The organism is Streptomyces phaeochromogenes, assembly GCF_001418655.1.
GTDB lineage: Bacteria > Actinomycetota > Actinomycetes > Streptomycetales > Streptomycetaceae > Streptomyces > Streptomyces phaeochromogenes.
The window spans coordinates 1-54556 of record NZ_LIQZ01000055.1 but is presented as its reverse complement, the minus strand read 5'-3'; the positions used below and the strand labels follow the sequence as shown (position 1 = coordinate 54556).

59 protein-coding genes, 3 pseudogenes and 1 riboswitch (1 of these 63 cut by a window edge) are annotated in these 54556 nt (G+C 69.8%); of the genes and pseudogenes, 26 read left to right on the top strand and 36 right to left on the bottom strand.

Features of this window, described 5'->3' with window-relative positions:
• The 3 genes from AOK17_RS07985 to AOK17_RS07975 all read right to left on the bottom strand — a co-directional run.
• Positions 1–101 carry the 5' end (the start) of an acyl-CoA dehydrogenase family protein gene (locus AOK17_RS07985; protein ID WP_055611631.1) on the bottom strand. Its footprint begins 1090 nt before the window's first position, so 101 of the gene's 1191 nt are visible here — the first part of the coding sequence; its start codon is at positions 99–101; the stop codon falls past the left edge of the window.
• Positions 102–262: 161 nt separating this feature from the next.
• Positions 263–1033, bottom strand: coding sequence for a CbtA family protein (locus AOK17_RS07980; RefSeq protein WP_055611617.1), 771 nt, complete (start codon positions 1031–1033; stop codon positions 263–265).
• A 32-nt stretch (positions 1034–1065) separates the two neighbouring features.
• Positions 1066–1290 carry a CbtB domain-containing protein gene (locus tag AOK17_RS07975; RefSeq protein ID WP_055611616.1) on the bottom strand — a complete coding sequence of 75 codons (225 nt, stop codon included), beginning with the start codon at positions 1288–1290 and terminating at the stop codon, positions 1066–1068.
• A gap of 36 nt (positions 1291–1326) precedes the next feature.
• Positions 1327–1469: riboswitch (cobalamin riboswitch) on the bottom strand.
• A 130-nt stretch (positions 1470–1599) separates the two neighbouring features.
• Here AOK17_RS07975 and AOK17_RS07970 point away from each other — a divergent pair.
• A complete protein-coding gene (locus tag AOK17_RS07970) occupies positions 1600–2232 on the top strand; it encodes a histidine phosphatase family protein (RefSeq protein WP_055611630.1) in 633 nt (210 codons plus the stop codon).
• Positions 2233–2308: 76 nt separating this feature from the next.
• Here the strand turns inward: AOK17_RS07970 and AOK17_RS07965 are convergent, their stop codons facing one another.
• Positions 2309–2707, bottom strand: coding sequence for a four-helix bundle copper-binding protein (locus AOK17_RS07965; protein ID WP_055611615.1), 399 nt, complete (start codon positions 2705–2707; stop codon positions 2309–2311).
• Between the two features lie 295 nt (positions 2708–3002).
• Between AOK17_RS07965 and AOK17_RS07960 the strand changes: the two genes are divergently transcribed.
• The 3 genes from AOK17_RS07960 (at position 3003) to AOK17_RS07950 (ending at position 7449) form a co-directional block, all read left to right on the top strand.
• Positions 3003–4148 carry a right-handed parallel beta-helix repeat-containing protein gene (locus AOK17_RS07960; protein WP_245697052.1) on the top strand — a complete coding sequence of 382 codons (1146 nt, stop codon included), beginning with the start codon at positions 3003–3005 and terminating at the stop codon, positions 4146–4148.
• Between the two features lie 96 nt (positions 4149–4244).
• Entirely contained in the window at positions 4245–5672 is a 1428-nt protein-coding gene (locus tag AOK17_RS07955) for a glycoside hydrolase family 43 protein (RefSeq protein WP_055611614.1), read from the top strand.
• 91 nt (positions 5673–5763) lie between these two features.
• Complete coding sequence (locus tag AOK17_RS07950) at positions 5764–7449, top strand: carboxylesterase/lipase family protein (RefSeq protein ID WP_079052859.1); 1686 nt, start codon at positions 5764–5766, stop codon at positions 7447–7449.
• Between the two features lie 138 nt (positions 7450–7587).
• Here the strand turns inward: AOK17_RS07950 and AOK17_RS07945 are convergent, their stop codons facing one another.
• Entirely contained in the window at positions 7588–8502 is a 915-nt protein-coding gene (locus AOK17_RS07945) for an NHL repeat-containing protein (RefSeq protein WP_055611612.1), read from the bottom strand.
• 300 nt (positions 8503–8802) lie between these two features.
• Here AOK17_RS07945 and AOK17_RS07940 point away from each other — a divergent pair, with 300 nt between their 5' ends.
• A complete protein-coding gene (locus tag AOK17_RS07940; protein ID WP_079052858.1) occupies positions 8803–10446 on the top strand; it encodes a GMC oxidoreductase in 1644 nt (547 codons plus the stop codon).
• Positions 10447–10525: 79 nt separating this feature from the next.
• On the opposite strand, the gene AOK17_RS07935 is transcribed toward AOK17_RS07940, so the two are convergent.
• From AOK17_RS07935 to AOK17_RS07925, 3 genes are all read right to left on the bottom strand, one after another.
• Positions 10526–11005, bottom strand: coding sequence for a carboxymuconolactone decarboxylase family protein (locus AOK17_RS07935; RefSeq protein WP_055611611.1), 480 nt, complete (start codon positions 11003–11005; stop codon positions 10526–10528).
• A 114-nt stretch (positions 11006–11119) separates the two neighbouring features.
• The gene (locus tag AOK17_RS07930; protein ID WP_055611610.1) at positions 11120–12229 is read right to left on the bottom strand and encodes an NAD(P)H-dependent amine dehydrogenase family protein; all 1110 of its coding nucleotides are present in this window, start codon (positions 12227–12229) and stop codon (positions 11120–11122) included.
• Between the two features lie 141 nt (positions 12230–12370).
• Positions 12371–13288 carry a TIGR03619 family F420-dependent LLM class oxidoreductase gene (locus AOK17_RS07925; RefSeq protein WP_055611627.1) on the bottom strand — a complete coding sequence of 306 codons (918 nt, stop codon included), beginning with the start codon at positions 13286–13288 and terminating at the stop codon, positions 12371–12373.
• 667 nt (positions 13289–13955) lie between these two features.
• Between AOK17_RS07925 and AOK17_RS07920 the strand changes: the two genes are divergently transcribed.
• On the top strand, positions 13956–14309 hold the full coding sequence (locus AOK17_RS07920; protein ID WP_055611609.1) for a hypothetical protein: 354 nt from the start codon (positions 13956–13958) through the stop codon (positions 14307–14309).
• Positions 14310–14366: 57 nt separating this feature from the next.
• On the opposite strand, the gene AOK17_RS07915 is transcribed toward AOK17_RS07920, so the two are convergent.
• The 3 genes from AOK17_RS07915 to AOK17_RS07905 all read right to left on the bottom strand — a co-directional run bounded on the left by AOK17_RS07915 (position 14367) and on the right by AOK17_RS07905 (position 17919).
• Positions 14367–15002 (bottom strand): TetR/AcrR family transcriptional regulator, encoded by a 636-nt coding sequence (locus AOK17_RS07915; protein ID WP_055611608.1) that lies wholly within the window; start codon positions 15000–15002, stop codon positions 14367–14369.
• Between the two features lie 69 nt (positions 15003–15071).
• On the bottom strand, positions 15072–15533 hold the full coding sequence (locus AOK17_RS07910) for a nuclear transport factor 2 family protein (protein WP_055611607.1): 462 nt from the start codon (positions 15531–15533) through the stop codon (positions 15072–15074).
• Positions 15534–15696: 163 nt separating this feature from the next.
• Positions 15697–17919 (bottom strand): MMPL family transporter, encoded by a 2223-nt coding sequence (locus AOK17_RS07905; protein ID WP_055611606.1) that lies wholly within the window; start codon positions 17917–17919, stop codon positions 15697–15699.
• Positions 17920–18132: 213 nt separating this feature from the next.
• On the opposite strand from AOK17_RS07905, the gene AOK17_RS07900 reads away from it, so the two are divergent.
• Positions 18133–18840 carry a response regulator transcription factor gene (locus tag AOK17_RS07900; RefSeq protein WP_055611605.1) on the top strand — a complete coding sequence of 236 codons (708 nt, stop codon included), beginning with the start codon at positions 18133–18135 and terminating at the stop codon, positions 18838–18840.
• Positions 18834–20225, top strand: a complete 1392-nt coding sequence (locus AOK17_RS07895; protein ID WP_245697049.1) for a sensor histidine kinase — start codon at positions 18834–18836, stop codon at positions 20223–20225. The genes AOK17_RS07900 and AOK17_RS07895 overlap by 7 nt, the downstream gene beginning before the upstream one ends.
• 76 nt (positions 20226–20301) lie before the next feature.
• On the opposite strand, the gene AOK17_RS07890 is transcribed toward AOK17_RS07895, so the two are convergent.
• On the bottom strand, positions 20302–21069 hold the full coding sequence (locus AOK17_RS07890) for an SDR family NAD(P)-dependent oxidoreductase (protein WP_055611604.1): 768 nt from the start codon (positions 21067–21069) through the stop codon (positions 20302–20304).
• An 80-nt stretch (positions 21070–21149) separates the two neighbouring features.
• Between AOK17_RS07890 and AOK17_RS07885 the strand changes: the two genes are divergently transcribed.
• Complete coding sequence (locus AOK17_RS07885) at positions 21150–21725, top strand: TetR/AcrR family transcriptional regulator (RefSeq protein ID WP_055611603.1); 576 nt, start codon at positions 21150–21152, stop codon at positions 21723–21725.
• 87 nt (positions 21726–21812) lie between these two features.
• Here the strand turns inward: AOK17_RS07885 and AOK17_RS07880 are convergent, their stop codons facing one another.
• Positions 21813–23333 carry a carboxylesterase/lipase family protein gene (locus AOK17_RS07880; protein WP_055611602.1) on the bottom strand — a complete coding sequence of 507 codons (1521 nt, stop codon included), beginning with the start codon at positions 23331–23333 and terminating at the stop codon, positions 21813–21815.
• Positions 23334–23514: 181 nt separating this feature from the next.
• Between AOK17_RS07880 and AOK17_RS07875 the strand changes: the two genes are divergently transcribed.
• Entirely contained in the window at positions 23515–24873 is a 1359-nt protein-coding gene (locus tag AOK17_RS07875; RefSeq protein WP_055611601.1) for an MFS transporter, read from the top strand.
• Here the strand turns inward: AOK17_RS07875 and AOK17_RS53905 are convergent, their stop codons facing one another.
• The 3 genes from AOK17_RS53905 to AOK17_RS07860 form a co-directional block, all read right to left on the bottom strand.
• On the bottom strand, positions 24874–25269 hold the full coding sequence (locus tag AOK17_RS53905; RefSeq protein WP_055611600.1) for a hypothetical protein: 396 nt from the start codon (positions 25267–25269) through the stop codon (positions 24874–24876). It lies immediately after the preceding gene.
• Between the two features lie 119 nt (positions 25270–25388).
• Positions 25389–25967, bottom strand: a complete 579-nt coding sequence (locus AOK17_RS07865) for a hypothetical protein (RefSeq protein WP_055611599.1) — start codon at positions 25965–25967, stop codon at positions 25389–25391.
• Positions 25968–26147: 180 nt separating this feature from the next.
• Complete coding sequence (locus AOK17_RS07860; protein WP_245697048.1) at positions 26148–26954, bottom strand: class II aldolase/adducin family protein; 807 nt, start codon at positions 26952–26954, stop codon at positions 26148–26150.
• A gap of 127 nt (positions 26955–27081) precedes the next feature.
• Here AOK17_RS07860 and AOK17_RS52045 point away from each other — a divergent pair.
• From AOK17_RS52045 to AOK17_RS07850, 3 genes and pseudogenes are all read left to right on the top strand, one after another.
• Positions 27082–27468, top strand: a pseudogene (locus AOK17_RS52045) (PucR family transcriptional regulator ligand-binding domain-containing protein); the annotation flags it as partial.
• The gene (locus AOK17_RS52040; RefSeq protein WP_245697050.1) at positions 27393–27830 is read left to right on the top strand and encodes a helix-turn-helix domain-containing protein; all 438 of its coding nucleotides are present in this window, start codon (positions 27393–27395) and stop codon (positions 27828–27830) included. The pseudogene AOK17_RS52045 and the gene AOK17_RS52040, both read left to right, overlap by 76 nt.
• 10 nt (positions 27831–27840) lie before the next feature.
• Positions 27841–28404, top strand: a complete 564-nt coding sequence (locus AOK17_RS07850) for a GIY-YIG nuclease family protein (protein ID WP_107102326.1) — start codon at positions 27841–27843, stop codon at positions 28402–28404.
• A gap of 19 nt (positions 28405–28423) precedes the next feature.
• Here AOK17_RS07850 and AOK17_RS07845 read toward each other — a convergent pair whose 3' ends face one another.
• Positions 28424–28744 (bottom strand): three-helix bundle dimerization domain-containing protein, encoded by a 321-nt coding sequence (locus AOK17_RS07845; RefSeq protein ID WP_055611597.1) that lies wholly within the window; start codon positions 28742–28744, stop codon positions 28424–28426.
• Between the two features lie 301 nt (positions 28745–29045).
• On the opposite strand from AOK17_RS07845, the gene AOK17_RS07840 reads away from it, so the two are divergent.
• Together AOK17_RS07840 and AOK17_RS07835 are read left to right on the top strand one after the other, a co-directional pair.
• Entirely contained in the window at positions 29046–29918 is an 873-nt protein-coding gene (locus AOK17_RS07840) for a LysR family transcriptional regulator (RefSeq protein WP_245697047.1), read from the top strand.
• Positions 29919–30038: 120 nt separating this feature from the next.
• A complete protein-coding gene (locus AOK17_RS07835; protein ID WP_055611596.1) occupies positions 30039–30905 on the top strand; it encodes an NAD-dependent epimerase/dehydratase family protein in 867 nt (288 codons plus the stop codon).
• Positions 30906–30980: 75 nt separating this feature from the next.
• On the opposite strand, the gene AOK17_RS07830 is transcribed toward AOK17_RS07835, so the two are convergent.
• The 4 genes from AOK17_RS07830 to AOK17_RS07815 form a co-directional block, all read right to left on the bottom strand.
• Complete coding sequence (locus AOK17_RS07830) at positions 30981–31337, bottom strand: ANTAR domain-containing protein (RefSeq protein ID WP_055611622.1); 357 nt, start codon at positions 31335–31337, stop codon at positions 30981–30983.
• A gap of 40 nt (positions 31338–31377) precedes the next feature.
• On the bottom strand, positions 31378–31734 hold the full coding sequence (locus AOK17_RS07825; protein ID WP_055611595.1) for a PRC-barrel domain-containing protein: 357 nt from the start codon (positions 31732–31734) through the stop codon (positions 31378–31380).
• A gap of 40 nt (positions 31735–31774) precedes the next feature.
• Positions 31775–32134: an ANTAR domain-containing protein gene (locus AOK17_RS07820; RefSeq protein WP_055611594.1), complete on the bottom strand. Its 360-nt coding sequence runs from the start codon at positions 32132–32134 to the stop codon at positions 31775–31777.
• Positions 32135–32196: 62 nt separating this feature from the next.
• A complete protein-coding gene (locus AOK17_RS07815) occupies positions 32197–32475 on the bottom strand; it encodes a hypothetical protein (RefSeq protein WP_055611593.1) in 279 nt (92 codons plus the stop codon).
• 392 nt (positions 32476–32867) lie between these two features.
• On the opposite strand from AOK17_RS07815, the gene AOK17_RS53525 reads away from it, so the two are divergent.
• Positions 32868–33002, top strand: coding sequence for a hypothetical protein (locus tag AOK17_RS53525; protein WP_281198586.1), 135 nt, complete (start codon positions 32868–32870; stop codon positions 33000–33002).
• Between the two features lie 207 nt (positions 33003–33209).
• On the top strand, positions 33210–33647 hold the full coding sequence (locus tag AOK17_RS51550) for a hypothetical protein (RefSeq protein WP_206190704.1): 438 nt from the start codon (positions 33210–33212) through the stop codon (positions 33645–33647).
• A 67-nt stretch (positions 33648–33714) separates the two neighbouring features.
• Here the strand turns inward: AOK17_RS51550 and AOK17_RS07800 are convergent, their stop codons facing one another.
• The 4 genes from AOK17_RS07800 to AOK17_RS07785 form a co-directional block, all read right to left on the bottom strand.
• Positions 33715–34845, bottom strand: a complete 1131-nt coding sequence (locus AOK17_RS07800; protein WP_107102325.1) for an HTTM domain-containing protein — start codon at positions 34843–34845, stop codon at positions 33715–33717.
• Positions 34835–35449, bottom strand: a complete 615-nt coding sequence (locus AOK17_RS07795; RefSeq protein ID WP_342671483.1) for a DUF5819 family protein — start codon at positions 35447–35449, stop codon at positions 34835–34837. The genes AOK17_RS07800 and AOK17_RS07795 overlap by 11 nt, the downstream gene beginning before the upstream one ends.
• A gap of 259 nt (positions 35450–35708) precedes the next feature.
• Entirely contained in the window at positions 35709–37088 is a 1380-nt protein-coding gene (locus AOK17_RS07790) for an ice-binding family protein (protein WP_055611589.1), read from the bottom strand.
• Positions 37089–37579: 491 nt separating this feature from the next.
• Complete coding sequence (locus AOK17_RS07785; RefSeq protein ID WP_055611588.1) at positions 37580–38419, bottom strand: hypothetical protein; 840 nt, start codon at positions 38417–38419, stop codon at positions 37580–37582.
• Between the two features lie 946 nt (positions 38420–39365).
• Here AOK17_RS07785 and AOK17_RS07780 point away from each other — a divergent pair.
• Both AOK17_RS07780 and AOK17_RS52035 read left to right on the top strand, forming a co-directional pair.
• Positions 39366–39791: an STAS domain-containing protein gene (locus AOK17_RS07780; RefSeq protein ID WP_063997183.1), complete on the top strand. Its 426-nt coding sequence runs from the start codon at positions 39366–39368 to the stop codon at positions 39789–39791.
• On the top strand, positions 39788–40420 hold the full coding sequence (locus tag AOK17_RS52035; RefSeq protein ID WP_245697046.1) for a hypothetical protein: 633 nt from the start codon (positions 39788–39790) through the stop codon (positions 40418–40420). The genes AOK17_RS07780 and AOK17_RS52035 overlap by 4 nt, the downstream gene beginning before the upstream one ends.
• Before the next feature lie 117 nt (positions 40421–40537).
• On the opposite strand, the gene AOK17_RS07770 is transcribed toward AOK17_RS52035, so the two are convergent.
• The 4 genes from AOK17_RS07770 to AOK17_RS51220 form a co-directional block, all read right to left on the bottom strand.
• Entirely contained in the window at positions 40538–40930 is a 393-nt protein-coding gene (locus AOK17_RS07770; protein WP_055611587.1) for an STAS domain-containing protein, read from the bottom strand.
• 284 nt (positions 40931–41214) lie between these two features.
• On the bottom strand, positions 41215–41502 hold the full coding sequence (locus AOK17_RS07765) for a hypothetical protein (protein WP_055611586.1): 288 nt from the start codon (positions 41500–41502) through the stop codon (positions 41215–41217).
• A 156-nt stretch (positions 41503–41658) separates the two neighbouring features.
• On the bottom strand, positions 41659–42072 hold the full coding sequence (locus tag AOK17_RS07760; protein ID WP_063997182.1) for an ANTAR domain-containing protein: 414 nt from the start codon (positions 42070–42072) through the stop codon (positions 41659–41661).
• Between the two features lie 74 nt (positions 42073–42146).
• Positions 42147–42302, bottom strand: coding sequence for a hypothetical protein (locus AOK17_RS51220; protein WP_169801900.1), 156 nt, complete (start codon positions 42300–42302; stop codon positions 42147–42149).
• Between the two features lie 709 nt (positions 42303–43011).
• Between AOK17_RS51220 and AOK17_RS07750 the strand changes: the two genes are divergently transcribed.
• The 3 genes from AOK17_RS07750 (at position 43012) to AOK17_RS07740 (ending at position 44239) form a co-directional block, all read left to right on the top strand.
• Entirely contained in the window at positions 43012–43203 is a 192-nt protein-coding gene (locus tag AOK17_RS07750; RefSeq protein ID WP_055611584.1) for a hypothetical protein, read from the top strand.
• Positions 43169–43510, top strand: coding sequence for a hypothetical protein (locus tag AOK17_RS07745; protein WP_245697045.1), 342 nt, complete (start codon positions 43169–43171; stop codon positions 43508–43510). The genes AOK17_RS07750 and AOK17_RS07745 overlap by 35 nt, the downstream gene beginning before the upstream one ends.
• 138 nt (positions 43511–43648) lie before the next feature.
• Entirely contained in the window at positions 43649–44239 is a 591-nt protein-coding gene (locus AOK17_RS07740) for a hypothetical protein (protein WP_055611582.1), read from the top strand.
• Between the two features lie 146 nt (positions 44240–44385).
• On the opposite strand, the gene AOK17_RS07735 is transcribed toward AOK17_RS07740, so the two are convergent.
• Positions 44386–45252 carry a UbiA family prenyltransferase gene (locus tag AOK17_RS07735; protein ID WP_055611581.1) on the bottom strand — a complete coding sequence of 289 codons (867 nt, stop codon included), beginning with the start codon at positions 45250–45252 and terminating at the stop codon, positions 44386–44388.
• Between the two features lie 170 nt (positions 45253–45422).
• On the opposite strand from AOK17_RS07735, the gene AOK17_RS07730 reads away from it, so the two are divergent.
• The 3 genes and pseudogenes from AOK17_RS07730 to AOK17_RS07720 all read left to right on the top strand — a co-directional run bounded on the left by AOK17_RS07730 (position 45423) and on the right by AOK17_RS07720 (position 48110).
• On the top strand, positions 45423–46508 hold the full coding sequence (locus AOK17_RS07730; RefSeq protein ID WP_055611580.1) for a type III polyketide synthase: 1086 nt from the start codon (positions 45423–45425) through the stop codon (positions 46506–46508).
• A gap of 54 nt (positions 46509–46562) precedes the next feature.
• A pseudogene (locus AOK17_RS07725) lies at positions 46563–47100 on the top strand (isoprenylcysteine carboxyl methyltransferase family protein).
• Complete coding sequence (locus AOK17_RS07720; protein ID WP_055611579.1) at positions 47097–48110, top strand: NAD(P)/FAD-dependent oxidoreductase; 1014 nt, start codon at positions 47097–47099, stop codon at positions 48108–48110. Before AOK17_RS07725 ends, AOK17_RS07720 begins: the two are co-directional and overlap by 4 nt.
• A 74-nt stretch (positions 48111–48184) precedes the next feature.
• On the opposite strand, the gene AOK17_RS07715 is transcribed toward AOK17_RS07720, so the two are convergent.
• Together AOK17_RS07715 and cynS are read right to left on the bottom strand one after the other, a co-directional pair.
• Positions 48185–48550, bottom strand: a complete 366-nt coding sequence (locus AOK17_RS07715) for a hypothetical protein (RefSeq protein ID WP_055611578.1) — start codon at positions 48548–48550, stop codon at positions 48185–48187.
• A gap of 50 nt (positions 48551–48600) precedes the next feature.
• Positions 48601–49047, bottom strand: coding sequence for a cyanase (gene cynS / locus AOK17_RS07710; protein WP_055611577.1), 447 nt, complete (start codon positions 49045–49047; stop codon positions 48601–48603).
• Positions 49048–49347: 300 nt separating this feature from the next.
• On the opposite strand from cynS, the gene AOK17_RS07705 reads away from it, so the two are divergent.
• Complete coding sequence (locus tag AOK17_RS07705) at positions 49348–51111, top strand: hydroxysqualene dehydroxylase (protein WP_055611576.1); 1764 nt, start codon at positions 49348–49350, stop codon at positions 51109–51111.
• An 86-nt stretch (positions 51112–51197) separates the two neighbouring features.
• Here the strand turns inward: AOK17_RS07705 and AOK17_RS07700 are convergent, their stop codons facing one another.
• From AOK17_RS07700 to AOK17_RS48135, 4 genes and pseudogenes are all read right to left on the bottom strand, one after another.
• Positions 51198–51980, bottom strand: coding sequence for a pectate lyase (locus AOK17_RS07700; RefSeq protein ID WP_055611575.1), 783 nt, complete (start codon positions 51978–51980; stop codon positions 51198–51200).
• Between the two features lie 47 nt (positions 51981–52027).
• On the bottom strand, positions 52028–53020 hold the full coding sequence (locus AOK17_RS07695; RefSeq protein ID WP_055611574.1) for a pectate lyase family protein: 993 nt from the start codon (positions 53018–53020) through the stop codon (positions 52028–52030).
• Between the two features lie 300 nt (positions 53021–53320).
• A complete protein-coding gene (locus tag AOK17_RS07690; protein ID WP_055611573.1) occupies positions 53321–54376 on the bottom strand; it encodes an amidohydrolase family protein in 1056 nt (351 codons plus the stop codon).
• A pseudogene (locus AOK17_RS48135) lies at positions 54373–54543 on the bottom strand (hypothetical protein); the annotation flags it as partial. The gene AOK17_RS07690 and the pseudogene AOK17_RS48135, both read right to left, overlap by 4 nt.
• Positions 54544–54556 lie beyond the last annotated feature (13 nt).

Genomic DNA, 54556 nt, shown 5'->3' with positions numbered 1-54556 from the left:
TCGCCGTAGCGGGCGTACACGTCGTCGGGGACCAACTCGGCGAAGTAGGCGCGCAGTTCGGTGCGCAACCGCTGCTGCTCCGGCGTGTATTCGAGATGCACGGCGCCTCCTGGCTCCCACTGGCCCGCTCGTTCGGCCACCCGGACCTGACGGCGCACACCGTAGAACGTGTTCCAGAAATTGGGAATGCCGGTGACGTACACACTCATGCGAAAGGGCCCCGGGAATGTGCTCCCGGGGCCCCTTCGGCTGCGCGAACGGATCAGTGCGCGACGGGAGTTGCCCGCCCTTCGGCCGCCTTCTCCTCATCGGCCCGGGCCGGCTTGGGAGCCAGCACGCGCTCCGCGAGCAGACCGAAGACCAGGCCGTACGCGGTCCACAGGGTCACCTGGATGGCCAGGGTCGCCAGTCGGTACTGCCACAGCAGGGTGGCGGGGAAGCCCTCCGGCGCCTCGCTGAAGGACGGCAGGAACGCGTACGCCAGGCCGACGGCCAGGACGAAGGACGCGCCCGCCGCGAGGGTGGCGTTCCAGTTGCCCAGGCGCGGTGCGAGGCGTTTGCCGAGGATCACCGCGGCGACGGCCAGCAGCACGCTGAGCACGATCATCAGGAGGAACAGCGCGGTGCGCTGGTTGAGGGTGTCGGGGTCGCCGACGGCGGGCGGGTTCGCCGGGTACTTGAGGAACGGCACCAGGTAGACCGCGACCAGACCGGCGCCCGCCAACAGCAGCGCGCTCGCGCGCGGCCCGAAGCGGCCGATCCTGCCGAGGGCGAAGCAGTACGCGAGGGCGGCGATGCCGCCGAACGCGACCCCGTAGACGAGGACGCCGGTGGACAGGCCGCCGGTGGACTGCATGGCACGGGTGACGAGTTCCTCGCCGCCGTGTTCGTGGGCGTGGGCCTCCTCGAACGCGATGGCCTCGTCCACCCGGGGTTCACCCAGGAAGTAGGCGACGACCAGGGCGAGCACGCCCGCGGCAAGACCCGCGAGCATGCCGCGCACCAGGAGATTTCTGACGGTGACGGAGTTCATTGGGTTGTTGTCCTGTCGGTTCTTTGTCGCCGTCAGTGGCAGGGGAAGCCGAGCAGGTGGCGGGCGTCGTGCACCCACTCGTGCACGCCTTCGCCGGAGACCAGGGAGGTGGCGCCCTGTTCGGCACCGACGAAGTAGAGCAGCACCAGCATCAGGATGCCGAGGAAGACCGCCCAGGGAGCGATCGCGCCGATCGGCAGCTTTGCGGGTACGTCGGGGGTGGTTACGGTCGGCTGAGCGACGGCGGACTGCGCCATGGCAGGACCTCCTGGGGGAACTCGCGTCCCATCTCGGTGGTGCACAGGACGACGGCCACGGGTCTGACTTGCTCGACCTCCGCCTTCCCCCGGTGGGAGGCGGTTGTGCGGGGCTTACAGTGGCGCGACCGTGCCGGATTCTCACCGGCTTCCGTCGTACCGTCGTCAATATCGACGAGAAGGTACCGCGAAGCGGAGGCGCGGCCAAGGGCGCACGGAATGCCGGGGGCGCGCCGGTGCCCTGGTCACGCCCCCAATTCCCGGTACGGACAGGGGTGTTGAGCACGTGTGGAACGCGAGGGCGAGCCGATGACCAGCCGAGTGATGTTGATCTCACCAGCGATGAGCGCGGCATTGCGGGAGGCGCGTTTCGACGACGGATGCCCCCTCGACCCGGCCGGGCTGCGGCTCGCCGAGGCTGCTGCGGGCTCGCTGCCGGCCGCCGACCAGGTCCTGGTCTCGCCCACTGTCCGCTGCCGGGAGACGGCGGCGGCCCTCGGGCTCGACGCCCTCGCCCTCACCGAGCCGCCGGAGCTGGCCGGCCTGGACGTGGGCCGCTGGCGCGGGGCGACCCTCGCCGAGGTGAGCGCCGGCGAACCGGAGGCCGTGGGGCGCTGGCTGGCGGACCCGTCGTCCGCCCCGCACGGCGGCGAGTCGGTGGCCCGGCTGTGCGAGCGCGTCGCGAAGTGGCTGGAGACGGTGGCGGATCCGGGTTCGGGGGCTGCGGGGTCCGGCTCAGGTTCGGCCGGGGGTTCAGGACCGGGCTCGGTCCGGATCATCGCCGTCGTCGAGCCGGAGATCGTACGGGCCGGGGTGGTGCGGGCACTCGGGGCCCCGGAGTCGGCGTTCTGGCGCGTCGACGTGCCGCCGTTGGTCGCCACGGAGTTCAGCGGGCGGGCCGGGCGCTGGAACGTACGGGTCGGGACATCGCTCGGAGAGTGAGGCCACGGCGGGCGCCGCCCGACTGAACGGCTCTTCGGGACGCGGCACCTCAGCTCGGGACTCACCGCGCCGGACCTCACCTCAGCAGGGCGAGGAACTCCGTGCAGGCACGCGCGCAGGCGCGGCAGACCTCGGCGCCCTTCTCGGCGCCGGGGTTCCGGTCGAAGACGTGGGCGGTCTCCAGGCAGACGGCACGACACCACTCCACCTGGGCGCGCATCCCGGCCTCGGCCTGCGTGACCTGCTCGGCAAGGGCGCGGCAGGTCGCGTCGCAGACCTCCGCACAGAGGATGCCCTTGCGCCTCAACTCCTGCTGGTCGTCGGGGCCGTCGAGTTCGGCGAGGCTCGCGCGCAGGGCGCAGACCCGTGCGCACTCGGTACAGGCCTGCGCACAGGCGAACCGGTCCTCAAGGAAACGAACGAGTTCCTGCTGCTCTGTTAGTGACACGCGGCTCGGGTAGCCGGGCAACGCCATACCAAACCCGCCTTCGCACGGCACGGGCCCGGCACAGACATGGGCACGGCGGGGCCAGAAGTGGCTGAGCATGTCGAAGTTATTGACGTGGTCACGACCGCACTCTACGTTCTGACCGGTTTACCGAACCATGTTCGGTATATCGATCCGCTCGTGGCGGGTGCGCACACCCCGGCAACCAACCCGGTGTGTGCGACCACTGACCCGCGACAACCTTCGGATCGGCAGACAAGGAGGCCTCGTGCGCATCGCGGGCATGCTCACCGGGACAGTGTTGAGTGCCGTGTTGGCGACGATGGTGCTACCGACCCCGGCAGCCGCGGCGTCGACCATCGTCGTGGCCGTCAACGGGAACGACTCGGCCGCCGGCACCCTCGACCAACCGCTGCGGACCATCCAGAAAGCCGTCGACAGGGCGAAGGCGGGCGACACCGTCCTTGTACGGGGCGGCACTTACGCCCTGACCGACAACATCACGATCACCACCTCGGGCACAGCGTCGCAGCCGATCTCCCTCGGCTCCTACCAGGGCGAGCGCGTCGTCATCGACGGCGAACAGCTGCCGGCCAGCCACACCCCGGTCGGCGGCAGCATCCCGCGGGCCGAGCGCGGGGCCGTCCACCAGGAGGCCTCCTACTGGAAGGTCTCCGGTCTGGAGATCGTCAACGGCCCGTACGGCTTCTACTGCGACGGCTGCAACAACAACGTGTTCTCCCGCCTCACCACGCACGACAACTACGAGTCCGGCTTCCAGCTCCAGGGCGCCTCCGCGGGCAACCAGATCCTGAACCTGGACAGTTACGGCAACCGTGACCCGCGCAAGAACGGCGAGAGCGCGGACGGGCTGGCCATCAAGGAGGGCAGCGGGAGCGGCAACGTCGTGCGGAGCGCGCGGCTGTGGAACAACGTCGACGACGGTTACGACGCCTGGAAGTTCACCTCACCGATCGTCGTCGAGAACACGATCGCGTACGGCAACGGCTTCAACCGGTGGAACTTCCCGGACTTCGCGGGCGACGGCAACGGCTTCAAGCTGGGCGGCGGGAGCCCGGCACCGGCGGTGGCCCACACCCTGCGCAACTCGCTCGCGTACCGGAACGCGGCGCACGGAGTCACCGACAACGGCAATCCGGGCGCGCTCGCCCTCAGCCGCACCACCACGTTCCGCAACACGGGCACGGGCTTCGACGCCGACGGCTCGGGCGGAAAGGCGGTCCTCACCGCCAACCTGTCCGTCGCGGACGCACGGGCCGCGGCACTCGGCTCCGGTACCACGTCCACGGGCAACTCCTGGAATCTGGGCGGAACTTGGGACGACTCGTCGGTCGTGAGCACGAACACGGGCGCCATCACGGGACCGCGTTCGTCCGACGGCTCCCTGCCGTCCGCCCGGGACCTGCTCGTCCCGAAGAACGGGACGGCCATCGGAGCCCGCTTCTGAACCACCCCGTGGGCCCCGGGACGGACGACCCCGGGGCCCACGGGACTGGCACATCCAGCAGCACCAGCAACACAGTCCGAACGAGGAGAGCCGCACATGATCACGCCAGACAACTCCTACAGACCCGCCACCGCCCCGGACGCGACCGGCGCCTCCCGCCCCTTCGCGCCCTCGCGTCGGAGCCTGCTGCGGGCGATGGCCGCCCTGCCGGTCTCGGCGCTCGTCGTGGGCGGGTTGCCCGGTCTGCTCGGCACGGCCTCCGCCGCCGCGCCGCCCCGCGGATCGGCCACCCGCTACACCATCGTGCCGTTCCTGAACAGCAACGACGGCACGGTGAACGTCTACCAGTCGGACGACGCGACGGACTTCCGGCTCCTGAGGGCGTCCGCGTACACGCCGCCCTCGGGCCGCATCCGCGACGCCAGCGTCTTCAAGCACACCGACGGCTACTACTACATCACCTACACCACGCACACCTGGCAGGACACCAGCACCACCATCGGCTTCGCCCGCAGCTCGGACCGCAGCAACTGGACCTTCCTGTACGACTACACCGTGCCGATCGCGAACCTGTCGCGCGCCTGGGCGCCGGAGTGGTTCGTCGACAGCGACGGCAGCGTGAACATCATCGTGTCCTGCTCGGTGACCAGCAACGAGTGGATCTTCACCCCGTATCTGCTCAAGGCCACCACCTCCGCGCTCACCGCATGGACTTCACCGGTGGCGCTGTCCGGCATCGGCGCCAACCACATCGACACGTTCATCGTGAAGATCGGCTCGACGTACCACGCCTTCACGAAGAACGAGACGTCCAAGTACATCGAGTACGCCACGAGCACCGCGCTCGTCGGCCCGTACACGATCAGCAGGACGGGGAACTGGGCCGGCTGGGGCGGCACTCGGGAGGGCGCCGCGCTGATACAGCTCGACAACGGCGCGTGGCGGATCTTCTTCGACGGGTACGGCGACGGCAGTTACTACTACAGCGACAGCTACGACACCTTCACCACCTGGAGCGCGCCGAAGGCACTGCCGGGCATCTCGGGGACGGCACGCCACTTCACGGTGCTCAAGGAGACGGTGTCCGGCGGTGTGACCCTGCCGACGGGCGTCACCCGCTACCTCCAGTCGGGCAACTTCACCACCCGCCACTGGCAGGAGCAGTCCGCCCTGCTCAACCTCCCCGTGCTGACCAGCTCCAGCACGACCGCGGAGAAGCAGGCGTCCACGTTCACGATCGTGGCGGGCCTCGCCGACGCGAACGGCTACTCGTTCCGCAACGCGGCCGGCAACTACCTGCGGCACTGGGACTTCCGGGGCCGCTTCGACGCGAACAACGGCTCGTCGACCTTCGCCAGGGACGCCACCTTCATCGCCCGTACCGGCAGTTCCGTACGCCTGGAGTCGTACAACTACCCCGGCTACTACCTGCGCCACTACAACTACCAAATCCGCGTCGACCCGTCGGACGGCACCGAACTGTTCCGCCAGGACAGCTCGTTCGTGGCGGTGGCGCCTTTCTGACTTCGTCTTCCTACCGAGGGGCAGGGAGTGGGGAGCGATCGGTCTGTTGAGCAGAACAGTCGCGTTGCCCGTCCGCCGGGGGCAACGGAGTATGTGGCCTTCCCGCTCCTTCCCGCCTCTCGGGAGGTTTCGTGCGCTCCGTTGTCCTACGACGGCTTGCGGCCCTGGTGAGCCTGCTCGCCCTGTTGAACGTCGTATCGCCCGTGCCCGCGTCCGCGGCCCCTCATCCCTGACGGTCTCCACCGACAAAGGCACCGTCGCTGGAACCGCGGCGGCCGGAGTGAACCGGTTCCTCGGCATCCCGTACGCCGCCCCGCCGACCGATGTCAGACGCTGGCAGCCGCCCGCACCCGCTTCCGCCTGGCCGGGCGTACGTCCGGCGGCCTCCTACGGCTCGCGCTGCCCGCAGTCGGCCGCCGGCGACGACAACGGCCCGGACATGAGCGAGGACTGCCTCCATCTCAACGTCTTCACCCCCGAACACCGGACCAACCGCCCGCTGCCGGTGCTGTTCTGGATCCACGGCGGGGGCTTCGCCGGCGGTTCGGGTGACCTCTACGACGGCTCGCGGATCGCGAGGACCGAGAACGTCGTGGTCGTCACGATCAACTACCGGCTGGGCGTGTTCGGATTCCTCGACCTGCCCGGGCTGAGCCGGGAGGGCGCGGGCAACTACGGCCTGCTCGACCAGCAGGCGGCGCTTCGCTGGACGCAGCGCAACATCCACGCCTTCGGCGGGGACGCGGGCCGGGTGACCGTCTCGGGCGAGTCGGCCGGCGGCCACTCCGTCTGTGCGCTGCTGGCCTCACCGCCGGCCCGCGGCCTGTTCGCCGGCGCGATCATCCAGAGCGGCGGCTGCCCGAGCCTCACGACCGCCCAGGCCCTCACCAAGGGCAAGGACTACGCCACGGCCGCCGGGTGTTCCGGCCCGGCGACGACCGTCGTGTCCTGCCTGCGGGCCAAGCCGACGAGCGAACTGCTGGGCACCGGCGGCGGGTTCACCGGCGGCATCCTGACCGGTGTCCTGCCCGTGTCCGGAGTTCCCGAGCTGCCGCTCGCCCCGAGTGTCGCCGTACTGACGGGCCGGATCCACAACGTTCCCCTCCTCATCGGCAGCACCCGCGACGAAGTACGCCAATGGGCCCTGCCGTTCGCGAACGCGACCAGGGCGCAGTACGAGCGGGCCGTCAGGCTGGAGTTCGGCCCTCGCACGGCGGATGCCGTACTCGCGCACTACCCCTATAGCGCCTATGACCGCCCCTACGCCGGCACGTACGCCATCAGCGCGCTGTGGGACGACAGCAGCGTCTTCTACGGGCTGGGCGGCTGCCAGTACCAGAACCTCACGGCACAGTTCGCGGCCCGGCAGCCGAGGACCTACTTCTACCAGTTCGACGATCCGCGTCCGCCCACCCTGGCGACGACTCCGGCAGGCTTCGACTCCGGAGCCCCGCACGCGAGCGAACTCGGCTACCTGTGGCCCATGGAGACCTCTAAGTTGCAGACTCCGGAGCAACGGCGGCTGTCCACGGCGATGGTGCGCTACTGGGGCGCGTTCGTGAAGCACGCGAACCCCACGACCGCGGGACTGGCCGCCTGGCCGTCGTACCGCAGCGGCAAGTACATGTCCCTGCTGCCCGGTGATGACAGCCAGGCCCTGAGGTCCGAGGTGTACGCCGACCGTCACCGGTGTGCGTTCTGGAACAGCATCAGCTACGACTGGCTCACCACCGACCCGGACCGCCTGGCCGCACAGGCGGGCGTTCCCACGTCCTGATGCCCGCCGGGCGTAGTTCAGAGGTGGCTCTCGGCTGAGGCCACACGGAAGGGTGCCCGGCTGGGAGTAGTCCCGCCGGGCACCCTTCCGCGATCGCTGTTCCGGTGTTCCGGACCACCGGGCGAGATGCCTACCGACTCATCGCGACGTCAGGCCGTTGATGCGCCACAAACCGTCGCCGCCGCCGCTGCCTGTGGTGTACGCGTCCCCGGACGCCGCCAGCGAGAAGCTGAAGCTGTTGACCCCCACGATGTTGGTGACGTGGGCCTGGACCCCGGTGGTGGGGTTCACGCGCTTCACCTCGTTGGCGACCATGAAGTAGACCAGGCCGTCGGGGCCGACCGAGATCGACGTGGGTTCGTAGGTCTGGCCGGCCAGCACACGTGTCGTACCGGTGGCCACGTTCGTCTGCAGAATGCGGCCGGTCATCATGTCCGCGGTGTAGGCGAGTCCCGCCTTGTCGAACGCGATGCCGTAGGAGAAGCCGAGCCCCGTGGCCACCACACGCGGTGTCCCGCCGTCCGGGACCGCGACGATCTCTCCGTTGCCGTCGGTGACATAGGTGGTGGTGCCGACGCGGGTCACGCCGAAGAGCGAGGGCAGACCGGCGGCCAGGGTACGGCGGCTGCCCGTGGCGAGGGTGACCTGCTGAAGCGTGCCGTCGAAGGCGGTGATGTACGCGTTGCCGTCTGCGACGGCAACGCCGCGCAGGTTGCCCAGACCGGTGGTGACCGTGGTGAGCGCACCGGTGGCCAGGTCGAGCCTGAGCAGATCGCCTCCCGAGTACGCCAGATACACCGCGCCGGCGTTGTCGGGGGCGATGGCCACCGGGGAGCCGGCCGCCGGCGCGATCCGCGCGCAGTCCGTGGAGGGGCACTTGACGTCACCCGCCGCGGCAACTGCCGGAGCGGCGAGGGTCATTGTCGCCCCCGACGCCAGTAACGCGCCGAGGGCCAGCGCCACGCCCAGCGCACGGCCGCGTCTGGTGAGCGAGCGTGCGGGACGGTCGAGCGGGAGTCGCGTCGCGGTCCTAGATCTCAACATCGAGTCCATCCGTTCCTGTCCGTCGACGATGGTGGGCCCACGGGATCGCCGCGGGCACTGCACTGGTCACGTACACGGGGTACGGGATGGTTCACCAAGGGGGCCCTGACGTGCGGCGCGGGCTCGGCGGAGGTCCGCCAGAAGCGGCAGCTGCCGGTGTCAACGCGTGTTCCAGTCATGCTCTGTCGTCGCGCGTTGCGCGTGATGCCCAATTTGTGATCGTTTGAAAGTTACCTCAGGGTATGGCGTGACTTCTTATGAGGGTGGCATTAGAACCCGTTTCACTCTATGGAGAGTGAGGAGCCGCGCATGAACGACGATTCCCCACGTGGGACGCGCCTCAGAGGCGTATCTCGTCGGAGATTCATCACTGGAACTGGTTCTCTTCTTGGGTCGGCGGCACTAGCCGGCCAGGCACTGCCGGCGCATGCCGCCACGACAGCCGCAGCCGCCGTCATCGAGCCGGGGGCGCATGTACCCGCCCTCGTGATCGGCACCGGATACGGCGGTTCCGTGGCCGCTCTGCGCCTGGCCCAGGCGGGTGTCGACGTCCACATGGTCGAGATGGGCATGGCCTGGGACACCCCCGGGTCGGACGGCAAGATCTTCGCCAACACGACGAGCCCCGACTACCGCTCCTACTGGCTGCGCACCAGGACGAAGCAGCCGCTCAGCAACTTCCTCGGCTTCCCCATCGACAAGGACGTCCCCCGCTACACCGGGATCCTGGACGCCGAGGAGATGGGCGGCATCATCGTCTACCAGGGCCGCGGCGTGGGCGGCGGCTCACTGGTGAACGGAGGGATGGCGGTCACCCCGAAGCGGGAGAACTTCGGCGCCGTCCTGCCGTCGGTCGACGCGGACGAGATGTACTCCGTCTACTACCCGCGCGCCAACTCCGGCCTCGGGGTCGGCACGGTCGACCCGACCTGGTTCGAGACCGCCGACTGCTACCAGTACGCCCGGGTCGGCCGTAAGCACGCCCAGCGTTCGGGCTTCCCCTTCGTCTTCGTACCCGACGTGTACGACTGGGACTACATGGAGCAGGAGGCTGCCGGGACCGTACCGAAGTCCGCACTCGCGGGCGAGATCCTCTATGGCAACAACTACGGCAAGAAGTCCCTGCAGAAGACCTACCTCGCCAGGGCCACGGCGACCGGCCGGGTCTCCATCTCACCGCTGCACAAGGTCACTTCGGTCGCTCCGGCGACGGGCGGCCGATACACGGTCGTCATCGACCAGCTCAACACCGTCGGCAGCACCACGGCCACCAAGACCGTCACCGCGGACCGGGTGTTCTTCGCGGCCGGCAGCGTCGGCACCAGCAAGCTGCTGGTCCAGCTCAAGGCCACGGGCGCACTGCCGGGCCTCAACAGCGAGGTGGGCAAGGGCTGGGGCGACAACGGCAACGTGATGTGCGGGCGCGCCAACCATCTGTGGGACCCCACCGGTGCCGTGCAGTCGTCCATCCCGTGCTCCGGCATCGACAACTGGGCCGCGGGCGGCGCGTTCGCCGAGGTGGCGCCGCTGCCCACCGGCATCGAGACCTTCGCCTCGTTCTATCTGTCGATCACCAAGAACCCCAACCGCGCCCAGTTCTCGTGGAACGCGTCGGCCGGCAAGGCCGAGCTCAACTGGCAGACCGCCTGGAAGCAGCCGTCCATCGACATGGCCAAGACGATCTTCGACAAGATCAACGCCAAGGAGGGGACGATCTACCGCACCGACCTCTTCGGCGCCTACAAGGTCTGGGGCGACCACCTGACGTACCACCCCCTGGGTGGCGCGGTGCTCAACAAGGCGACCGACAACTACGGCCGCCTGCACGGACATCCGGGGCTGTACGTCATCGACGGCGCGCTGATCCCGGGCAACACCAGCGTCAATCCGTTCGTCACCATCACGGCGCTCGCCGAACGGAACATCGAAAAGATCATCGCGGCGGACCTGTAGCGGCGACCCGAGCGGGGGGAGGGACAAAAGGGGGACGAGATCGGGGCCGTCCGGACCTGCCGGGCGGCCCCGGTCCGGTTCAGTGCCCCGGCAGTACGCACATGGCGTCGAGTCCCAGGACCCGGTTGAGCCGTCCGAAGGCGAGCCAGGAGCCCAGACTCATGGTCAGTTCGACGATCTCGGTCTGGGTGTAGTGCGCGGTCATCCGGTCCCAGAACTCCTCGTCGAGGCCATGGTGGTCCAGGGCGTAGCGGTCGGCGTATTCGGCGGCCAGGCGGGTGCGGTCGTCGAAGGCGTCGGTCGTGCGCCAGTGCTCGACGGCGTCGGGGAAGTCGTCCTCGACCTTCTGGCCGTCCCGCTCGGTCCGCCAGTCGAGGCAGAAGAGGCAGCCGTTGATCTGCGCGATCCGAAGCCGCGCGGCCTCGAACTCCCGCAACCCCAGGGTCGTATGGGCGTAGACGGCCAGTGAGAAGTTCGCGGCGGCGGGCCCGATGCCCGGGACCATGTCGCCCCACACGTACTCGATCGGGTTCTTGCCCTCGGGGATGTCGACGTTCATCCGGGACTCCTTCGTCCACGTTCCCGGCCTCGGCCGGGGCCGCAGGCGCGTCCTTGGGGTGCCGACAGGGGGTGTCGGCGTCGATGTCACTTGGTTCCGGGTTCTCCGGAACGGTCAGGGTGCCCCGAGCGGGGAGGGTGCTCCGAGTGATGCGGGCGCGCCGAGTCTGCCGATCGCCGGGCGCAGCGGGACGTCGAGGGCGTCGTAGAGTCCGGGTTCGGCGTCGACGAGCCAGTCGATGGCTCCGACCAGACGGCCGACGGCGGTGGCGTTCCCGCCGGCGGAGCGGTTGTCGCCCTCGTCGGTGGCCTCCACGGTGATCTCGATGCGCGGGCGGCCCTCGATGATCACGCGGTGTGCTCCGTCGCCGTTGGGCGGTGACGGCCAGTCCGGCGCGCAGCTCGGGTGGATGCGGGTGATGTGCTCGATGACCAGGCGCGGTTCGCCCTTCACGATGCCCTGCACCTCGAAGCGCACCGCGCCCTGGGTACCGGCCTCGAACTCACCCATCGTGCGGGTGCTCACCGTGGCGTCGAGCGCGCGGCGCTCCAAGGTCTCGCGGATCTCGTCGAGTTCGACGCCGAGGGCCCTGGCCATCAGCCGTATCTGGCCGCCCCACACCATGGTCGGGATCGACGGCGCGAGCATCAGCGGCTGATAGTCCATGGGGTGCCCCATGCCGATCAGATGCCGGACGGACTCCTCCTGCTCGTACGTGGAGTAGTCGAAGATCTCCTGGCAGCGGATGGCGTCGACGACGGTGCCGAGTCCGCTCATCAGCAGGGGCAGGACGTCATTGCCCCAGCCCGGGTCGACACCGGACACGAACAGCGACCCGCCACCGTCCGCGATCGCCGCGAGCACGGGGTCGCGGAACTCGGGCGGTGCGTTGCGCTGGTCGTAGAGCGGATACAACGACGGCGTGACGACCACCGCACCCGCCCGGATCGCCGCGCCGATGTCGGTCAGTGCGTCGTCGGGCCGGATGTCACCCGACGCCGCGTACACCACCGCACCCGGCCCCGCTGCCAGCACCGCGGCGACATCGTCCGTCGCCGCGACACCCAGAACCCGGTCCAGACCCGCGAGTTCACCCGCGTCACGGCCGACCTTCCCGGGACTGTGAACCAGTACCGCCGTGAGATCGAGCGCCGGATGCGCGTCGACCGCACGGATCGCCGCACGGCCGACATTTCCGGTTCCCCAGACCACCGTGGAAATCATGCGCGGAGCGTAACCTGACGAGTCGTCAGTTTCCATACCCTTGCACCGGCCTCCCGGGGCGGGGCCACGGGAGGCCGTTCGACGGGACGAGGGGCTCTACCCGGAGGCGCTCAACCCGTACAGACGGGCTGCCGGGGAGCCCTAGCCCTTGCTCAGCTGCTCGTGAAAACGGTGTGCCAGGTCCGTCAGCTCTTCCGCGTTCCGCGCGGTCTGCTGCAGGTCGATGAGGACCTCGTCGGCCCCTGCCGCATGGGCGGCGAGCAGGTAGTCCGACACCTGCTCGACGGTTCCCCGGTGCGGAACGGCCTCGCTCGGCGCGGCCTCGGCGGTCACCACGGGGTTCACCCGGACGACGGTGCGCAGGGCGTCGGGGTCACGTCCGGCCGCCTCCGCGATCTGCCGTATCCGGCTGATGACGTACGCCAGTTGGGCCACCGGCAGTCCGACTCCCGCCCAGCCGTCCGCACGACGGCCGATACGTTCCAGAGTGGCCGGAGTGAACCCGCCCAGGAGAACCGGCGGGCGGGGACGCTGTACGGGGAGCGTCTCGATGTGCGCACTCGGGATCGTCCACAGAGCCCCCTTGTACGCGGCCGACGAACCCGACCAGACGTGATCCAGGACGTCCAGGATCTCCTCCATCCGCGCCCCGCGTCCCCGCCACGGCACACCGATGGCCTCGTACTCGTCGGACGACCAGCCGAGCCCGAACCCGATGTCGAGCCGCCCCTCGCTGAGGATGTCGACGGACGTCAGCGAACGGGCCAGCAGGAGCGGGGAGTAGAAGGGCGCGTTGAACGTGCTGGTCCCGAGGCGCAGTCGTCGGGTGGCGTGCGCCAGGAAGGACAGGGTGACGATGGGGTCCAGGAAGGTGCGGTACTCCTCCGGCACGGGGCCGCCGCCGGGATACGGGTCACGGGGCTGCGTCGGTACGAGGGCCCGGTCGCCCACCCACAGGCTGTCGAAGCCGATCGCTTCGACGGCGGAGGCGAACCCGGAGATCGTGCCGGGGTCGGTGAAGGATCCGTACTGGGGAGAGCCCAGGCCGATTTTGAGCATGTCTGTCACCTGTTCGAGGAGGTTGTGGTTCGTTCTCGGATCACCGTGCGGGACACGCATCGACGCTCGATCAACGGCGCGTGAACGCAGGGCCGGCTCAGCGAGCGGACAGCCTCAGCGCTTCGCCGCTTCCCTCCGCAGGCGATCATTCACCTCGTACACGTGCCGTGCCGCGGAAGGGTTCGCCTCAGCCCGGTCCGAACTCAGTGCGACACCAGGATCCGGCGGCCGGCGGTCAGGATGCGATAGGCGCCGGCGCGGGCGGTGGACGTCGCGGGGGACGCCGACCGGGACCTCCTCGGCCTGGTGGGACGCCGACCGGTGGACTCCGGCGGACGCGACTCAACGGAGTCGGGGCGGGGCAGGGCATGCCGGACAGCGCCGGACGGCGCTTCCCAGAGCGCGTCGATGAGGTGGTCGAAGGCGCACTGGCGTCCTTCTCCCGGCAGCAGCCGGACCAGAACCGCACGCTGCAGCGGGCTGCCTAGATCCAGGTCACGCCCGTCATGGCGCCCGATCAGGGCCCCAGCAGCCCGAACTCGTACCAATCCACCCGCCGTTGCCACTTGCCGGAGTCCAGCGGGCCGAACGGGCCCGTCAGGCGGCTGCCGGGCCGCACGACGGACCGCGGAAGCCGGTCCGGCGGCGACGGTCATCCGGGGCGGCTGTGGTCATTGCTGTTCGTGCGGCGCGAGGGGGCGCGTCAGCGGCGGCGGAGAATCATGACGACGGCGATGATGACAATGATGACGACGACGGTACCCAGACCTATGTACACGATCTTCTCTTTCCTTCGGGGACGGGCACCTATCGGTGCCGCAGAGAGCCGAGTGCCCCTGTCCGGGCCTTTCAGCCCGCTCGGACGACTCTGTTCCAGCAGGAGGCGAACCCTGAGCCTGCCGCCGCCAACGACCTCCAGCGCTTCGAAAGCCGCCTGGACGAACTCGTCGCCGAGGGCCGGCTGCTTGCCGAGGATGCCGACGATCTGCGGCGCGAGGCACGGGAGTTGGAGATTCCGTAGCAGCGGAGGCGGGGCGTGGAGAGGCCGGCGGGAGATCGCCGGCCCCGAATGCGAGCTCTACGAGCCTTGTGCCGACCGGTCCTGATCCGGGTGGCGGGCCAGGGACGCGAGGACCATCTCGCGTGCCGCACGGACCGTGGCCGCGAAGGCGGACGGGTCCCGGCCGATGCGTTCGGCTCCCGCGCGCATCGCGCCGGACAGCAGCTCCACCGTGAGGTGCACGTCGCCGACGTCGCGGAACTCCCCGCGCGCGATGCCGTCGCGGACGACGTTCTCCACCTCGACCACGATCGCGTGGAACGGGTTGTCCTGCCCCTCCGGCAGTTCGTCGACCAGCGGGCCGGAGCCCGGCCGGAACATCGGCCGCAGGGCCTGGTCCGTGGACATCTCCAGGATCGCCTCGATGATCTCCCGCAGCCGCTCCGCAGCCGGGTCCGCGGACCGCGCGGCGATCCCGGCCACCCGCTCGACCGCGGGCCGGCTCGCCCGCTCGGTCAGTGCCAGGACCAGGGCGCTCTTGTCGCGGGCGTAGTTGTACAGCGTGTTGCGCGCGAGCCCGGCCCGGGCCGCGATGTGGCCCATGTTGATCGAGTCGTAGTCGCGTTCGAGCAGCAACTGCCGTGTCGCCTCGGCGAGATCGGCCCACACCATCTCGTGGTGTTCCTCGATGCTGGCTCCCCGGATACGCGGCATCCGGTCATTCTCCTTCCTCCGCAGCTTCCCTGTCGCCCGGGGTCGGCCCCGGCCCCGCCGCCGGTGTGCCTACTCGGAGGGCAGGGCGGCGCCCACCAGATGCGCGTTCTCCTGGTACGTCGAGGTGAGCTTCACTCGGTCGAGACGCCAGCCGTCCGCCGTGCGAACTGCCTCGTTGTCGTAGAAACCGACCACCAGCCACCGATTGGGCCCGCCGTCGGCCAGTTCCTCCGGGAGCCAGTGCTCGGCCCGGACGTGCGCGTGGATCGTCGCGCGGTCGCCGTCGATGTCGACGACGTGGCCCGTGATCGCATGGTGCGTCGCCACGAAGGGCGCGAAGGCGCCCCGGAGGATCTCGGTGTACTGATCGAGCGGCGTTTCCATCGGGGGCATGCCGGTGACCGACTCGAAGTCGAGCGTGAGCGGGTCGGTGAAGACCAGGCGGGGCAGCTCCGTGAACTCCTTCTTGTCCGCGATGTCGGCGTACAGACCGAGCAGTTGGATGACGTCGGCGCGATCGTTGGCGTTCATGAGAAGAGTCCCTTTCCACCTGCACTACGGCGACGCACTCTTATGCGACAACCTGTCGTAAACATTACGACAGGTTGTCGCGAAAATCGAGCGGGGGTTCGCCTTCGTTCGCCCGAGGTACGGGCCGTACCCGCTGATCGTCAGGTACGGCCCGATCCATGCCCTAGGACCGCGAGGCGAGTAGGTCCCGGTCGGCCGCCGCCGGACGCGCCTGCTCACGGGTCAGCTTCTCGCCCTCGACGTCGACGTGCGGCAGCGCCCGGTGCAGGAAGCGCGGCAGCCACCAGGCGGCGTGCTGGAGCACGGACATCGCGGCCGGCACCAGACACATCCGGACGACGAACGCGTCGAGCAGGACGCCGACCGCCAGGGCCAGACCCATGCCCTTGGTGATCTGCATGTCGGCGAAGACGAAGGACCCGAAGACGCTCACCATGATGACCGCAGCCGCGGTGACCACCTTCGAGCCGTGGCCGAAGCCGTCCACCATGGCCGCCACCGGGCTCTTGCCGCGCGCGTACTCCTCGCGCATCCGGGAGACGAGGAACACCTCGTAGTCCATGGCCAGTCCGAACAGGATGCCGATCAGGAGGATCGGCAGGAAGCTGATCACGGTCGGGCTCGCCTGCGTCCCAAGTACCGAGGAGAACCAACCCCATTGGAGGACGGCGACCAGGACGCCGAGCGAGCCGCCGAGCGACAGCAGGAAGCCCACCGCGGCCTTCAGCGGCACGGCGATCGAGCGGAACACCAGGGTCAGCAGCAGGACCGCGAGGCCCATGACCACCAGGCAGTAGACGGGCAGCGCGTCGGTGAGCTTCGCGGCGACGTCGAGGTTCACGGCGGTGGACCCGGTGACGTTGATCTCCGTGGCCGTGGACTTCTCCAGGTCGTCGCGTGCGGCGCGGATGTCGTGCAGCAGCTGCTCGGTGCGCTCGGACTCGGGACCGCTCTGCGGTACGACGCCGACCATGGCCGCGTTGCCCGTGCCGCTGAGCCTGGCCGGGGCCACCGAGGCGACATCGGGCAGATCCGCCGCCGTCCGAGCGATCTCCTTGGCCGCCGACTCGGTCGCCTTACGCCCGTCTCCCTCGACCAGGATGACCAACGTGCCGCCGTGGCCGGGGCCGAACGCCTCGTCGGTCATCTTCTGGGCGCGTACGGCCTCCGCGTTCGTGCTGGGCAGCGACAGCCCGAGCCGCAGATCGGCCGCCGGCACCGCCAGCACGCCGAGGCCGACCACGCCCAGCAGCAGGACGGCCCAGCGCCGCCGGTCCATCAGCCGCGCCCAGCGGATGCCCGCACCGACCGCACCGGACCGCTGCTTGTCGAGCGAACGCTGCGCGGATCGGCGCAGCGCCGGGATCCGGCTGAAGGCGATGCGCGGGCCGAGGAGGCCCAGCACGGCGGGCAGCAGGGTGAGCGCCAGCACCACCGCGATGACAACGGTGAGGGCGGCGCCGAGTCCCATGATGGCGAGGAACGGGATCCGTACGACGGTCAGGGCGGCGAGCGCGATGACCACCGTCGCTCCGGCGAACAGCACGGCCGAGCCCGCGGTACCCACGGCGAGGCCCGCGGACTCCTCCGGGTCCATGCCGTCCCTGACCTGCGTCTGGTGCCGGGAGACGATGAACAGTGCGTAGTCCACGCCGACGGCCAGGCCCAGCATGAGGGCGAGCATCAGCGCGGTGCTGTCCATGTCGACGACGCTGGTGAGCGTCAGCAGGGCCAGGACGCCCAGCGCCACCCCCACCATGGCCATGGCGAGCGGGACGACGGCGGCGCGCAGCGAGCGGAACACCAGGATCAGGACGATCAGCGTGATGAGGATGCCGACGGCTTCTCCGGCGCCCCCGGCGGCCGACTCCACGGGGTCGAACGCCCGGCCGCCCAGAGCCACCGTCAGCCCGTCGGTCCGCGCCTGGTCCGCCGCGGCCTCGATCTCCTCGACCGAGGCCGCGCTGATGTCGTCGGACTTCTCGGTGGTGAAGGTGACCTGGGCTATGCCGGTACGGCCGTCACGGGAGACGTTTCCCGCCTTGGCCGAGGGAGTGGTCACGGACTCCACGCCGGTCGTCTTCGCGATCCGGGCGGTGGCGGTGCGGATCGCATCGCCCGGCTTTCCGGCCGTCACCGTCTCGCCCTGCGCCGCGCGGAAGACGATCTGTCCGGTGATGCCGTCACTGCCCGACGGGAACTCCTTGTCGAGGACGTCGGACGCCCGCTGGGCCTCGGTGCCCGGAATGCTCGTGGAGGAGGAGAACGGCTTCATGAGGGTGACGGCCGCCGCACCCAGGGCGCACAGCACGACGAGCCAGCCGATGATCACCGTCCATTTGCGCCGGTAGGAGAACCTCCCCAGGCGGTACAGGAACGTGGACAAGAGAACTCCCAGGAAGTGAACGCGCAGACAGGAGGGCCCGTCGCACGGCGAGAAACCGCGGGGCCCGATCAACCGCGACGCTATGAGCCGTCCCCGCCGACGAGCGCGTTTCGCCCCCGCGCGGGCCGCTTCTCACACGGAACTCCCATGGAAGGCACCCGAATCGTCGGGCACCCTTGATCCCGTACGGCACGCAGGGAAAGGGCCTCACCGATGAACGACCAGGAACCGCGGGTGCGGGGACACCTGCTGGTGGTCGACGACGAACCGGCGATCGTGGACACCGTCGCCCGGTTCCTGCGGTTCGTCGGCTACGAGGTGCGCACCGCCGCCACCGGCCGCGAAGCACTGGCCCTGGCACGGGAGTTCCTGCCCGACCTCGTCCTGCTCGACATCATGCTGCCGGACAGCGACGGCTTCGAGGTCCTGAGCCGCCTGCGCGCCGACGGTCTGCCGGTCGCCGTGGTCTTCCTCACCGCCCGCGACACCCGCAAGGACCTCGTACGGGGACTCACCGCGGGCGGTGACGACTACATCACCAAGCCCTTCGGCCTCGACGAGGTCGCCGCCCGCGTCGGCGCCGTCCTGCGCCGTACCCGGGCTCACCGTCCCGACGACCCCTCGGTCCAGGTCGCGGACCTGAGCCTCAACACCCTGACCCACGAGGTGCGCCGGGCCGGTGCCGTCATCGACCTCTCCCCCACGGAGTTCCGGCTCCTGCGGTATCTGATGCTGCACCAGGGCAAGGTGATCACCCGTGCCCGGCTCCTGGAGCACGTGTGGTCGTACGACTTCAACGGCGACGACACCGTGGTGGCCACCTACATCAGTTATCTGCGCCGCAAGGTCGACAGCCACGGGGAGCGGCTGATCCACACGCACCGCGGTGTCGGATACAGCCTCCGGGCCGCGGAGTGCTGAGGGCCCGCTGGTGGCGGAACCGGCCGCTGCGCACCCGGATCAGCATCCTGCTCATCGTCCTGTTCAACGGCGTGCTGACGGTCACGAGCATCGTGACGTTCTCCGCGCTGCGGTCCTCGCTGTACGAGGAACTCGACCACCGGCTGACCACGACGACCACCGGTATGGCCACCGCCGATTCCGCGGGTGTCGAGATCGCGGGCAAGGACTCCACCGAGTACGGGTGGCTCAGGTTCGGCGGTGATCTGTACATCGCCCTCCTCAGCGGCGATGAACGCCCCCGCGGCCCGGGCCCGCGCTTTCCGGACCCGGCGCCTCCCCCCGACACGCCCGTGACCGTACCGGCGGCCGGCTCGACGAGCTCCGCGAAGTACCGGCTCGCCACCACGCGGCTCGCCGACGGGCGGACTGCGGTGGCCGCCGTCGACACCGCCGCGACCGAGGCCGCGGTCCGCCGGGCCGTTCTGGTGGTCGTCGCCGTCCAGTTGCTCGCCGATGTCGTCCTGGCCGTGCTGGGTGTCCTGGTCGTCCGGCGCTCGCTGCGCCCGCTGGAGGATGCCGCACGCACCGCGGACCGTGTGGCCGCGGGCGACTTCGCCCCGCGTCTGGTCGACGCCCGCATCGGGCCGAAGACCGAGGTGGGCCGGCTCGCAGGCGCCCTCAACCGGATGCTGGACCAGATCCACACCGCCCTCGCCGCCCGGGACGCCTCGGAGGAGCGGCTGCGCCTGTTCGTCGCGGACGCCTCGCACGAACTGCGCACTCCCCTGCAGTCGATACGCGGCTACGGCGAGCTCTACCAGCAAGGTGCCCTGCCCGACACCCGGGCGGTCGACGAGGCGGTGGAACGCATGCTGGCCGAGGTGCACCGGATGACGCGCCTCGTCGAATCGCTGCTCATGCTGGCCCGCTTCGACGAGGACGACCCTGACGAGCTGGAACCCGTCGATCTCGGCCGGGTGGTCACCGAGTCCTGCCGCGACGCGGCGGCCGTCGAGCCGGCCCGCCCCTGGACGGTGACCGTGGCGTCCGAGGTGACGGTACGCGGAGACGAAGCCCAACTGCGCGGAGTCGTGGCCAACCTGCTGGCCAACGTACGGATGCACACGCCGGCCGACGCGACCTGCTCGGTGGAGCTGTCGGTGGCGGACGGCCGTGCCGTGCTGCGTGTGGCCGACAAGGGTCCCGGCATCCCGGCCGAGGCACTCCCCCACGTCTTCGACCGCTTCTACCGCGCCGACAGGAGCCGGAGCCGGGCCCGTGGCGGCAGCGGCCTCGGGCTGTCCATCGTCGCGGCCGTCGCCGACCTGCACGGCGGAACCGTCCGCGTCGACAGCCCGCCCGGCGGAGGAACCCTGGTCGAACTGACCCTTCCCGTCCTGTGACCGGCGCCCCGGCCGCGCGACGGACGACGAACAAGGGACTCCAACGGACGGCGACGGAAACCAGGAGGCGGCTCGCTCAGGCGCGCATCGTGGTGCCGCCGTCGACGGACAGGATCTGACCGGTGATCCACTCCGACAGGTCGGACAGCAGGAACGCCACGGTGGCACCGATGTCCTGAGGCCTGCCGTGCCGCGGTGCCGGTGTCGTCGTGAGGATCATGTCGCGGAATTCCTCGGGGAGGTTCAGCTTCGTCGCCTCCGTCATCACCAGGCCCGGCGCGACCCCGTTGGCGCGTATGCCGTCCTTGCCGTACTTGCGCGCGACATGCCGGGTCAGCGCGCCGATCCCGGCCTTCGTCACCGAGTACGCGACCTTGTCCGCCATGCCGGCGTAGGCGGCGCCGGACAGGGTGTTCACCACGGATCCGCCGCCGCCCTCGATCATGTGGGGCAGGGCGTGCTTGAGGGTCAGCAGATAGCCCGTCAGGTTGACGTCGATCGTGCGCTGCCAGGCCGCCAGGTCGATGTCGACGACGTTCGTGTCCTTGGCGACCTCCTCCGGGTGGATGTTGGCGGCCACGTTGAAGAGTCCGTCGATCCGCCCGTACTCCTTCATCGCCCGGTCGATCTGGCTCTTGACCTGCTCCTCGTCCGAGATGTCGACGACCATGGCGACGCCTTCTCCCCCGGCGTCCCGAACGGCCCGCAGCGTGGCCTCGGCCGAGGCCTCGACGACGTCACTCACCACGATCGTGGCGCCGCCGGCGCCCAGGAACCTCGCCGTCGCGGTGGCGAGCCCGCCCGCGCCGGCCAGGACGACGACCTTGTTCTTGAGGCCTTCCATCAGCGATCTCCCTCAGGTTGCGTGCCACGATCCAAGAAACGTACATGGGTGTACGGATAATGGTCAGTAGTCTGCGACACATGTCGGACAAGACTCAAGGCACGAAGCGGCGCGACGCCGCGCGCAACCGGGAGCGGCTGCTGGCAGCCGCTCGTCAGGCGTTCGCCGAGCAGGGGCCCGGCGTCGCATTCGAGGAGATCGCCCGGGCCGCGGAGGTCAGCCGGACCACGCTCTACCGCAACTTCGCCACCCGCGAGGAACTCGCGGCGACGGTCTTCGAGGACAACGTCACCCTCATCGAGCAACAGGCCGCCGCACTCGGCGAACGCCCGGACGGCATCGTGCGCCTCCTCGACTTCGTGTTCGACATGCAGCGCGACAACCGCAGCCTCGCGCACGTCCTGTCCGGCGCGGACCTCGCATGGCTGACGGGCCTGTCCGCCCGCACAGTGGCCGCGTTCCGGCCACACCTCGAACGTGGCCGCGAGGCCGGACTCGTCCATCCCGACGTCGACGTCGAGGACCTGATGCTGGCCTTCCCCATGGCGGCCGGAGCGATGGCGGACAACGACGTCGTCCACCGCGAGCAGTTGAACGGCCGCGTCCGCGCGATGCTTCACCGGGCGCTGTTCATCGACGGGGGCCCGGTCGCCTGACAGCTGCACGCCCGCACTTCAGGCCCGCGACCGCGACGGCCCGCCCGTCGAACGACGCGGAGTACCGCGCGACTACGCGCTACCCCGTTACGGCGTCACCAGCGGCAGCGCGGGGAAGGTGTGCCGCTCCCACAGTCGGCGGGAGGCCTCCTCGGGGTAGGTGGCCGTGGTCGGTTCGGTGTCGAGCAGGTGGACGAGGCGCCGCTCGGTGTCGTACGGGGACCAGCCCGGGTCGCCCGTCCTGGCGAACGCGGTCCAGGCGGCGCGGACATGGGCGGACAGCGCCTCGGTCTCGGGGGAGAGTTCGGGGCCGATCAGCAGGCCGCCGAGTCCGCCGGGGACGCCGAAGGCCAGGGGCACGTCCAAGCCGTGACAGGCGCCGAGAGCACCGCCGTCGGCCGGGGCGGGCCAGGTGAGTTCGTAAAGATGGGCCTGGCCTCCGCCGGCGGTCTGAGCCTCGGCCAGGTGCAGCGAGGGCATGCGGAACAGCCAGTCGGACTGGACGAGTTCGAAGAGGTACTCCGCGGAGGCGTCGGGGAACGCGGCGCGGTAGGACCGCTCGGCGTCCGGTGTCGGTCCGAAGAAACCGAGGGCCATCGACGCGAGGCCCTCGTCGACCCGGCCGAGCAGTCCGCCGAGCAGGAGGAAGAGCCGGTACTCGTCACGGTTGTGCCCGGCGATCAGTTCGACGTTCCGTGCGGTGCCGTTCGCAAGCGCCTCCCACGGCGTGGTGGGCAGGACGTCACCGTCGACGACGGGTGAGAACGGGGTCGGGGTGAGCGCGACGGGGCCCCAACGGTGTACGTACTCGCGCATCCTGGCGGTCAGCGCAGCGCCTGCCTCGGGCAGCTTGCGCGGGCCCACGGCGGACAGGTCGGCGACCGTCGGGCGCAGCCCCAGCTCACCCGCGACGACCTCGGCGATGTCGGCGGCCAGCTCGTTCGAGAAGAACGTGCCCGGCACGCTCTGTGCGATGGCCCGCCGGAACAGGCCCCGCGCCCGGGGCATGGACATCAGCGCGGCGATCGACCCGGCGCCCGCCGACTCACCGAAGACAGTGACCTGGTCGGGGTCGCCGCCGAAGGCGGTGATGTTGTCGCGCACCCATTCCAGGGCGGCGACCTGGTCGAGCAGACCTCGGTTGGCGGGCGCTCCCTCGATCTGGAGGAACCCCTCGATGCCGACGCGGTAGTTGAGGGTGACCACGACCAGTCCCCCGTCGCGGGCCAGACGGTTGCCGTCGTAGGCGGGATCGTCGGCGGAGCCGAACTTGTAGGCACCGCCGTAGATCCACACCATCACCGGGCGGCGGGCCACCGGATCGGCGTCCGGCGTCCAGACGTTGACGGTCAGCCAGTCGTCACCGGGCGGAGGGCCGTCGGCCGGAGCGGGCTCGGGGCCGAACGGCTCCTGCGGGGGCGGCGGGCCGAACGCGAACGCGTCCCGGACCCCGTCCCTGCGGTTCACCGGCCGCGGCGCCGCGAAGCGTGCCTCACCCACCGGGGGCTGGGCGTACGGGATGCCGCGGAAGACCGCCAAGCCGCCCTCGCGGCGGCCACGGACCGTACCGACCGCGGTCGTGGCTTGGGGAAACTCGTCATTGCTCATGATCACTCCTCAACCGGGCCACCGCTCGACGGCCGACCCGCACACGGGAACACCTCGCGCCGCACCATTGACACTCGCCCACCCCGACCCGAGACTCACAGCCAACATCAGTGAATCATATTTCACCTGACGAACACCCCGTTCGTGTTCCAAAGGTTCCATCACATCTCCAAGGACGAAGATGAACTCCTCCCACTCGTCTGCCGCATCCCGTTCCCCACACACGTTCCGCACGGTCTTCCCCGTCCTGGCCCTGTGCTGGCTGGCCGTGTTCTTCGACGGCATGGACGTCAACATCTACGGCGCCGTCATGCCCCACATGCTCGACGACAGCGGACTCGGGCTGACTCCGGCCACGGCCGGCACCATCGGCAGCTGGACCACGTTCGGCATGCTCATCGGCGCCCTCACCGCCGGGAACCTCACCGACTGGCTCGGCCGACGGCTCATGCTCGTCGCCAGTGTGACGCTGTTCTCCCTCGGCTCCGCGATCTGCGCCGTGGCTCCGGGCGTCGGCCTCTTCGGGGCCGGCCGTTTCGTCGCCGGCCTCGGCCTCGGCGGGCTCATGCCGCTGTGCCTGGCCATGGTCATGGAGTTCGCGCCGCCGCGCCGGGCCGCGCTGACCACCGGGCTGCTGATGACCTCGTACCACTTCGGGGGCATGGCGGCGACCGGGCTCGGGCTGGCTCTGGCCCCGGCCGCGGGCTGGCGCTGGGTGTTCTGGGCGGGCGTGCTCCCGGCCCTGGTCGCCGTACCGCTGCTGCTGAAGCTGCTGCCGGAGTCGCCGGGCGTGCTGCTGGCACACGGCGAGCGCGCCAAGGCCGACGCCGTCGCCGACCGGTACGGGCTCCCCCGGCCCACCGAGGTCGCCGCTCCGGCCGCCGGTGCGGCGGGTCGCCTCGCCGCCATCCGGGCGCTGTTCCGCCCGGAGTCCCGCTGGGCGACCCCGCTGCTGTGGCTGGCCTCCTTCAGCGGGCTGCTTCTCGTGTACGGCGTGAGCACCTGGCTGCCGCAGATGATGCGGGCCTCCGGCTACGGGCTGAACTCGTCCATCAGCTTCCTGATGGTGATCAACGCGGGCGGCATCGTCGGCCTGCTGATCGCCGGGCGTGCCGCCGACAGGTTCGGCGCGGTACGGGTGTCGGCGATCTGGTTCGTGCTGACGGCCGCCGGAGCCCTGCTGCTCAGGTCCCAACTGCCGCTCGGCGTCACGTACGCCGTGGTCGCCGTGACCGGTGTGTTCCTGTTCAGCGCACAGGTCATGGTCTACGCCGCCACCAACACCGTCTACCGCGACAGTGAACGCGCGGCAGGCCTCGGCTGGGTCACCGGAATCGGCCGCACCGGCGCCGTCGTCGGTCCCTGGCTGATCGGCGTACTCGCCACCAACGGCAACCAGAGCTGGGGCTTCACCACCTTCGCGCTTGCCGGACTGGTCGGCGCCGTCGCGATCGCCCTCGTGCCCCTTGCCCGGCGCATCGGCCGAAGCGACGCCCCGGCCGCCCCCGCGCCCGTCGCGGCCACGGTCGGCCTCAGCTGATCAACCGCCGCACACCCTTCGATACGACGCATCGGGTACGTACGTCTGCCACTGGGCCCTCGTCAGGTCGGCGTCGCCGGCGCGGGCGCAGATCCGGGTGACGGCCCGGGCGGGGTCGACGGTGCAGCTCTGGAGCGGGACCTGGGCACCGGCCGCGTGGAGGGTGGCGCTGTCGGTGCTGAAGGCGAGGGAGTCGATGGCGTCGCCCGGGGCGGTCAGGGGGCCGCCGAGGGGTTGCCGCGTGGCGGTGTCCCAGAGTTGGAGCGTGCCGGCGTCACCACCGACGGCGAGGGTGCGGCCGTCGGGGCTGACAAGGCTGGCCGTCGCCGCTCTGCGCTCCGACAGGGACCTCGCCCCGCTCGTGAAGAAGGGCGAGCTCGCCGTGGTCAGCGCCAATTACTCGCTCGACACCGGTCGGGCGGAAGTCCTGTCCGGCGCGCCTTCGGCCTGACGGCCCGACCGGCCTCCCTGGCCGTGCCGCCGCACGGCCAGGGAGTGTGGTCGGCCGTTCAGCACTAGCCGATGTTGAAATCGAGATTGGTCACGTACCAGGCGTCGTCGATCTTGGTGGACTCCATGTTGACGTCCAGCTGCCCTTCCTCCACCCCGGTGGAGTGGGACAGGATGATCTTGTCGAGGGTCTTTCCTTCGACCGTGACCTTCTCCGCGGGGACCACCGCCTTGTCACCGGCGGGCTGGACGGAGGCGACTTCCACCTTCGGGTTGTCCGTGGGCGGCTTGGGCATGAACGACGTACGCATCTCTCCGAGGTTGTCCTGCATCTGCCGGACCTCGGGATCGTCGCCGTTGCACCTCTCAGCGGTGCCGGCCCGGGCGGGCGACGAATCGGTGGCCGGCTCCCCCATCAGCAGGCACGCCTGCTTCGGCTCGCCCTTGATGACCGCGGTGACCCACGCGGCAACCGCCTCTTCGGCTGTGGACCGGCCGCCGGCCGAGGGCTGCGTCGACGAACCGTCCTTCTGCTTCCCCTTGTTCGCGTTCTCCGCGTCGGCCGCGGACGAGCTGCTCGCGGTCGGCTCCTTGTCCGCGGCGGGGTCCGAATCGCTGGAGCACCCCGTGACACCCGCGGCCATCACCGCAAACGTGCCTCCGGCGATCCAGCCGACGGTCCTTTTCCTGTGGCTCACTAACACCGTTCCGGCAGTCCTTTCACTGGACGCACATGCGCCTCGTCGGCACCTCGAGACATCTCACGTCTCGGTGCCTTATCGAACATGGAGACGAGTTGGGCAGCGGAACGGTTCGCCTTCGGGTCAGTCCTTGTAGTCGGGGGCGACGCGCTCGACCAGCCGGAGCAGTGCCGACCAGGCGAGTTCGTATCCCATGTCGTCCTGGAGGTCCGAACTGTCGTCCTCGCCCGTGAGTTGACGTGCCGTCAGTTCACAGATGTCGGAGCTGGGGATGACGAGCCCGGTGCCCGCGGCGGTGGCCGCGGTCTGGATCTCGCACGCCTTGTCCAGGTAGTACATGCGCAGGAACGCCTGGGCGGGGGTCTCACCGACGGTGAGCAGCCCGTGGTTGCGCAGGATCATCGCGGGGTGACCGCCGAGGTCGGCGACGAGGCGCCGCTGTTCGGCGAGGTTGAGGGCGACGCCCTCGTAGTCGTGATAGCCAAGCCTGTCGTAGAACTCCATGGAGATCTGGTTGAGCGGGAGCAGCCCGTGTTCCTGGGCCGCGACGGCACACCCGGCCTTGGTGTGGGTGTGCAGCACGCAGTGGGCGTCGGACCGGGCGGCGTGGATGGCGCTGTGGATGACGAAGCCGGCGGGGTTGACCGGGTGGGGTGATTCCTCGACGGGGCGGCCGGTCAGGTCGATCTTGACGAGGTTCGACGCGGTGATCTCCTCGAAGAGGAGCCCGTACGGGTTGATCAGGAAGTGCTGCTCCGGGCCGGGGAGCCGGACAGAGATGTGCGTGAAGATCAGGTCGGTCATCCTGAAGTGCGCCACGAGGCGGTAGACCGCGGCGAGTTCACGGCGCAGACGCGGTTCCTCGCCGGACGCGATCGGGCCGCTGGTGCGGTCGGCGGTGCCGTCCGGGCGCAGGGACAGCTCGGTCATGAGGTTCTCTCCTTCCGGCGGGGGCCGGTGACCTGGGAGTGGGGGTGCACTGGGAGTGGCACGACGCTATCGGCGTACGAGCCGGTGCCGAAGTGGCGGTTCTGTCCAATATGGAGTCACCCATTGGATGATTCCGGCACTCCGGCGGGAGGCCGTCGGACCGGCAGGATGTCTCCTCATGACCGAGTCCGAGCAGCCGTCCGTACCCCTGAGCACTTTGCTCGCCGACCCCGCCCTGGGGCTGCGCCAGATCGCGGGCCCCACCGGGGAGCACCGGGTCAGGGTCAGTACGGTCGGCACGACGGAGATCGAGGACCCGACGCCGTATCTGGTGGGCGGCGAGTTGCTCCTCACCGCGGGCGTGCGGCTTCCCCTCGACGCGGAGGGCATCGACGCGTACGTACGACAGGTCGTCGCCGCCGGAGTGAGCGCGCTCGGATTCGGTGTCGCCCCCGTGCACGAGGAGGTTCCGCCCGAGCTCATCGCCGCCTGCGACCGCCATGGGCTGCCGCTCCTGCGACTGCCGCCGGCCACCCCGTTCGTGGCCGTCGGGCAGGCCGCGTACGCGGCGATCGCCGAGGCCGCCGAAGTACCCTCCGTCGTCCACACCGAGGACCCGCTCGCCGTGCACGGGCTCGTCCCCGCCCCGACGCCCGGGATCTGGCCCGCACCCGCTTCGCCCCACTCAACCGGGCCGGCGCGCCGGGCACCTCGGTCCTCTTCGACACCCTGCGAACTTGGCTTACCCAGCAAGGCAGTTGGGACCGCACGGCCGCGGCCCTCCAGGTCCACCGCAACACCGTGCGCCACCGCCTGGCACGGGTCGGCGAACTCCTCGACGTCGACCTGAAGACGCACTTGCCGTACCTCGCCTAAGGTGCGGCCCATGCCTGATGACGCGCTCGGTGACGCAGCCCTGTGTCAGGTCACGGCCGACCTGCTTGCCACGCCGCGAGCACTCGGCGCCGCGACCACCGCGCTGCCCAGGACCGCGGGCCTGTACGCCTGGTGGGCGCCTCCGAGCGTCCTTGCCGCGTTCTCGGGACCGGCCAACTCGGGTGATTCCGAGCGGCGGTTGCTGTATCTCGGCAAAGCCACCCGGCTTCGTACCCGGATCACCGGGAACCATCTGAGGCACTCCGGCGGATCCACCCTGCGCCGCACCCTGGCCGGACTGCTCATGCCGACCGAGGGCTACCGGACGACCTGGACCAACCGTGTCATCCTGATCCCCGACGACGAGCGGCGCCTCACCGAGTGGATGTACCGCCACCTCACGCTCACCTGGGCCGAGCACCCCGATCCCGTCCCGTTGGAGACCGCGCTGATCTCCAGCCTGTGTCCGCCCCTGAATCTCGACGGCGCGGCGCACGGCCCCGCACGCGACCGAGTCCAGGAGGCACGGAACACGTACTACGCGAGCGCCGGCCGGCGCCCGGCCAAGGCGTAGGCCCCCGGGACACAGGCGCCTACGGCGAGCGGGTCAGGGCGACTCGGATCCTTCGCAGGGCCATGGTGACCGAGCGGCCTCGTGTCCCGTCGGAGGATGCGCGAAGGTGAGCCATGGCATCGGGACGCCGGGTGAGTTGTCGTAGCTTGGTGCGGCTGCTGTGCTCGACGAGGATCGGCACGTAGTTGGCGATACGAGCGTTGCTGAGCGGCTGGTAGCAGTCATGCACCACATCCCGCACGACTGCGGCCGTCAGCAGGTTGGCGTAAGCGGCCGTCAGTCGGTTTGTCAGCTCCTGAATGGTGTCAGGCAACGCGGACTCGACCGTGTTCGCGCCCATGGCGCGCTCCTCACTGTCACAGACAGCCGACCTCGGCATCCGATCAGTGTCCGGGTGCTCGGCGTCGACCTGTCCGTTTCCACCCTTGCACGGATCACGGCGGTGGAACGGCCGACCTTATCTGTTCACCAGCTCGACATCTCGGATTGGTCGACCTGCGGGGTGGACGGCGATGGATATCGCGGTACCAGCGGTCCGGGGTCGGTCCCGGTTGCCTCGCTCGCGGCACCAAGTGATCTCCCCAACGACACCGACCGAAGGAACTACGCTGGGAGACGGCGTCTACACGGCAGGAGACACGGTGGGAGATGTCGTGGATGTCGACCTGCGCAAGCTGCGCTACTTCGTGGTCGTGGCCGAGGAACTGCACTTCGGCCGGGCCGCCGAGCGGCTGCACATCACGCAGCCGGTGCTGTCCCGGCAGATCCGCGCGCTGGAGCAGGAGCTGCGTGCGCAGCTGTTCGCCAGGAACAAGCAGACCACCGAGTTGACAGCCGCAGGCCGTCAACTGCTGGAGGACGCGCGACCCCTGCTGGCCGCCGCGCAGGCTCTGCACCGCCGGGTCCAGCAGGCCGAGCACGGATCTTCGGCGTTCACGGTCGGCTTCATGCCCGGGATCACCGTGACCGGCGCGGTGCGCGCCTTCTCCGCCAGGCATCCCGAGCTGAGTGTGCAGGTGGTGCGCACTTCCTGGGTCGACCAGGTCCAAGGGGTGCACGAGGGCCTGCTCGACGTGAGCTTCGTACGGCTGCCCGTCGACCATCGCGGCCTGAAGCTGCGCCCGCTCTTCCGGGAGCCCCGCGTCGCCGTACTGCCGGCGGGCCACCGGCTCGCGGGCAAGGAGTCCGTCGTCATCGCGGATCTGGCGGCCGAACGGCTGCTGCAGGACCCCGACGCCGTCCCCGAGTGGCGTGACCTCCCCGAGCGGACGGGCGGCGAGGAGGCAGGGCCCCGGCCCTCGTTCGCCACCGTCGAGGAGAAGCTGGAACACGTCGCGACCTCCGGGGGCGTCCTCGTCCTTCCGCTGTCGACCGCGGTCTACTACACCCATACCGATGTCGCGCATGTGCCCATCGACGACATCGGGCCCAACGAGGTCTGCCTTGCCTGGAGCGCCGACCGCCGCTCCCCGCTGCTCCCGGAGTTCGCCGACATCGTCGCTACCCAGCAGTGATGTCCTGAGGACATCACTGCTGACAGAAGAGGTCTTGGACGCCGGCCGCGGCGCGCGGCGAGGGTGGAGGAGCGACGGATTTCCCCCGTCGCTCCTCCACCCACAAGGACCGTGAGAGCGATGCAGATCTTCATCACAGGCGGCTCCGGCTACATCGGCCGCTCCACCATCCGGGCACTGACCGGGCACGGCATCGCCGTGACGGCGCTGGCCCGCAGCGAGCACGCGGCGCGCATCGTGTCGGCCCTCGGTGCCACCCCGGTCGCGGGGGCACTCACCGACACCGATGTCCTCCGCGAGGCGGCCCGCCGTGCCGACGGGGTCATCCACCTCGGGGTGGACTACGCCGAGGGCACCGCGGACGTCGACCGCGCGGCGGCGGAGGCACTGCAGGAGGGCGCGGGAAGCGGCCCGTACGTGCACACGGGCGGGGTGTGGGTGTACGGCGACACCGACGGGGTCGCCGACGAGGACGCCCCGCTGAGCCCGCCGCGCATCACCGCCTGGCGGCTGGAGAACGAGAAGCGGGTGCTTGCCCGGGCCACCACCGGAGAGCGCCCGGTGGTGGTGATGCCGGGGCTGGTCTACGGCCACTCCGGCGGACTGGCGCAGTCGTTCTTCGTCGAGCCGGGGCGCACCGCGGGTGCCGTGCCCTGCATCGGGGACGGCTCCAACCACTGGGCGCTGGTCCACGTCGACGACATCGCCGAGCTGTACGTCCTGGCCCTGAACGCCCCGGCCGGTTCCGTGTACGCCGGTGTCGGCGGCCAGAACCTTCCGCTGGCGGACGTCACCCGAGCCCTCAGCCACGCCGCCGGATGCCCGGACCGGATCGAGTCACTGACCATCGAGGAGGCCGTGCGGCGGATGGGCCCGATCGCCGAGGCGTTCGCCCTCGACCAGCAGTTCAGTGGCGCCCGGGCACACCGGGAACTCGGCTGGACGCCCATCCGTCTCGACGCCCTGGCCGAACTCGCCCAAGGCTGAACCACCAGGGCAGGGAATCCGAGCGCCGCAGGGCCCGGCGGCCTCGGTCCCAGTTCGGTCTCCGCGCCCGAACCGTCACGGCCGCTCCTGCGCGTGAAGGCGCCGCAACGCGCGGCGCCACTCGCGCCGCAGCGCCGGGAGTTCCTGGCCCTTCGTGGTGGCGACCAGGGCCGCGGCCACGTCGCGGAGTTTGACGTTGGAGTGCTGCGACACGTCCACGAGCAGGTCCCAGGAACGGTCACCGGAGCACGGCGCCAGGACCATGGCCATGCCGCGTGCCTGGTCGATCACCGGGCGACTCACCAGTGCCTGGCTCAACTGCTCATTTCTGGCTCGCAGTTCGAGAAGCTCGGCAACCAGGGCGCCGTCCCCCGTCGACGTCCCAGCCGTCAACAGCGGCGGTACCTCGCTGTGCATGGTCACTTGGTGCATGCTGCGCACCTCACAACGCGGCCATCCTGTCCAAAGGTGGTCAGCGACGCGCCAGTTGCCGCTCGCCGGCCGCACCAGGCTTGTACGCCAGTCCGTAGTGCTTGAAGATCGCTTCCTCCTGCTCGGCGGGCAGTACGTCGTCGGTGCCGATCGAAGGTGCCTGCTTCACCAGCGTCTTGACGTAGCCGACCTTGAGGTAGCCCGGCCCGACGATCGCGTCGTCGAGGGGGACGAACACCAGACGATGCCGGGTGGGCAGACCGGTCCGCACCGTGGCCATGGCCGGCTCGTCGGTGGTGGTGTCCACGTACACCGCTTCGAGGACACCGATCTTGTGGGAATCGGTGTCGACGACATCGAGAGCGCGCCATTCCCGGACATCGGCCGTGTGAATCATGGTCTCTCCCTCCGAAGGATTTGTCTGGTCGGCGTGAACCTCATCGCAGGTCCGCCGTATGCAGCCGCCGCAGCGCACGGCGCAGTGCCCGCTGGATCTGCCCCGGGAGCGACTTTCCCTCGGAGGTGGCGACCAGGGCCGCAGCCACTTCCCGGAGTTTGAGATCGCACTGTCGTGAGACATCCACCAGCAGGTTCCTGGCCACCCCGCGGCGGCAGGGGGTCAGGGCCATCACCATGCCGCACGCCTGGTCGACCACCACACGGCCGGACAGAGCCCGCCGCAACTGATCGTTCTCGGCGAGCAGCGCGACGACGTCCTGCCCGACCGGCGCGCTCCCCCACGAGACCTCGGCCTTCAGATCCCACCACTCTTCTTGGATCACACTGGTGCGTGGCATGGCATGTACCTCTCCAGGCTCTCGACGCGTCCGGATTCGCTGGCTGCCGGTCGCTTCACGGGTCACCTGCGGCGTTCCCGGTCGCGCCGTTCCTCGCGCCTCCAGCGCGCTCGGTGCCGGCGGGTGTAGCGGCGGTCCCAGCGGTCCTGACGATCCCGGCGCTGCTCATAGACCCGGTAGTCCCCGAGGTCTGACCTGTTGCCGCGGCCCAGGCCTCCGCCACGATCGCGGCTGTAGTGCGCGGCGCCGAAGACCAGCACGGCCGCGGCCACCCACCAGACGGGATCGAGGAAGCCGAGGCCGAACAGGACCAGGACGATGACGAGTAGCAGGGCGAACACAGCGGGCCTCCCCGGGAGCGGGACACAGCGTCGATACCGGGGACTGGGGCCTCATTGCGCAGCGTAGTCCTGCCCGACGACGGCGGATACCGTGCGACGCAACTGCGTACGGTCCGGCATGGATGGCTGCTTGACATCTGTCCGGGAAATGCGGGGAGAGCTAGCGTGCGTCGTGCCGCCCCGGTCCCTGGAGGCGTCCCACCGCCACCGCGCTCCCCAGAGCGCGCACCCTGCGCATCGGTTCCGGACCCAGCCGCGTCACGAGCGAGGGCGTTCCCGCACGCGCCCGCCGTCCTGTGATCCCCGGCGCGGCCCCGATGCGCTCCGAGCGGGCAACGATCCGCCGCCCGACGCATCGCACGCATCGCACGCATCCACAACAGGCGGTACACATGTACGCGCTGATCGTCCCGGTTCTGACTCCCTTCGTGCTGCTCGCCACCGTGCTGGGCCTGTCCTGGTGGGAGGACCATGTCCTACCACCCCCGCCCGTCGAGCCGGCCGAACCCCCGTCGAGGCTGCGTTGACAAGGGGGGTTGCCGGACGCTGACTGAGGGCAGGCGTGGGGCTACAGCACTCCGGGCGAGGCCTTCCACCTTCCGCTACCTCGGACGCGGAGGGCCCGGGGCAGCGGCGGACGCGGGCTGAAAAGGCGCTTCGGCCCGGAGTACGACCGTGCCCTCACCCGGCATGACGGCGACGTGAGGGCGGCCGAGCTTGAGCTCGATGAGCGCGTGCGACAGCACGGCTCGCTCAGGAAGCTTCCGCTGTCGCCCGAGGCCCGCGAGCACTACGTGACTGAATGGGCCGCGGTTCAGGAGCAGTTCGTGGAGTCACCGCAGAAGGCCGTCACCGAGGCGGATGCGCTGCTGGCACGCCTGGCGAAGGACCGCGGTTTCCCTGACAGCGAGCGGTTCGAGGAGCAGGTGGCTGCCCTCTCCGTCCACCACGCCTACTTCGTCCAGGGCTACCGCAGCATGCACAGGGCGGTCCGCGACCAGAGCGGCACGAAGGAGATGCGGGAGGCCATGGTCGAAACCCGAGGCCTCTTCGAGGCACTGGTCGCCGAACAGTCGGCCGACCCGTACCGGCGCCGCCCGTCGTCCCCCGACGACCGGGGCCACGCGCCCTGGCCGCCGACCGGACGTCACGCGAAGGGAAGAAACACATGAGGGCACTCGGGGTTCCGCCGTCGGCGACAGCAAGTCTCCTGCTGTCGCCGTGCGGGCCACAGGGCCTTCAGTGGCTCGATGGTGCGGGCTGTGGCGGGACGAGTACCGGCTCCACGCGAGGCGAAGCCGCTGCCTCCTCGACATGGGCCGACCGGCCGATCCGCTGAAACAACCGCCCCAGGCTCCGATAGAAGCCGTCGGGCAGGAACACGGCGTCCGCCACGATCATCGCGCCGGAGAAGAGCGGAAGTCCCATGAGCACCGCGATACCCAGGTGCATGCCCAACAGCATGGCGAGGACCGGGTACTTGAGCCGTCCGAACAGGACGAACGGGAACGCGACCTGCAACAGCACCGTCAGATAGCAGGCGATGGCGATCAGTACGTCGTGCTCGTCGGCCAGGAGCGAGAGCTCGGGCCAGGGCCGGAACAGGTCGAGGTTCAGTACGTAGTGAAGGGCGGTCCCGTTGCCCCAGGAGCCGCCCTGCACCTTGTAGAGACCCGCGGAACCGTAGAGGAAGCAGACCTGGGCCGCGATGACGAACATGCCGCAGTTGTGGAGGACCGCCGTCAACGTCCGGCGAGAGGTGCCCAGTTGATGCCGGAGTTCGCCTGCGTCCATGCCCGCCGAGCCGCTCTTCGCCTTCCCCGCCGAGACTCGCAGCCGGGCCCTGCGCGCGTCCAGGGACCAGCGTCGGCCGCACGCGGTGAGGACGAGGTACATGGCCATCAGGAGGATGAGGTTGTCTCCTCCGTCGGTCATGAAGATCGCCCGGGCGTGGAAGGACGCGACCATGACGGCGAAGAGTACGGACATCACTCTGGTCCGCCAGCCCAGCAGGAACAGGGCGGACGTGATGAGGGCTGCCGCGTAACAGGCTTCGAAGTACGGCCGGCTGTCGGACAGGGTGAGAATGCTGGCCCACCCCGTCTGGTCGAAGAGTTGCCCGGCCAGCTCGGGGGTCCACGGTGATCCGGGGCCCCAGATCTCGTTGCGGTGCGGAAACTCCCGCAGCAGGAAGCCGAGATAGAGAAGCCCGTAGCCGATGCGCAGCACCGCCGCGGCGTAGAGGGAGACCGGCCGCTCGGTCAGGACGGTGAGCCACGCGCCGATCCGATCCGGTGCGCGGCGCGGCGCGCCTGCGCCCACCCCTTCAGGGATGCGCCCGTGCGGCGAGCGTGTCTGCTCAGTTTCCATGGGAGTCCACCTTCCACCAGGGCAGATACCGCGTATCGGCAGGCGTCGGCGCGGCGGTGGCCGAGCCGGGCCCGCCGGCTGCGGCAGGAGCGGCGGGCGCGGCGATGGGCGCGGCGATCACCCGTAGCTGGACGGACTCGAAGGTGCCGCCGCGGTGGCCGGAGATGCGATCCGCCGTGATGTTGGTCAGGTACTGCTGGATCATCAGCGCCCGCTGCGAGCGAGGCTGATCGTCGCCACCGTGGGTTTCGAGGTACGAACTCCAGGCCCGCCGCAGCATGTTCTGCGCCGTATGGCTGGGGAAGACCTGGTGCCTCACTGCGGAGTTGTCCACGCCCGTCAGATCGAACCAGTCACTCACCTCCACGCTGCCGTCCGGGGCGGTGTGCATGGTCCTCGCCGAGATCTGCCGGTTGACCGATTCCGGATCCGGCGCGAAGAGCCGCCAGTTCTGTTCGAACAGCGGGAGGACCCACGCGTTGACCTGGCGGCTGTACTGCTGAGAGAGGGGGTTCGGGGGTGCCACGTGCAGAAACACCAGGAGCACATGGACCAGGGCTGTGGCCAGGCACAGGACCACGGCGGCTCCCGTTCCCGCCTTCAAGACCTTCAGGTCCTTCACGGGGCGGGGCGGATGGCCCGAAACCCCTTGGGACGCGACGGGTCTTCCGCCCCTGTCCGGGGCCGGTCCGGCGCCGGGCCGGCCCGCTTCGTCGACATCCACCGTTTCTGCGCCGCCTTGCACGGCCCCACCCGGCCTTTCCATTCCGGCTTCTCCACTTCTCCAGAGATTCGACCGGCGGCGCGCGACGGAATCGATGACGATCCGCCGCGCGCCGCCCGTCCTGCCCGCTCACATGGAGCTAGGCGGCCTTCTGGTCGTGATCTCCGTGGTCGCCGTGATCGCCGTCATATCCCTCGTGGTTCTCGGGCTTGCCGTGATCGTCGGACTTGCCGCCGTGACCCTCGTGGTCGTCGGGCTTGCCGTGACCCTCGTGGTTCTCGGGCTTGCCGTGATCGTCGGGCTTCCCGCCGTGATCACCATGGTCGTCGGGCCTGCCGTGGTCGTCCGGCTTCCCGCCGTGGTCGTGGTGACCGGGCTTGCCGGGCTTCTCGCCGTGATGGTCGTGGCCGTTCCCACCGGTCGTGCCGCCGTGGCCACCACCCGTGGAGCCTCCTGTGGCACCGCCTGGGGCGCCACCTGTGGCGCCGCCGGAGGTGGCTCCCGCGACGAGGCCGCCCAGTGCGCCACCAGTGGTGCCGCCGGACGTCAGGACGCCGCCGAGAAGACCACCCAGGGCACCGCCGGTTCCGCCGCCCGTCGGCACGCCGCCGATGACGCCGACCGTGGTGCTACCCGTGGTGCCTGTGGTTGTGCCTGTCGTGGCACCACCTGACGTGGCACCGGCGATCACACCGCCCGAGATCAGACCACCAGTAGTGCCACCAGTGCCGCAGGGCCCCAGGAAGATCCTGTTGCTGTCCAGCGTCACGGCGCCGTCACCGCGGGCGCCAGCATCGGCCAGCAGCCGGCCGTTGATGGACGCACCCGTGGTGGCGGTGATCGAGGTGTCGGCCATGATGGTGCCCACGAACGAGGTGTTGGTACCGAGCGTGGCCGAGCTGCCGACCTGCCAGTACACGTTGCACGGCGAGGCACCGTTGACGAAGCTCACGCTGCTGTTCTCGGCTGCCGTCGTCAGGGACGAGCCGATCTGGAACACCCAGACAGCATTGGGGTTGCCCCCGGCGTCCAGGGTGAGCGTGCCGGTGATCGCCGCGGAGCTGTTCGCCCTGTAGAGGCCCGGCGTCAGCGTCTGCCCACCGAACTCGTGGGGAGCGTCGTTGTACACCGCGTCCGTCAGAGTCTGTCCGGCGGCCTGGTTGTACGCCGTGGTCAGGTCGGCCTTGGCTTGAGCCGCGTGAGCGTCGGTGGTGTGCAGGACCCCGGGCGGGGTCACGGTGCCGGGCCCTCCGTCGGACGTGAAGAACCCGGTGATGGCCGGCCCGGGGCTCACACCGACGTTGAGACCGTTGACGACGGTGGGGCCGGTGTTGGTGACCGTCGCACCCCCCAGCACTCCGTAAGTGGCTGCCGTGCCCAGAGGCACCGGGGTGGCAATGGCATTTGCGCGTGTCGGCGTCACCGCGACCACGGCCGCGGCGATTGCCACGGACGCCACTGCGGCGATCCACACCGACATGGTGCGCCGTAGTCGCACTTCAGGGATATTCAGCGTCATCGAGGGGCCAACTCCTGTGAGGGGATGGTGCCTGCATGGCGGTTCTCGGTCGCACAGAATCGCCTGTTTCTGTCGCTGGCATATTACGCAGGAGAGGAATCCGATTTCGCTTTGCCCGAGCACCACCGCAGAAATCGGCGAGCGAATAGCAAAACGCATAGAAATACTTAATGGGCCGGATGGCGCCGCCTTGAACGGACTAGTACCGCACGAAGGTCACGCTGCCGCGCCGAGACATTCGGCACGTCAATGCCCAAGAGAATTACGTATTGACACGACGCGCAAGCGTACCCGGGCCACACCGACCGTATTAATATCGAATGTGCGTTGATTAACCCACGCGTGCAACTGCCCGGAAGAGCGAATCCGGCGTGTCACGCCGGATTCGCTGCCTCGACTGCCGGCACAACACAAAAGACGCTTCATCGCCTACAAAGCGACGTCCCCTCCGCCGACTAGGGCCCGCATTCGAGAGATTCCGCACCGCCTCGTCACCGCTCATCAGCGGTGGCGTCGGCACTGCTCACGGCACTGCCGCTGGACGGCACGGACGACACCGGAGCCCTGGAACTCGAGCTGGAGGTGGGGCTGGAGCCGGGGTTGGGACCAGCACCGGTCTCCGGCGCCGAACTCTCGTCCGGCGAGGCGGAGTTGCTCGTCCGCGGCGCCGTACCACCGGACGCATCCGGGGTGGGTGTGCCGCTCTCGGCAGGACCGGGCGTACCGGCCGTGCCACCGCCCACCGAGGTTCCCCTGCCCTGCTCGTTCTTGACCACGGCCGCCACCGGCTTGCCCGCGATCAGCTCGACCGCGGTCACCGTGAGCATCGCCAGGGCGAACACCAGGCCCGTCGCCAGAGCGTACTTCTTCCAGCCGAAGGACTTCCGGAGCGAGCCGCCCCGATAGGTGGTGACCGACTCACCTTCGGAGGGCGTTTCGGCGGACGTGTGGGGCGGTGTCGCGCCGGCGACCGGAGCGTCCGCCTGTGAACCGACCACCGCACGGGCGTCCGCCGGTGGACCGAACGCCGCACGGGCGTCCGCGCGGTGTTCTGCCCGCTCCTCACCCGGTGTCCTCGGTACTCCTACGGGCGGGACCCGACCACGGATCCCCTCGCCGGTGCGCCGGAAGGCATGCGAGAAGACCGCCGCGCCCGTGGTCGCGCTGGTACTGACCACGGCGGCGCCGATGATCGTCCCGGTCACGCCCAGCAAGGACGCCAGCACCGCGCCCACCACAGTCGCCAGCGCGCTCGCCACTACTTGCACAACGGTCAGGTCGAGCACCTTGCGCTTGGGTGCCCGTTCCTCTTCGTCTCTGAGGTTCTCCATCAATGTCCCTTGATAGTTCTGGAGCCCGGCGGTCACTGCGTGATGGCCGGACCTGTCCCGCTCGCAGCGAGGCTGACGCGAGGTTTGATGGAGGTCATGGGCGCGATTCGCGGTCGCGTGGAAGCGCCCTCGACAGGTTGTTCAGAAGCCACGGACGCCGGGCCCGGGGACGGTCAGCGACCCCGGCGGGGAGTGCGCCGCCAAGAGGACGCACCGGGCAGTTGGACCGACTCGGCCCGCTGCCCACCCGTGTCGACGCTGCGATGTGCGTGCTTCCCGCTGCTGGTGATGGACAGCCGACCCTTGTTGATGTTCAGGCGCACCCCGGGAGAATCCGAGTGGCCTTGTGGAAGCACAGAGGCATGTAAAGCTCCTTCAGCTTCAGTGGTGCCGACAGTTCAACGGGACGACTGCCCCGCTGACGTTGTTTCATCTGCGAGCAGTGACCGCAGCCGGTGGCTGTCGGCCGCGCATGGCACTCGCCAATGCCGCCCGCCCTGGCCGAGCCCCGGTCCCTCGTCAGAAGCGACGCTCACACAACGGGCATGGCTACGGAGCCGAATCGCTGACCGCGTCGGTGGGCAGCACAGTGAGCCTGTCACACGGACCGCCGGGCCACCGCCCACCCGTGGCGAGAACGGGAGAGCATCGGAGCAGCCCGATCGATGCCGTGTAAACATCCTGGTACCCCTCTCCCGGGCCAACCGCGGGACCGGCCCCGGGGCTATGCTGCGTATGGACGTCCCAGACCCCGGCGGACCACCACTGCTTGGTGTGCATGCCTGCGGAGAGCGGATCTTTCGTCCGGTCGACCTGCGCATCCCCGAGGGACCGGCTGGGTCCTGCACCCCGGAACACCCGCTGCTGGACCGGCCCTTCACCTGCCCGCACCACAGTACGACCGTGTCCGAAGCCCGGCACGGTCCCGTGAACCGAGGCACCTGCCATGCGCATCCCACTCACCCTGAGCGTCCACCGGCACGACACCGACAACCGGACACTGGTCACCCTGACCGGCGAGATCGACCTGAACTCGGCACCCCTGGTGCACGCGTCACTGGAACGGTGCCTGCACGACGGCGTCCGTGCCATCGACGTCGATGTGACCGCGGTGACCTTCTGCGACTGCAGCGGCCTCAACGCCTTCCTGTACGCCCTGCTGCGCACCGCCTCGGCCGGAGGGTCCTTACGACTGGTCCACCCGAGCCCGGCACTGGAACGCCTCGTCACCCTCACCGGCTCCGGCTCCCTCTTCCTCACGCTCCCGGACGCCCTCGGCGGAAACCGGCCGCCCTCACAGCTCCCACCCCTGTACGAGGCCACACACCGACTCGCCCCGATCTGGCCCGCTCGCCTGGGTGGTGTGCTGTGACGGCCCCGACCAGGCCGATCCGATCACGCACAAGGGCAGGCCACCAGCCCCTCTCCACGCGCACGACGTCCCTGAGCCTGCGCCGCCTCAACCGCTGGCAGACCGATGGGCTTCAGGAGGACCTGGCGGACCTGTACGAGGAGTCATGTGCCAGGGTGCCCGGTCGGGAGTACCGCGGCCGGAAGAACTTCCTGCGCCGTCTCACCCGTGACATGTGGCGACCGGGGTTCGCCATGCTGACCGCCGAGGCACCGGACCTGGTGGGGTACGCATTCGGATTCCCCGTACCGCGTGACGGTTCCTGGTGGAGCGGATTCCGGGGGACGCTCCCGAAAGACGTCGAGCAACTCACCGCGTCCGGACAGGTCTTCGCCATCAGCGGGATGGTGGTCCGCCACTCCGAACGGCACCAGGGCCTGGCCGACCGGCTGCAGGAGCGGCTGCTCGCCGACCGCCGGGCCCTGCTCGGCGCGACCCTGGTGGACCGGACCCACCGCGCGGCCTGCGCCGGGTTCCAGTCGCGGGGATGGCTCAACATCGGCCTGGTCTACAGGCCACCGGGTCCTGCAGTGCTGCGGGCGCTGGTCCTTCCTCACGGAGAACCGACTGCGGCGGAGCCGAGTTGGTGACCGATCGCCCCGGCGTCCGGGGCAGTGTGCTGGATGTTGTGCAGCGACGGAGGCCGCATTACGGGTGGTGACGTGATCGCCCGCCGTCACCGCGTCCGTCCCTGCGGAGGCGAGTGCCTAGGCCACTGTCCGGCACTCCGGCGCAGGCACCTCCGCAGCCGTGCTCCCGACGGCCGTACCGGTACCGGGAAGGACGCGGAAGAGCCGGATCAGCCCGCTGTCGCCCAGCGCCTCGACGACGACACGGCTTGGGGCAGCGAGGCGCAGGTCGCCGCCGGAGAGGCGGAGCCTGCGCGCCGTGGCGACGAGCAGCCCGAGGCCCATGGTGTCGCAGGAGGTGACTCCCGACAGATCGAGGATCACCCGGCTTCCAGGGCTGTGGCATTCGCGCAGAAGACGCTCGCGCAGTCCTGGAACGGTGGCGAGAGCGAGACTGCCGCTGACGACGAGCGTCTCGCGGTCCTCGGGCAGAACGGCGAGCACAGGCCGCCGGCCCCGTGCGGACACCACGGGTGAGGAGCAGTCCTTCTGCAGGGACGAGTGACTGTCCGCCGGCCTCGGAGCGCGGGGAACTCCTGCTGGGATGAGGGGAGTTGCGGTACCTGCAGCCATCATGGGCCTCCTCGGGCGGGGTGTCGCGCTGCCGGGGGCCGGGGCTGAGCTGTGCCGACTTCAGCCGTCCGCACCTCGCGAACGGCTCATGCTGCGTACGGACTCTGACTTGCGGGCATCGAGGGCGGTGGACCAATGACGGCCCGCCGCGCCCCGATGTTCTGCGCGTCGACGGAGGGAGGCTAGGTCCTGCCGGCCCGGCCGGCCACCGCGTGACCGATCAGCAGGTAGACGACAGCAGGCAGACCGTAGTTGACGACGGTACGCCAGTTGTCCGAATGGATAGTGAAGAGATCATGCGACCAGCCCGAAAGCCAGTTCGCCGCATCGTGGACCCACGAGACCACACCGTTGGCGGTGTCGGCGTCGAACAGGTAGAAGGCGATCCACAGGATCAGGATCAGTGCCGTGATGTCCGCGATGATGGAGATGACCGTCCCCGCGGGGTTTCCGCCGTAGCGTCTGGACATGTCCACCGACTAGCCCTGACGGAGGAGTTGAAACCTCGAGTCACCATTCCTCGGGTCACCATTCAGAGTCGGCGCCGACGAACCGACGCGAAGGAGACTGCCGCTGCTCTTTGCGGGGCGTGGCCATCTGGCACACGGTCCAACGTCACAGAGCAGTCATCCCGTCCGGGCGGCCTCGAGTGGGCGGGACGGCTCATCCGCCGGTGAGGAGTCGCACTCCCGGTCTTCCGCGTAGAGCTGCCGCAGCGCCCGCCGCAGTGCCCGCTGCATCAGCCGCGAGAGCGGCTCGCCCTCCCAGGCGGCGACCACGGCTGCAGCCACGTCCGGAAGTTGGGTGTGGCACTGTCGCGAGATGTCCACCAGCAGGTGCCGGGCCGGCCCGCGGCGGCAGGGCGCCAGGACCATCACCATGCCGCAGGCCTGGTCGATGACCATACGGCCGGCCAGAGCCCGCCGCAGCTGATCATTCTCGGCGTGCAGCACCACGACGTCCTGAGCCGCAGCCTCCCCCGCCACGGCCTCGGCCCTCAGATCCCACCAATTCTCCGGAAGTAAAGTTGTGCGCTGCATGGCATGTGCCTCTCCACGATTTCCGCGCGTCCGGGGTGGCTCAAGCCACCCCAGGATCTGGATGTCGGGCAACTTCATCGGTCACCCGCGGCGTTCATGGTCCCGACGGTCCTCGCGCCTCCAACGCGCCCGGCGCCGAACACCAACACCGCCGCGGCCACCCACCAGATGGGGTTCATGAAGCCGAGGCCGAACAAGACCACGATCAGGATGACCAGAAGAACGAACACGGCGGGCCTCCCCGGGGCGGAACAAGGCATCGCTGCCGGGGGCCGGGGCCTGCACGAACAGCGTAGTCCTCCCCAGCGGTTGCGGACAGCGACCCACGTCAGCGTCCTCCGCCGGAACCGGATGGCCACTTGCCGTCTGTCCAGGGAGAGCGGCAAGGGCTAGCGTGTGCGGTGCGGCCCGAGCCCCCGGCAGCGTCGATCACCTCTCGCGCTCCTTCGAGGGCGCACCTGGCGCATCAGTGCCGGAACCCGTCCCGCCCCCGGCGGGCGCTCCCGCACTCACCGTAGCTACGCGATCCGGTCGCAGCCTCGATGCGCCCCATGCGGGCATCCCCCCTCCGCTGCCCGCCGCGTCGCACGCATCCACCGCAGGCGGTACGCATGTACGTACTGATCGTTCCGGCTTCCGTCCCCTTCGTCCTGCTCGCCACCGTGATGGGCCTGTCCTGGTGGGAGGACCGCATCCTCCCGGCGGCGCCGGCCGAGCCGGTCGACAGTCCCGCCAAGGCTCCGATTGCCCCAGCGGCCCCTGCCCGGCTCGCAGAACTCCCCCGTGCAGACACCGCGTTGACAAGGGAGGTTGCCAGGCGTTGACTGACAGCACGGCGTAGGGCCATGCCATTCCGGATCACTCGGGACGCATTCCACCTCCCCGCTTCGCCCGGACCCCGCGGAACTCAGGAACTTCCCGCGATCTGGAGGCCCGGCAATGCTTTGGATTCTTCTCCTTCTGCTGATCCTGGTGGTGTTCGGGTTCGGCTTCACCATGCAGACCCTCTGGTGGGTCGCCGCCGTACTCCTCGTCGTCTGGATCGTCGGCTTCGCCATGCGCGGGCGCAGCAGTGGCAGGCGCGGTGGTGGACGCCGTGGCGGACGCCGATACAGCCGCGGTCGCCGGTAGCCCCGATCGCAAGCCGGTCGCGGAGCTGCTCCCCCAGGGCGAACGGGACAAGCTCACCCTGCGCCTCCAACAGGCCCTCAACACCTTCATGGACAGCCCACGCCAGGCCGTGGAGGAAGCCGACAGCGTCTTCGACGAAGTCACCACCCACTTCACAAACACCCTCACAGAGCAACGGCGCGTCCTGCGATCGGGCCGGCAGGGCCAGGACACCGAAGCGCAGACCGAGGAACTACGCGTCGCGCTCAGGCAGTACCGGGAACTCACCGAACGACTGCTGCACATGGCGGCGCCCACCGCTCAGTAGCTCCATGATCAATATCGGTGAGTGCTGACGTCACTCGGCCTTGAGGACCACGGACGTGGGAGTAGCCAGGGCGCGGGAGGGATGCAGTGCACCCGATTGCCGCGGTGCCTGTTCGAGGGTTGGTGCGTTGAGTGGATCATGAAACGGTTCACGATCACCACGACAGTCGCCGCTGCGGCCCTCGCACTCACCCTGCCGGGCATCGCCCAGGGCCACGAGCCGACCGCCCGAAAGGCAGCCCCGGAGGTAAAGGAACTGCTCGGGCAAGGATCGGGCGACTGTCCGAGCATGAGCCTGTGCCTCTACGAGGACACCAACCTCAACCAGGGCAAGGCCGCCAGGATCTGGGTCTTCCCCGTCACCGACGCCCGTACGGACTACACCCTGCGCGGCCACGCCGCAGCCGACAAGCCCTCCTCGGGCTACATGAGGGCCCCCAACCTGGGCTGGACCGCTCACCTGTTCCCCGACTACACCTGCGGCTACGAGGGAAACCGGGAAGCCGAAGCCATCTCCTTCAGGCGCAACGACCCGTACAACTCCCTCAACGGCCACAATGGCCGGGCGAAGCGGTACGGCTACTTCAACAAGAATGGCAAATGGACCAAGACGAAGCAGTGGGGCGTCACCGAGCAGACGCTGTACCTCAACGACCGGGCCGGCTGCATCGCCGTCGGAGCCTATAAAAACACGGGCGCGCTGAGCCCCTACGTCAACGGCGACATGTAGCCGGCTGGACAGACAGATGCCGGCGCCACGGCGGACGGGACCGTACCGTCCGCCGTGGCGGGCAGGTCGCGCGGCAGGGATCGGGGAACTCCTGCCTCTGTTTGTGGGTTTCGTGGGGTGGGGGCCCGGCCGGCTAGGCGGCGTGGTCAGGCGATTCCGGTGCCGCGCAGCAGGAGTAGCGCCACGTCCACCACCGCCACGGCGACCGCTGACGCGAACGCCGCGCGTTCCCAGCGACGTCCCAGCACCGTGCCGGCCAGCGCGGCCACGGCGGCCACCGCGAGCGCCGCCATTCCCCACCGGCCGGGTGGCCCGGCGGGCCCCAGCGCCAGCACCGCGGACGCGGCGACCAGCGGCACCGGCAGCAGCAGCCGCGCGCCGTCCGGGCCAAGCCGGTGCGGCCATCCCCGTACGCCCGTCGCCAGATCCGCACGGATGTCCGGCAGTACGTCTCCCAGGTGGGCGCCGACCCCCAGTAGGGCCCCGGCGGTGACGACCCACCAGGCGGGCCACGGCTGTCCCGGCAGGCCGAGGGCCACGAACGCCGGGAGGGCGGCGAAACCCACCGCGTACGGCGCCCAGGACCATGCTGTCGCCTTGAGCCGCAGGTCGTACGCCCATGCCGCCGCCACCCCGGTCAGGTGAACGGCGCCCGCCCACAGGCCGCAGGCGAGCGAGAGCGGCACGCACAGCGCCAGCGCGGCACAGGCGGCCCCCCACACCTCCGTCACACCGACCGTGCCGTCGACGACGGGTTTGCCGCGGCGGCCGGCGGCGATGTCCCGGTTCGCGTCGAACGCGTCGTTGCACCAGCCGACGGACAGCTGCCCGGTCAGCACGGCCGCGGCGGTCAGAACGCAACGCCCGGCACTCTGACCGGCGGTGACAGCGAGAGCGGTCATCAGCGCGGCGACCGCCACGACAGGCCCGGGGTGACATGATCCGGCCAGACCACTCATCCGGCCGGCCCAACTCGCGGCCGGGCCGCCCGTAGCCTGCTCGGGAGTGCTCACCCGGCCGATCGTAGGCGCCCGAGCCCCGTCCGGCCGGAGCACACGCCCCTGGGGAGGAACGGCCGGACGGGCGATTCATGGTGCCGACGTCCCGGGCCGGGGAACACGTGGGGAGCGACTCACCGGAGTGGGTGGCACCTCACCAGAGCCGCGAATCGGACGGGAACCATATGACGCGGATCGCCGCCGTTCACGGTGCCCTCGCACCCCACCGTCGCACCCAGTCCGAGATCACCGACATGGTGGCCCGCACCTGCCTGCCCGAGGGCACCGACCGCCGGGTACTGGACCGGCTGCACCGCAGCGCGAAGGTCCGCTCGCGCCACATGACGCTGCCACTCGAACGCTACGCGGAACTGGACGGATTCGGCGCCGCCAACGATGTCTTCATCGCCGCTGCCACCGACCTGGGCGCCAAGGCCGTCCGGGACGCACTGGACATGGCCGGTCTGTCCGCAGCCGACGTGGATCTGCTGATCTTCACCTCCGTCACCGGCATCGCGACCCCCTCGATCGACGCACGGCTGGCCGGCCGCCTCGGACTGCGGCCGGACGTCACACGGCTGCCCCTGTTCGGCCTGGGCTGTGCCGGCGGCGCCGCCGGCCTGGCCCGTATGCACGACTACCTGCTGGGCCGGCCCGACCACGTGGCGGTGCTGCTGTCGGTCGAGTTGTGCTCGCTCACCTTCCAGCGCAACGACGCCTCCATGGCCAACCTGGTCGCCACCGGGCTGTTCGGCGACGGCGCCGCCGCGGTCGTCGCCTGCGGCGCGAACCGCCCGGGCCTCAAGGGCCGCGAGGGCCGCCTGGACGAGAGCGTCGGCCCGACGATCGTGGACACCCGCAGCCACCTGTATCCGGACACCGGACGCGTCATGGGCTGGGACATCAAGGACTCCGGTTTCCAGGTCGTCCTCGACCCCCAGGTCCCCGATGTGGTGCGTCAGTATCTCGCCGACGACGTCGAGGGGTTCCTCGGCGACCACGGGATCAAGCCGAAGGACGTGACCGCCTGGGTGTGCCACCCGGGAGGCCCCAAGGTCCTCGAGGCCGTCACCGAGGCCCTCGACCTGCCCGAGGAGGCGCTCGATGTGACCTGGCGTCACCTGGCCGACGTGGGCAACCTGTCCTCGTCGTCGGTGCTCCACGTACTGCGCGACACCCTGGCCGAACGCCGCCCGCCGCCGGGCACGCCGGGTGTGCTCCTGGCGATGGGCCCCGGCTTCGCCTCCGAACTCGTCCTGCTGCGCTGGTAGTTCACCCCGTCAAAGGACACGAAGGACGCAGAGGACACGGAGGACAGTGGACACATGATCTGGTACGGACTGCTGGTGGCGGCCGTCGCCGGTGAACGCGTCGCCGAACTCGTCGTCGCCCGCCGCAACGAGCGGTGGAGCACCGCCCGCGGCGCGACCGTGGCCGGGCAGGGCCACTACCCGGCGATGGTCGCGCTCCACACCGGCCTGCTGATCGCCTGTCCGGCCGAGGTGTGGCTGGCCGACCGGCCCTTCGTGCCTGCTGGCCTGGCCGATGCTGGCCGTGCTGGCGGCCTCCCAGGCGCTGCGGTGGTGGTGCATCCACACCTTGGGACCCCGCTGGAACACCCGGGTGATCGTCGTACCCGGGCTGCCGCTGGTGACCGGCGGACCCTACCGCTGGCGGTGGCTGCGGCACCCGAACTACGTGGCCGTCGTCGCCGAGGGGGTGGCGCTGCCCCTGATCCACACCGCCTGGGTCACCGCGACCGCGTTCACGGTGCTCAACGCCGCACTGCTCACCGTACGCATCCGCTGCGAGAACCGGGCGCTGACCGCCGCGACCACCTCGACCACGCCCGCTCCGGCGTGATCGACGTACTGGTGGCCGGCGGCGGGCCGGCCGGTCTGGCCGCCGCCATCCACGCCGCGCTCGCCGGCCTGGAGGCCGTCGTCGTCGAACCCCGGAACTCGCCCGTGGACAAGGCCTGCGGAGAAGGCGTCATGCCCGGCGGAGTCGCCGCGCTGCGAGCACTGGGCGTCGACGTCAGTGGCCGCGAACTGCGCGGCATCCGCTACGTGGACGGCACCGCCTTCGCCGAGGCGTCCTTCCGCGGTCGCAGCGGGCTCGGAATCCGCCGTACGACGCTGCACTCCGCACTGCACCAGCGCGCGCTCGACCTCGGCGTGCGCATGCTGCCGGGCAAGGTCGGCGCCGTACACCAGAGCGCGGACACGGTCACCGCCGCCGGGACCACGGCCCGTTGGCTGATCGCCGCAGACGGCCTGCACTCCCCGGTGCGCCGGGCCTTGGGGCTGGAACTGCCGAACCGCCCCCACGGCCGTTATGGACTGCGCCGGCACTACCGCGTCGAGCCGTGGACGGACTTCGTGGAGGTCCACTGGTCCCGGCACGGCGAGGCCTATGTGACGCCGGTCGGCGACGACCTGGTGGGCGTCGCGATCCTCAGCCGCAGCCGTCGCGGGTACGACGAGCACCTGGCCGCCTTCCCCGCTCTCACCGCGTCGCTGCGCGGAACGGCCGCGACGGAGGTACGCGGCGCCGGACCACTGCGGCAGCGGGTGCGGCGCAGAACCGCCGGCCGGGTCCTGCTTGTCGGCGACGCCGCGGGCTATCTGGACGCCCTCACCGGCGAGGGCATCGCGCTCGCGCTGGCGACGGCCGGGGCCGCCGTCCGCTGTCTGGCCGCCGGGCGACCGGACGCGTACGAGCGCGCCTGGACCCGGCTGACCCGCCGCCACCGACTGCTGACCGGCGCCCTGCTGGCCGCCGGCCGCCGACCCGGCACCGCCCGCCTCATCGTCCCCGCAGCGTCCCGGATGCCCCCGGTGTTCTCAGCCGCGGTCCACGCACTGCAGTAGCAGTAGAACGATGTGGCCGACCCTGCCGGCCTACGTGGCCTGTGGCCACCCGCCTGCCTCCAGCCTCCAGCGCCTCATCGAGGGGGCGGAGGGTCGGGGTCACGAACGGGCTGGCCGACCTCGAACGGCCAGTTGGGACGGAAGCGTTCCACAAAGCCGGTGAAGTCGTTCCGCAGATAGTGGGAGTCGGACGGCTTCAGCCGGATCTGCCGGCGGCTGTCGGCCCACCAGATCTCGAAATCGGCAACCGTGCCTTCCGTCGGCCAGTCCTCGGTCTGTTCCGGAAGCATGAGGACGTCGACGAAGCCCCCGACGCTCAGGCCGATGTCCACGAAGATCCCGATCGCACCGGGCCGCGGAACCTTCACGACGGTGCCCTCGAAAACCTGCCCGAACCGCAGCCCCCCGCGAATCCGGGTCCACTCGGCATCTGTCACCACGAGCGCATCCTCGCACCTTCGGCCGGATCACGAGTGGCTGGGCTTGGGCCTCACTCCCACTGGTACGGCAAGTACTTCCCGTCGAGGGTGATGACGACCCGGTCGCCCGCAGGGTCGGGAACGCGCTGGATGTCGAGCCGGAAGTTGATCGCACTCATGATGCCGTCGCCGAACTGCTCATGGATCAGCTCCTTGATGGTCGGCCCGTAGACCTGAACGACCTCGTACAGCCGGTAGATCGTGGGGTCCACGGGCACGGCGGCGTCCAGGGCTCCGCGGGTCGGCTGGAGTTGGAAGGCAAGGGCGGCATCGTCGCCGAGTTCGAGCAGCGCCGCCGCCGTGGCCGCTTCGTCCTTGTCCATGGGGTGCTGACCGAGGAGGGCGGCCGTGGTCCAGGCCGGCGGCCTGCCGACCGCTTCGGCCAGTTGGGCCCACGTGACCCCGGTCTTCACCTTGGCCTGACGTACGGCTTCGGCGGCTTCCTGCTTGCTGAGCATGTGCATCTCCCTTGACGGCAGTGGCCTTTGCGGCGCGTCACACCAGAGACCAATGCCCATCGCCACGACCGGTCAGCCATCACAGGACCGTCGCTCGTACGGACCCGGACCTGCCGCCCGCGCCTTTCGGTAGGCGGCCGGCCGCAGCTGGACCGGGAATGGCTTCGCCGCACACCATCGGTGCCGCCGAGGCGATGCGGCATCAAGCCAAAGTGACTCGGGCTTCGTCGGTCACCTTCCGAGATCCGTGCGGCACTCATATCCTCGTGCGCCAATGGTTACCGACGGTAAGGGGGAGCAGTGGGCGGTACCACGCGCAGAGGGTTCCTGGGTTCAGCCGCGGCTGCCGGCGGCGGAGTCGCTCTGGCGACCTCCCAGCGGGCGGCGGCCCAGAGCAGCGCCGCCCCGCAGACCGTGGCCGTACTGGGCGGGGGCGTCGCAGGCCTCACGGCGGCACACGAACTCGCCGAACGTGGCTTCCGGGTGACGGTCTACGAGCGCAAGGCGCTGGGCGGCAAGGCCCGCAGCATGGATGTACCGGACAGCGCCACGGGTGGTCGCGGACCCCTGCCCGGGGAGCACGGCTTCCGCTTCATCCCCGGCATTTACCACAACCTGCCCGACACCATGCGGCGCATCCCCTTCCCCGGCAACCCCAACGGCGTCCACGACAACCTCGTCGCCCCCAAGGAGATGCTGTTCGCCCGGTCGGGAGGCCGTGAGGACATCCGGATCCCTCTCCCCTGGCCCGACAACACCCCGGCCGAACTCACCCCCGACGAGATCCGCCGCGCCCTCACCGCGGTCCTGGACACCGCCTTCAACCTCCCCCTCCACGAGGCCCTCTACTTCGCCAACCGCTTCCTCGTCTTCCTCACCAGCTGCGACGAACGCCGCGACGAGGTCTGGGAGCAGATGCCGTGGTGGGAGTTCGTCCGGGCCGGCCGGATGTCGTACGACTACCAGCGGATCCTCGCCATCGGCATCACCCGCAACATCGTGGCCACCAAGGCGGAGGAGGCCAGTACCCGTACGGTCGCCACCCTGCTGGAGGCCTTCGCCTTCAACATCCTCGGGCGGGGTGCGGACGGACCACTGGACCGGATCCTCAACGCGCCCACCAACGAGGCGTGGATCGACCCCTGGGTGACGTACCTGAAGTCACTCGGGGTGGAGTTCCAGCTCGGCTGGACCGTACGCGACCTGACCCTGGCCTCGGGGCGGATCGCCGGGGCCGTCATGGAGGACCCGGGCGGAGCCCGCCGGACCGTCACCGCCGACCACTACATCTCGGCCATGCCGGTCGAGCACGCGCGCCGCACCTGGAACTCCGCCGTACGCGCCGCCGACCCCCAACTCGCCGAGTGCGACCGGCTGGAGACGGACTGGATGACCGGCATCCAGTTCTATCTGACGGAACGTACGCCGATCCTGCACGGCCACCTCGACCTCATCGACTCCCCCTGGTCGCTGACCGCGATAGCCCAGGCCCAGCACTGGCCGGGCCACGACTTTCCCAGGGACTTCGGCGACGGCACGGTCGCGGACTGCCTGTCCGTGGACGTCTCCGAGTGGGACCGGCCGGGCATCCTGTACGGCAAGACCGCCAAGCAGTGCACCCGCACCGAAGTCGCCCGCGAGGTGTGGGCGCAGTTGAAGGCGGCCCTCAACGACACCGGCCGTACGGTCCTCAAGGACTCCGTGCTGCACTCCTGGTTCCTCGACCCGGCCGTGGACGGACTCGGCACCCCGAACCCGGTCAACGAGGAGCAGTTGCTCATCCATCCGACGGGGACCTTCCACCACCGCCCACAGTCGGCCACGAAGATCCCCAACCTCTTCCTGTCCGGCGACTACGTGGCCGTGCCCATCGATCTGGCCACCATGGAAGGCGCCAACACCTCGGCCCGGCAGGCCGTCAACGCCCTTCTGGACAGGGTCGGTTCGGCCGCCGAACGATGCACTGTCACCCCGCTGTACCGGGCCCCGGAGTTCGAGGCCCTCAAACGCCACGACCGGACCCGCCACTTCCTGCGACTGCCGAATCTCTTCGACGTCGGTTGACGGCATTGGGCCCGGCGGCCGAGCGAACCTCCATGGGAGAAAGGGAAGTTCGTCCGACCGCCGGGCCCTGGCTCACCCGTGTCGGCTCACCTGTAGGTGATGTCCGAAGCGGCGTACAGGCAGTTGGTGCTGTCGGGGCCCGTACCCACCGCGGTGTTGTTGTTGTACTTCTGGCAGGGGATGACCTTCCGGCTGGAGTCGTTCAGGATCGTGATGCCCCGAAGCGTCGCCACGTCGTTGCGGTTGACGTTGATGCCGACGAGCCGCGCGGTGGATCCCGTGCCGGTCACCTCGATGTTGCTGAGGTTCACCTTGCGTGTGTACTGGGTGGAGCAGTCGCCGCAGGACCGGTACAGCGTCTTGAACTCGCTGACGGCGAAGTTGGAGATGTTCAGGGTGCCGGGCCCGTTGTGCTGGAAGACCTTGTCGGCCGCCTTCTTGGCGCCGCCGCCGGTCACGGTGTACGTCGAGCCGCCGCGGAAGGTGGCGGCGTCCTCGCCGACGTCCTCCCACCAGACGTTCTGCAGGGTGCAGTTGCCCTCGCAGTGGATGCCGTCGGCGCCGGGCGCGCCGATGATGACGTTCCTGAGGGTGGCGCCGGCGGCGAGCTTGAAGATCGGGTCCTGCCCCTCTTCCTGTCCGTCACCGGCCAGGTCGCCGCTGCCGTAGTACCGCACCATGCCGCCGTCCCTGACACCCGAGACGGAGATGGTCGAACTCACGCCCTGGCTGCTGGACGGTGTCGGCCAGGTGGCGGCACTCGCCGGCGGCGCTCCGACTGTCGTGATCATGACAGACGAGAGGCCGAGTGCGGTCAGGGTGCCGGTCAGCGCGCGTCGACGGGCGCGCGGGATTGCTGGAGAAGTCATGTCCCTGTGCCTTCTTCCGGTTGTGGGGGTCGGCTTGTGGGGGTCGGTCAGAGCTTTCCGGCGCCCGCACCGCTCGTCACCGAGGCGACGACGGAGGAGGCGGGCTCGGCGCTGTAGCTGTACGGAGCGGAGGTGAAGGTGCCGACCTGCGAGACCTCGGTGGCGGCTCCGCCCAGGTCGTTGCCGCGCAGGTTGGCGTAGCCGTCCACGTCGCTGCTGCGGTTCGTCGTGACCGCGATCTTCGTCGTACGGAAGACGTTGTTCTCGACGAGCATCTGGGCGCCCATGCGCGAGTGCACGGCGGTGTCGGCACCCTCGACGTAGTTGTCGTAGAAGTGCCCGGTGCCGAAGCGCAGGCTGGGGATGCGCGAGTAGACGTTGCTGAAGTGGTTGTGGTGGTACGTGATCTTCAGGTGCCCGGTGTCCTCGCTCGCATTGTTGTCGCTGTGACCGGCGAGCGAGCCCTTGAAGTGGTCCTTGAAGGTGTTCCAGGACACGGTGACGCCGTCGGAGCCGTGATTGATGTCGAGCAGACCGTCGTAGTAGTCCTTGTCGTGGTCGCGGTCCGCCGAGAAGGAGTTGTGGTCGATCCAGACCTTCGTGGACTTCTGCACGGTGACGCCGTCGGAGGGCGCGACCGGCTTGCTGATGTTGAGGTTGCGGATGACGACGTTCGTCACTTCCTTCAGCCGCAGCCCGCCGCCGGTGAAGCCGGACGACGAACCGACGCCCAGAACCGTGGTGTTGGACCCGACGTCGACCTGACCGGTGAGCGGGATCAGCCCGCTGACCCGGACGACCTTGGCGGTGTTGCCGGTGACGGCCGTCTTGAACGCGGCGAGCGTGGAGACGGTGACGGCACTCGCACCGCCGCCGCCCGTGGTGCCGGCGCCGAAGCCGATGGGGGAGGTTTCGGCGGCACCCGCGGACTGCGGCAGAGCGACGGCGGTGGTGACGGCGAGAGCGGCTGCCGCGACCGTGGAGACGACGAGTCTCCTCGGACGGGAGCGTGGGGGGAGCGGTGGGGGGAGAGTACGCATGCGGGTGCGTCCCTTCGAGAGCGTCCATTTTTCAGATATGTGAACGATGTTCACTATTTGGATCGCCTTGCGGACGCAGCGCCCCCGCACGGGGCTCGCGGCGACGTCCTGGAGAGTGCACGTCCCCAGGCCATAACGCCTCCGGCATCTGGCATCTCATATACGAGATGCCAGCGGCGGGTCACGCTGCTGAACGGGAAACGTAAGGGGCAAGCGCTTTCTAGTCAACGCTTCGCGCAGAACGCATCCGGCCAACTCCCGTATCGGGCAACATCGTGCTGCTCAATGGGGACGCGTGTCTCAACCGGTGCCGGGCTGGACGAGTTTGAAGAGGAAGCGGGCGACGGCCCGTTGAGCCGACTGCCTCAGGCGCATCGGGGCCGGGCGGGCCGCGACCGGTGCGGCGGTGCCGGCCAGCCGTGGGAACAGGGCTTCGGCGTTGGTTCGGTTGACGGCCCGGAGGACAGCGGGGTCCACACCGCTTTCGAGGCCGTTGACGAAGTACTGGCCCGCGATGGCGGGGGCGAACGGCCAGTCGCTGCCGAACAGGACATGTCCGGGACGGGCGAAGGCGAGCAGCGTGGGCAGGGCGGCGGGGCTGGAGGACAGCGCGGTGTCGTAGTAGAAGCCGCGGAAGTCGTCCAGCACGTCCAGGGGGCTGCGCCCGGTGTCGGCCGCGATGGCGGTGGCCATGCGATGGGAGGCGTAGGGCACGAAGCCGCCCGCGTGGCTGAGGACGAACCGGATGCGCGGGTGGCGCCGGACGACTCCGTTGCGTACGAGGAGGTAGGCGGCCCGGGTCGTGTCCAGCAGGAAGTCGGCGGCGAACGGGGGGATGTTCTCGACGGCGGGGGCCGGGAGCTCGGCCGGGTGGACGAAGACGACGGCACCCCGGTCGTTCAGGGTCTGCCAGAGTGCGTCCTGGCCGTCCTGGCCGTCCGCGCCGAGGTAGACGCCCTGGTTGTTGGCCAGGAGGGTGACTCCGTCGGCGCCCAGGTCGTCCAGGGCCCGGCGGGCCTCGGTCGCGGAGGCGGCGGTGTCGGGCATGGGCAGGGTGGCGAAGTAGCCGAAGCGGGAGGGGTGTTCGGCGGCGAGGGACGCGGAGAAGTCGTTGAGCCGTCGCGCCAGGTCGGCGGCCTCCTGCGGATCGGTGAGGAAGGCGGTGCCCGGGGTGGACACGGACACGATCGCCGTGTCGGTGCCCAGCAGGTCCATCACCTCCAGGGCCGCTTCAGGACTCCAGTCAGGCAGGGCACGGCCGCCGGCCTCCGCGATACCCGAAGCAACAAGACGGTCCCGGTAGAAAGAAGGGACGATGTGCTGGTGGACGTCGATGCGGCCCGCGGCGGCATTCATGAGCTGGACTCCAAGGCCTCTCGTGCCTCTCGTGCCTCTCGGGCGGTGAGCAGGTCGAGCGCCACGTCGGTGATCATGTCTTCCTGGCCGCCGACCATGCCCCGCCGTCCGACCTCGACGAGCAGGCTTCGGGCGTCGATGCCGTAGCGCGCCGAGGCCGCCTCGGCGCGCTACGGCATC

Coding starts and splice junctions, on each gene's coding strand:
- AOK17_RS07980 (WP_055611617.1), bottom strand. CDS start 1,033: ATGAACTCCGTCACCGTCAGAAATCTCCTGGTGCGCGGCATGCTCGCG.
- AOK17_RS07975 (WP_055611616.1), bottom strand. CDS start 1,290: ATGGCGCAGTCCGCCGTCGCTCAGCCGACCGTAACCACCCCCGACGTA.
- AOK17_RS07970 (WP_055611630.1), top strand. CDS start 1,600: ATGACCAGCCGAGTGATGTTGATCTCACCAGCGATGAGCGCGGCATTG.
- AOK17_RS07965 (WP_055611615.1), bottom strand. CDS start 2,707: ATGGCGTTGCCCGGCTACCCGAGCCGCGTGTCACTAACAGAGCAGCAG.
- AOK17_RS07960 (WP_245697052.1), top strand. CDS start 3,003: ATGGTGCTACCGACCCCGGCAGCCGCGGCGTCGACCATCGTCGTGGCC.
- AOK17_RS07955 (WP_055611614.1), top strand. CDS start 4,245: ATGATCACGCCAGACAACTCCTACAGACCCGCCACCGCCCCGGACGCG.
- AOK17_RS07950 (WP_079052859.1), top strand. CDS start 5,764: ATGTGGCCTTCCCGCTCCTTCCCGCCTCTCGGGAGGTTTCGTGCGCTC.
- AOK17_RS07945 (WP_055611612.1), bottom strand. CDS start 8,502: ATGGACTCGATGTTGAGATCTAGGACCGCGACGCGACTCCCGCTCGAC.
- AOK17_RS07940 (WP_079052858.1), top strand. CDS start 8,803: ATGAACGACGATTCCCCACGTGGGACGCGCCTCAGAGGCGTATCTCGT.
- AOK17_RS07935 (WP_055611611.1), bottom strand. CDS start 11,005: ATGAACGTCGACATCCCCGAGGGCAAGAACCCGATCGAGTACGTGTGG.
- AOK17_RS07930 (WP_055611610.1), bottom strand. CDS start 12,229: ATGATTTCCACGGTGGTCTGGGGAACCGGAAATGTCGGCCGTGCGGCG.
- AOK17_RS07925 (WP_055611627.1), bottom strand. CDS start 13,288: ATGCTCAAAATCGGCCTGGGCTCTCCCCAGTACGGATCCTTCACCGAC.
- AOK17_RS07915 (WP_055611608.1), bottom strand. CDS start 15,002: ATGCCGCGTATCCGGGGAGCCAGCATCGAGGAACACCACGAGATGGTG.
- AOK17_RS07910 (WP_055611607.1), bottom strand. CDS start 15,533: ATGAACGCCAACGATCGCGCCGACGTCATCCAACTGCTCGGTCTGTAC.
- AOK17_RS07900 (WP_055611605.1), top strand. CDS start 18,133: ATGAACGACCAGGAACCGCGGGTGCGGGGACACCTGCTGGTGGTCGAC.
- AOK17_RS07890 (WP_055611604.1), bottom strand. CDS start 21,069: ATGGAAGGCCTCAAGAACAAGGTCGTCGTCCTGGCCGGCGCGGGCGGG.
- AOK17_RS07885 (WP_055611603.1), top strand. CDS start 21,150: ATGTCGGACAAGACTCAAGGCACGAAGCGGCGCGACGCCGCGCGCAAC.
- AOK17_RS07880 (WP_055611602.1), bottom strand. CDS start 23,333: ATGAGCAATGACGAGTTTCCCCAAGCCACGACCGCGGTCGGTACGGTC.
- AOK17_RS07875 (WP_055611601.1), top strand. CDS start 23,515: ATGAACTCCTCCCACTCGTCTGCCGCATCCCGTTCCCCACACACGTTC.
- AOK17_RS07865 (WP_055611599.1), bottom strand. CDS start 25,967: ATGGCCGCGGGTGTCACGGGGTGCTCCAGCGATTCGGACCCCGCCGCG.
- AOK17_RS07860 (WP_245697048.1), bottom strand. CDS start 26,954: ATGACCGAGCTGTCCCTGCGCCCGGACGGCACCGCCGACCGCACCAGC.
- AOK17_RS07850 (WP_107102326.1), top strand. CDS start 27,841: ATGCCTGATGACGCGCTCGGTGACGCAGCCCTGTGTCAGGTCACGGCC.
- AOK17_RS07845 (WP_055611597.1), bottom strand. CDS start 28,744: ATGGGCGCGAACACGGTCGAGTCCGCGTTGCCTGACACCATTCAGGAG.
- AOK17_RS07835 (WP_055611596.1), top strand. CDS start 30,039: ATGCAGATCTTCATCACAGGCGGCTCCGGCTACATCGGCCGCTCCACC.
- AOK17_RS07830 (WP_055611622.1), bottom strand. CDS start 31,337: ATGCACCAAGTGACCATGCACAGCGAGGTACCGCCGCTGTTGACGGCT.
- AOK17_RS07825 (WP_055611595.1), bottom strand. CDS start 31,734: ATGATTCACACGGCCGATGTCCGGGAATGGCGCGCTCTCGATGTCGTC.
- AOK17_RS07820 (WP_055611594.1), bottom strand. CDS start 32,134: ATGCCACGCACCAGTGTGATCCAAGAAGAGTGGTGGGATCTGAAGGCC.
- AOK17_RS53525 (WP_281198586.1), top strand. CDS start 32,868: ATGTACGCGCTGATCGTCCCGGTTCTGACTCCCTTCGTGCTGCTCGCC.
- AOK17_RS07800 (WP_107102325.1), bottom strand. CDS start 34,845: ATGGAAACTGAGCAGACACGCTCGCCGCACGGGCGCATCCCTGAAGGG.
- AOK17_RS07790 (WP_055611589.1), bottom strand. CDS start 37,088: ATGACGCTGAATATCCCTGAAGTGCGACTACGGCGCACCATGTCGGTG.
- AOK17_RS07785 (WP_055611588.1), bottom strand. CDS start 38,419: ATGGAGAACCTCAGAGACGAAGAGGAACGGGCACCCAAGCGCAAGGTG.
- AOK17_RS07780 (WP_063997183.1), top strand. CDS start 39,366: ATGCGCATCCCACTCACCCTGAGCGTCCACCGGCACGACACCGACAAC.
- AOK17_RS07765 (WP_055611586.1), bottom strand. CDS start 41,502: ATGTCCAGACGCTACGGCGGAAACCCCGCGGGGACGGTCATCTCCATC.
- AOK17_RS07760 (WP_063997182.1), bottom strand. CDS start 42,072: ATGCAGCGCACAACTTTACTTCCGGAGAATTGGTGGGATCTGAGGGCC.
- AOK17_RS07750 (WP_055611584.1), top strand. CDS start 43,012: ATGCTTTGGATTCTTCTCCTTCTGCTGATCCTGGTGGTGTTCGGGTTC.
- AOK17_RS07740 (WP_055611582.1), top strand. CDS start 43,649: ATGAAACGGTTCACGATCACCACGACAGTCGCCGCTGCGGCCCTCGCA.
- AOK17_RS07730 (WP_055611580.1), top strand. CDS start 45,423: ATGACGCGGATCGCCGCCGTTCACGGTGCCCTCGCACCCCACCGTCGC.
- cynS (WP_055611577.1), bottom strand. CDS start 49,047: ATGCTCAGCAAGCAGGAAGCCGCCGAAGCCGTACGTCAGGCCAAGGTG.
- AOK17_RS07700 (WP_055611575.1), bottom strand. CDS start 51,980: ATGACTTCTCCAGCAATCCCGCGCGCCCGTCGACGCGCGCTGACCGGC.
- AOK17_RS07695 (WP_055611574.1), bottom strand. CDS start 53,020: ATGCGTACTCTCCCCCCACCGCTCCCCCCACGCTCCCGTCCGAGGAGA.
- AOK17_RS07690 (WP_055611573.1), bottom strand. CDS start 54,376: ATGAATGCCGCCGCGGGCCGCATCGACGTCCACCAGCACATCGTCCCT.